Source organism: Streptomyces sp. NPDC043876 (genome assembly GCF_056435825.1).
Window position 1 is genome coordinate 230,687 of record NZ_JBWKDV010000006.1, and the last position, 51,022, is coordinate 281,708.

At 73.7% G+C, this 51,022-nt stretch carries 47 protein-coding genes (1 of these 47 only partly in view); 34 read left to right on the plus strand and 13 right to left on the minus strand.

Annotation, left to right across the window (positions count from 1 at the left end):
- From AC0693_RS20590 to AC0693_RS20600, 3 genes are all read left to right on the plus strand, one after another.
- Positions 1-643: the 3' portion of an ABC transporter ATP-binding protein gene (locus AC0693_RS20590; RefSeq protein WP_478738728.1), read on the plus strand. Its footprint begins 170 nt before the window's first position; 643 of the gene's 813 nt are visible here — the last part of the coding sequence; its start codon lies off the left edge, out of view; it ends in the stop codon at positions 641-643.
- Positions 640-1,572, plus strand: coding sequence for an ABC transporter permease (locus AC0693_RS20595; protein ID WP_478802486.1), 933 nt, complete (start codon positions 640-642; stop codon positions 1,570-1,572). The genes AC0693_RS20590 and AC0693_RS20595 overlap by 4 nt, the downstream gene beginning before the upstream one ends.
- Positions 1,573-1,649: 77 nt before the next feature.
- Entirely contained in the window at positions 1,650-2,993 is a 1,344-nt protein-coding gene (locus AC0693_RS20600; RefSeq protein ID WP_478802487.1) for an LLM class flavin-dependent oxidoreductase, read from the plus strand.
- 109 nt (positions 2,994-3,102) lie between these two features.
- Here the strand turns inward: AC0693_RS20600 and AC0693_RS20605 are convergent, their stop codons facing one another.
- The 3 genes from AC0693_RS20605 to AC0693_RS20615 form a co-directional block, all read right to left on the minus strand.
- Positions 3,103-4,032, minus strand: coding sequence for an NADP-dependent oxidoreductase (locus AC0693_RS20605; protein ID WP_478802488.1), 930 nt, complete (start codon positions 4,030-4,032; stop codon positions 3,103-3,105).
- A gap of 62 nt (positions 4,033-4,094) precedes the next feature.
- Entirely contained in the window at positions 4,095-4,856 is a 762-nt protein-coding gene (locus tag AC0693_RS20610; RefSeq protein ID WP_478802489.1) for a DUF2470 domain-containing protein, read from the minus strand.
- Positions 4,857-4,901: 45 nt separating this feature from the next.
- Positions 4,902-5,537 carry a TetR/AcrR family transcriptional regulator gene (locus AC0693_RS20615; RefSeq protein ID WP_468464918.1) on the minus strand — a complete coding sequence of 212 codons (636 nt, stop codon included), beginning with the start codon at positions 5,535-5,537 and terminating at the stop codon, positions 4,902-4,904.
- Between the two features lie 98 nt (positions 5,538-5,635).
- On the opposite strand from AC0693_RS20615, the gene AC0693_RS20620 reads away from it, so the two are divergent.
- From AC0693_RS20620 to AC0693_RS20635, 4 genes are all read left to right on the plus strand, one after another.
- Positions 5,636-6,031, plus strand: coding sequence for a cell division protein SepF (locus AC0693_RS20620; protein WP_468464916.1), 396 nt, complete (start codon positions 5,636-5,638; stop codon positions 6,029-6,031).
- Positions 6,032-6,097: 66 nt separating this feature from the next.
- Positions 6,098-7,480, plus strand: a complete 1,383-nt coding sequence (locus AC0693_RS20625; RefSeq protein WP_478802490.1) for an AAA family ATPase — start codon at positions 6,098-6,100, stop codon at positions 7,478-7,480.
- Positions 7,477-7,908, plus strand: a complete 432-nt coding sequence (locus AC0693_RS20630) for a nucleotide pyrophosphohydrolase (RefSeq protein WP_478802491.1) — start codon at positions 7,477-7,479, stop codon at positions 7,906-7,908. The genes AC0693_RS20625 and AC0693_RS20630 overlap by 4 nt, the downstream gene beginning before the upstream one ends.
- 126 nt (positions 7,909-8,034) lie before the next feature.
- Positions 8,035-8,520, plus strand: a complete 486-nt coding sequence (locus AC0693_RS20635) for a DUF6099 family protein (protein WP_468464910.1) — start codon at positions 8,035-8,037, stop codon at positions 8,518-8,520.
- 150 nt (positions 8,521-8,670) lie between these two features.
- Here AC0693_RS20635 and AC0693_RS20640 read toward each other — a convergent pair whose 3' ends face one another.
- Positions 8,671-8,919, minus strand: a complete 249-nt coding sequence (locus AC0693_RS20640) for a hypothetical protein (RefSeq protein WP_478802492.1) — start codon at positions 8,917-8,919, stop codon at positions 8,671-8,673.
- Between the two features lie 201 nt (positions 8,920-9,120).
- Between AC0693_RS20640 and AC0693_RS20645 the strand changes: the two genes are divergently transcribed.
- The 5 genes from AC0693_RS20645 (at position 9,121) to argF (ending at position 13,974) form a co-directional block, all read left to right on the plus strand.
- The gene (locus AC0693_RS20645) at positions 9,121-10,047 is read left to right on the plus strand and encodes an LLM class F420-dependent oxidoreductase (protein ID WP_468464907.1); all 927 of its coding nucleotides are present in this window, start codon (positions 9,121-9,123) and stop codon (positions 10,045-10,047) included.
- Positions 10,048-10,054: 7 nt separating this feature from the next.
- On the plus strand, positions 10,055-10,957 hold the full coding sequence (gene mmuM / locus AC0693_RS20650) for a homocysteine S-methyltransferase (protein ID WP_478802493.1): 903 nt from the start codon (positions 10,055-10,057) through the stop codon (positions 10,955-10,957).
- A 125-nt stretch (positions 10,958-11,082) separates the two neighbouring features.
- Positions 11,083-11,586: a hypothetical protein gene (locus AC0693_RS20655; RefSeq protein WP_478802494.1), complete on the plus strand. Its 504-nt coding sequence runs from the start codon at positions 11,083-11,085 to the stop codon at positions 11,584-11,586.
- Between the two features lie 46 nt (positions 11,587-11,632).
- Positions 11,633-12,859, plus strand: coding sequence for an arginine deiminase (locus AC0693_RS20660; RefSeq protein ID WP_469336815.1), 1,227 nt, complete (start codon positions 11,633-11,635; stop codon positions 12,857-12,859).
- A 107-nt stretch (positions 12,860-12,966) separates the two neighbouring features.
- Positions 12,967-13,974 carry an ornithine carbamoyltransferase gene (argF, locus tag AC0693_RS20665; protein WP_478802495.1) on the plus strand — a complete coding sequence of 336 codons (1,008 nt, stop codon included), beginning with the start codon at positions 12,967-12,969 and terminating at the stop codon, positions 13,972-13,974.
- Between the two features lie 24 nt (positions 13,975-13,998).
- Here the strand turns inward: argF and AC0693_RS20670 are convergent, their stop codons facing one another.
- On the minus strand, positions 13,999-14,412 hold the full coding sequence (locus AC0693_RS20670) for an ATP-binding protein (RefSeq protein ID WP_469336820.1): 414 nt from the start codon (positions 14,410-14,412) through the stop codon (positions 13,999-14,001).
- 297 nt (positions 14,413-14,709) lie between these two features.
- Between AC0693_RS20670 and AC0693_RS20675 the strand changes: the two genes are divergently transcribed.
- From AC0693_RS20675 to AC0693_RS20685, 3 genes are read left to right on the plus strand one after another with little or no spacing between them, the layout of a single operon-like run.
- Positions 14,710-15,537: an enoyl-CoA hydratase family protein gene (locus AC0693_RS20675; RefSeq protein WP_478802496.1), complete on the plus strand. Its 828-nt coding sequence runs from the start codon at positions 14,710-14,712 to the stop codon at positions 15,535-15,537.
- Positions 15,491-17,791, plus strand: coding sequence for a bifunctional salicylyl-CoA 5-hydroxylase/oxidoreductase (locus tag AC0693_RS20680; RefSeq protein WP_478802497.1), 2,301 nt, complete (start codon positions 15,491-15,493; stop codon positions 17,789-17,791). The genes AC0693_RS20675 and AC0693_RS20680 overlap by 47 nt, the downstream gene beginning before the upstream one ends.
- 17 nt (positions 17,792-17,808) lie before the next feature.
- Positions 17,809-18,384 carry a YdeI/OmpD-associated family protein gene (locus AC0693_RS20685; RefSeq protein WP_478802498.1) on the plus strand — a complete coding sequence of 192 codons (576 nt, stop codon included), beginning with the start codon at positions 17,809-17,811 and terminating at the stop codon, positions 18,382-18,384.
- A gap of 7 nt (positions 18,385-18,391) precedes the next feature.
- Here the strand turns inward: AC0693_RS20685 and AC0693_RS20690 are convergent, their stop codons facing one another.
- The 3 genes from AC0693_RS20690 to AC0693_RS20700 form a co-directional block, all read right to left on the minus strand.
- A complete protein-coding gene (locus AC0693_RS20690; protein ID WP_478802499.1) occupies positions 18,392-19,237 on the minus strand; it encodes a GNAT family N-acetyltransferase in 846 nt (281 codons plus the stop codon).
- An 84-nt stretch (positions 19,238-19,321) separates the two neighbouring features.
- Positions 19,322-20,152 carry a PaaX family transcriptional regulator gene (locus tag AC0693_RS20695; protein ID WP_356405377.1) on the minus strand — a complete coding sequence of 277 codons (831 nt, stop codon included), beginning with the start codon at positions 20,150-20,152 and terminating at the stop codon, positions 19,322-19,324.
- Positions 20,153-20,156: 4 nt separating this feature from the next.
- Complete coding sequence (locus tag AC0693_RS20700; RefSeq protein ID WP_478802500.1) at positions 20,157-21,755, minus strand: AMP-binding protein; 1,599 nt, start codon at positions 21,753-21,755, stop codon at positions 20,157-20,159.
- 176 nt (positions 21,756-21,931) lie between these two features.
- On the opposite strand from AC0693_RS20700, the gene AC0693_RS20705 reads away from it, so the two are divergent.
- Genes AC0693_RS20705 through AC0693_RS20715 form a run of 3 tightly spaced genes read left to right on the plus strand, consistent with a single transcriptional unit; the run spans position 21,932 to position 23,933 of the window.
- Positions 21,932-23,104: an acyl-CoA dehydrogenase family protein gene (locus AC0693_RS20705; protein ID WP_478802501.1), complete on the plus strand. Its 1,173-nt coding sequence runs from the start codon at positions 21,932-21,934 to the stop codon at positions 23,102-23,104.
- Complete coding sequence (locus AC0693_RS20710; protein WP_469316597.1) at positions 23,101-23,496, plus strand: RidA family protein; 396 nt, start codon at positions 23,101-23,103, stop codon at positions 23,494-23,496. The genes AC0693_RS20705 and AC0693_RS20710 overlap by 4 nt, the downstream gene beginning before the upstream one ends.
- 44 nt (positions 23,497-23,540) lie before the next feature.
- Complete coding sequence (locus tag AC0693_RS20715; protein WP_469336836.1) at positions 23,541-23,933, plus strand: hypothetical protein; 393 nt, start codon at positions 23,541-23,543, stop codon at positions 23,931-23,933.
- Between the two features lie 32 nt (positions 23,934-23,965).
- Here AC0693_RS20715 and AC0693_RS20720 read toward each other — a convergent pair whose 3' ends face one another.
- A complete protein-coding gene (locus AC0693_RS20720; protein WP_478802502.1) occupies positions 23,966-25,336 on the minus strand; it encodes an aminopeptidase P family protein in 1,371 nt (456 codons plus the stop codon).
- Between the two features lie 239 nt (positions 25,337-25,575).
- Between AC0693_RS20720 and AC0693_RS20725 the strand changes: the two genes are divergently transcribed.
- From AC0693_RS20725 to AC0693_RS20790, 14 genes are all read left to right on the plus strand, one after another.
- Positions 25,576-27,990, plus strand: coding sequence for a collagenase (locus AC0693_RS20725; protein WP_478802503.1), 2,415 nt, complete (start codon positions 25,576-25,578; stop codon positions 27,988-27,990).
- A 104-nt stretch (positions 27,991-28,094) separates the two neighbouring features.
- Positions 28,095-29,255, plus strand: a complete 1,161-nt coding sequence (locus AC0693_RS20730) for an NAD(P)/FAD-dependent oxidoreductase (protein WP_469316593.1) — start codon at positions 28,095-28,097, stop codon at positions 29,253-29,255.
- Positions 29,255-29,593, plus strand: coding sequence for a (2Fe-2S)-binding protein (locus tag AC0693_RS20735; protein ID WP_468465131.1), 339 nt, complete (start codon positions 29,255-29,257; stop codon positions 29,591-29,593). The genes AC0693_RS20730 and AC0693_RS20735 overlap by 1 nt, the downstream gene beginning before the upstream one ends.
- Positions 29,574-31,019, plus strand: coding sequence for an FAD/NAD(P)-dependent oxidoreductase (locus AC0693_RS20740; RefSeq protein ID WP_478802504.1), 1,446 nt, complete (start codon positions 29,574-29,576; stop codon positions 31,017-31,019). The genes AC0693_RS20735 and AC0693_RS20740 overlap by 20 nt, the downstream gene beginning before the upstream one ends.
- A 94-nt stretch (positions 31,020-31,113) precedes the next feature.
- Entirely contained in the window at positions 31,114-32,043 is a 930-nt protein-coding gene (locus AC0693_RS20745) for a dihydrodipicolinate synthase family protein (protein WP_468464875.1), read from the plus strand.
- A 57-nt stretch (positions 32,044-32,100) separates the two neighbouring features.
- A complete protein-coding gene (locus AC0693_RS20750) occupies positions 32,101-33,105 on the plus strand; it encodes a proline racemase family protein (RefSeq protein ID WP_356405395.1) in 1,005 nt (334 codons plus the stop codon).
- Positions 33,106-33,182: 77 nt separating this feature from the next.
- Positions 33,183-34,211 carry a proline racemase family protein gene (locus AC0693_RS20755; protein ID WP_478802606.1) on the plus strand — a complete coding sequence of 343 codons (1,029 nt, stop codon included), beginning with the start codon at positions 33,183-33,185 and terminating at the stop codon, positions 34,209-34,211.
- Between the two features lie 50 nt (positions 34,212-34,261).
- Positions 34,262-35,179: an ornithine cyclodeaminase family protein gene (locus tag AC0693_RS20760; protein WP_478802607.1), complete on the plus strand. Its 918-nt coding sequence runs from the start codon at positions 34,262-34,264 to the stop codon at positions 35,177-35,179.
- Between the two features lie 40 nt (positions 35,180-35,219).
- A complete protein-coding gene (locus AC0693_RS20765) occupies positions 35,220-35,942 on the plus strand; it encodes a GntR family transcriptional regulator (protein WP_469316590.1) in 723 nt (240 codons plus the stop codon).
- Positions 35,943-36,215: 273 nt separating this feature from the next.
- Positions 36,216-37,958: an ABC transporter substrate-binding protein gene (locus AC0693_RS20770; protein ID WP_478802505.1), complete on the plus strand. Its 1,743-nt coding sequence runs from the start codon at positions 36,216-36,218 to the stop codon at positions 37,956-37,958.
- A 2-nt stretch (positions 37,959-37,960) separates the two neighbouring features.
- Positions 37,961-38,914, plus strand: coding sequence for an ABC transporter permease (locus AC0693_RS20775; protein WP_356405402.1), 954 nt, complete (start codon positions 37,961-37,963; stop codon positions 38,912-38,914).
- Positions 38,911-39,897: an ABC transporter permease gene (locus AC0693_RS20780; protein WP_356405404.1), complete on the plus strand. Its 987-nt coding sequence runs from the start codon at positions 38,911-38,913 to the stop codon at positions 39,895-39,897. Before AC0693_RS20775 ends, AC0693_RS20780 begins: the two co-directional genes overlap by 4 nt.
- On the plus strand, positions 39,897-40,928 hold the full coding sequence (locus AC0693_RS20785; RefSeq protein ID WP_468464870.1) for an ABC transporter ATP-binding protein: 1,032 nt from the start codon (positions 39,897-39,899) through the stop codon (positions 40,926-40,928). Before AC0693_RS20780 ends, AC0693_RS20785 begins: the two co-directional genes overlap by 1 nt.
- 77 nt (positions 40,929-41,005) lie before the next feature.
- Positions 41,006-41,941 carry an ABC transporter ATP-binding protein gene (locus tag AC0693_RS20790; RefSeq protein ID WP_469316687.1) on the plus strand — a complete coding sequence of 312 codons (936 nt, stop codon included), beginning with the start codon at positions 41,006-41,008 and terminating at the stop codon, positions 41,939-41,941.
- Between the two features lie 94 nt (positions 41,942-42,035).
- Here the strand turns inward: AC0693_RS20790 and AC0693_RS20795 are convergent, their stop codons facing one another.
- On the minus strand, positions 42,036-44,114 hold the full coding sequence (locus AC0693_RS20795) for a S9 family peptidase (RefSeq protein WP_478802506.1): 2,079 nt from the start codon (positions 44,112-44,114) through the stop codon (positions 42,036-42,038).
- Positions 44,115-44,313: 199 nt separating this feature from the next.
- Between AC0693_RS20795 and AC0693_RS20800 the strand changes: the two genes are divergently transcribed.
- A complete protein-coding gene (locus AC0693_RS20800; protein ID WP_478802608.1) occupies positions 44,314-45,762 on the plus strand; it encodes an MFS transporter in 1,449 nt (482 codons plus the stop codon).
- Between the two features lie 181 nt (positions 45,763-45,943).
- On the opposite strand, the gene AC0693_RS20805 is transcribed toward AC0693_RS20800, so the two are convergent.
- Positions 45,944-47,392 (minus strand): cytochrome P450, encoded by a 1,449-nt coding sequence (locus tag AC0693_RS20805; protein ID WP_478802507.1) that lies wholly within the window; start codon positions 47,390-47,392, stop codon positions 45,944-45,946.
- Between the two features lie 126 nt (positions 47,393-47,518).
- Positions 47,519-48,199 carry an excalibur calcium-binding domain-containing protein gene (locus tag AC0693_RS20810; RefSeq protein WP_478802508.1) on the minus strand — a complete coding sequence of 227 codons (681 nt, stop codon included), beginning with the start codon at positions 48,197-48,199 and terminating at the stop codon, positions 47,519-47,521.
- Positions 48,200-48,312: 113 nt separating this feature from the next.
- Between AC0693_RS20810 and AC0693_RS20815 the strand changes: the two genes are divergently transcribed.
- Complete coding sequence (locus AC0693_RS20815; RefSeq protein ID WP_469316584.1) at positions 48,313-48,636, plus strand: putative quinol monooxygenase; 324 nt, start codon at positions 48,313-48,315, stop codon at positions 48,634-48,636.
- Between the two features lie 5 nt (positions 48,637-48,641).
- Here the strand turns inward: AC0693_RS20815 and AC0693_RS20820 are convergent, their stop codons facing one another.
- Positions 48,642-50,171, minus strand: a complete 1,530-nt coding sequence (locus AC0693_RS20820; RefSeq protein ID WP_356405416.1) for a helix-turn-helix domain-containing protein — start codon at positions 50,169-50,171, stop codon at positions 48,642-48,644.
- Positions 50,172-51,022 lie beyond the last annotated feature (851 nt).

The window sequence follows — 51,022 nt, forward strand, 5'->3', positions numbered from 1 at the left end:
GACCCGGCCGAGCGGCGGCCGGATCCTGCTCGACGGCGAGCCGGTCACCGGCCCGGGCCTGGACCGGGGCATCGTCTTCCAGCAGTACGCGCTGCTGCCGTGGCGCACGGCGCTGGGCAACATCGAGTTCGGCCTGGAGGCCACCGGCGTACCGCGCCGCCAACGCGCCGCGAAGGCGCGGGAGTTCCTCGAACTGGTCGGACTCACCGGCTTCGGTGACCGGCACCCGCACGAACTGTCCGGCGGGATGCGCCAGCGCGTCGCCATCGCCCGCGCGCTGGCCTACGACCCCGATGTGCTGCTGATGGACGAACCCTTCGCGGCGCTCGACGCCCAGACCCGTGAATCCCTCCAGGACGAACTGCGGCGGATCTGGCAGGCCACCGGCAAGACCGTCGTCTTCATCACGCACAGCATCGAGGAGGCGGTGTACCTCGGTCAGCGCGTCGCGGTCATCACCTCCCGCCCCGGCCGCATCAAGGAGATCGTCCCGGTCTCCCTCGGGGACCGCGCGAGCCGCCTCGTGGGCGAGGACCTCCGCTCCAGCCCCGAATTCGCCCGCCACCGCCACGAGATCTGGACCCTGCTCCACGACGAGGTGGCCCGTGCCCAGCAACTGGAGAAGGAGCAGGCCACCGTATGAGCACCGACACCCGTACCCCGGTCCAGCCCACACCGGCCCCGCCGGCGCTTGAGGCGCCGCCGGAGGCACCCGCCACCCAGCCGGCACCCGCACCCGGCACTCAGCCGGCCCCCGCACCCGCCGCCCGGCCGGCCCCGGCACGGGCAGCCGAGCGCGGCAGGTTCGGGCACCGGATCCGCGGCGCAGCCGTCCGCTCCGCCGCCCTCGTCGCGCTGCTCCTCGTATGGGAGACCGCACCCCGCCTCGGCCTGGTGGACCGGACCTTCCTGCCCCCCTTCAGCGAGGTCGCCGTCGCCTGGTGGGAGCTGCTCGCCGACGGGCAGCTTGGCGAGCACACCTGGGCCAGTCTGGTGCGCTCCTTCGGCGGCTTCGGGATCGCCGTGGTCGTCGCCGTACCGCTCGGCCTGCTCATCGGCTGGTACCGGCCGGTCGCGGAACTGCTCGGCCCGCTGCTGGAGGTGTTCCGCAACACCGCCGCCCTCGCGCTGCTCCCCGTCTTCGTCCTGCTGCTCGGCATCGGCGAGACCTCGAAGATCTCGATGGTCGTCTACGCCTGCGTCTGGCCCGTCCTGCTGAACACCATCAGCGCCGTCCGGGGGGCGGACCCCACCCTGGTCCGGCTCGCCCGCTCGATGGACCTCTCCACCGTGCGGCTGTTCCAGAAGGTGATCCTGCCGTCCTCCGTGCCGACCATCTTCACCGGCATCCGGCTGGCCGGAGCGGTCTCCATCCTGGTCCTCGTCGCCGCCGAGATGATCGGCGCCAAGGCGGGCCTCGGCTACCTGATCAACGCCTCGCAGTTCAACTTCGCGATCCCCCAGATGTACGCCGGGATCATCACCATCTCCGCGATCGGCGTGGCCTTCAACCAGCTCCTCGTCTCGATCGAACGCCGCCTGAGCCTGTGGCGCGTCCCGGCCGCCGGCTGACGCCCGCGCCCCTCACCGCGCCCCCTCACCGCGCTCGCTCCCCCCTGCTCCCCTTACTCCCCGCTGAGGACCCCGCCATGACCACCGACTCCCGCCGCACCCTCCACCTCAACGCCTTCCTGATGAACGCGGGCCACCACGACGCCGCCTGGCGCCACCCCGACAGCACCCCCGAGCGGGTCACCGACCTGCGCTACTTCCAGGAGCTGGCCAGGACCGCCGAACGGGGGCTGCTCGACTCGATCTTCTTCGCCGACGGCCTCGCCCTGTGGGGCAAGGCCCGCTACAACGCCCTCGGCGGCTTCGAGCCGCTGACCCTGCTCTCCGCCATCGCCGCCGTCACCGAGCACATCGGCCTGATCGCGACCGTCTCCACCACCTTCAACGAGCCCTTCCACACGGCCCGCAAGTTCGCCTCCCTCGACCACCTCAGCAACGGCCGCGCCGGATGGAACATCGTCACCTCGGGCACCGTCGACGAGGCCCGCAACTTCAACCAGGAAGAGCACTTGGAGCACGGCCTGCGCTACGACCGGGCCCGCGAGTTCCTCGACGTGGCCACCAAGCTGTGGGACAGCTGGGACGACGACGCGATCGTCCTGGACAAGGAGGGCGGGATCTACGCCGACACCGACAAGCTGCACCCGGCCGCCCACCGCGGCGAGTACTTCGGCGTGGCGGGCCCGCTGAACGTGCCGCGTTCGCCGCAGGGCCACCCGCTCCTGGTGCAGGCCGGTTCCTCCGAGGACGGCAAGGAGTTCGCCGCGCGCTACGCGGAGGCCGTCTTCACCGCGCAGCAGACCCTCGCCGACGGCCAGACCTTCTACAAGGACCTCAAGTCCCGGCTCGCCCGCTACGGACGGGCCGAGAGCGACCTGCTCGTCCTGCCCGGCATCGCCCCGGTCATCGGTTCGACCGAGGCCGAGGCCAAGGCCCTCGAACAGCGCCTGACCGACCTCCAGGTGCCGGAGTACGGACTGGCCCAGCTCTCCGGCATGCTCGGCACCGACCTCACCGGCCTCCCCCTGGACGGGCCGCTGCCGGACCTGCCCGAGGAGCGCGACATCAACGGCAACAAGAGCCGGTTCACGCTCGTCGCCGAACTCGCCCGCCGGGACGGCCTCACCCTGCGCGAACTGATCGCCCGGCTCGGCGCCGGCCGCGGCCACCGCGTCTTCGCGGGGACCCCGGAGCAGATCGCCGACCAGCTGGAGCAGTGGTTCACCCAGGGCGCGGCCGACGGCTTCAACATCATGGCGCCCGTCCTGCCCACCGGGCTCACCGACTTCGTCGACCACGTGGTGCCGATCCTGCAGAAGCGCGGTCTCTTCCGCACCGAGTACACCGGACGCACCCTGCGCGAGAACTACGGCCTCGCGCGCCCGGTGAGCCGTTACGCCGCCACGGCGGACGCGGTCTGACGCGGCGCGGGCACGGTCAGGCGCCCCCCCCGGGCGCACCGGACCGGCGGGAACGGCCGGGCGGGCGGACACCTCCGCCCGCCCGGCCGTTCCCCGTCCCCGCGCGGACTCAGACGCTCAGCACGATCTTGCCCCGGGTCCGGCCGGCTTGGCTGATCTCCCATGCCTTCGCCGCCTCGGCGAGCGGCAGCACGTGCTCCACGTGCACCACCAGCGCGCCGCTGTCCGCCAGTTCGGCGAGCGCGGTCAGGTCGGCGGTGTCGGGACGCACCCACAGCTGGTGCGCGCCCTTGGCCGCGGCCTCGTAATCGGCGATGGAGACCACCCGGTCCCGCTGCTTGACCAGGCCCTGGAGCAGTTCGACGGCCCCGTCCCCGAAGAAGTCGAGGCCCGCGTCGATGCCGTCGGGCGCCAGCGCGCTGATCCGGTCGGCCAGTCCTTCGCCGTAGAGCACGGGCTCGGCGCCCAGGGAGCGCAGGTAGTCGTGGTTGTGCGTCCCGGCCGTGCCGATCACCCGGGCGCCCAGGGCGACGGCGATCTGCACGCCCAGCGAACCGGTGCCGCCCGCCGCCGAGTGGATGACGACGGTCTCGCCCGCCGTGACGTTCACGCGCTTCAGGGACTGGTAGGCGGTGAGCCCGGCCAGCGGGATGCCCGCGGCCTGTTCGAAGGTCAGCCCGCGGGGCTTGCGGGCGAGGGTGCGCACGGGGGCCGACACCAGTTCGGCGTAGGTGCCGAGCTGCACCCATTCCTTGCGGAGGTAGCCGTACACCTCGTCGCCCACGGCGTAGTCGAAGGTGTCGGCGCCGACGGCTTCGACGACTCCGGCGACGTCCCAGCCGGGTATGACCGGGTAGCGCACCTCCAGGGTCGGATCGAGGTATCCGGCGGCGATCTTCCAGTCGACGGGGTTGACCCCCGCGGCCCTGACCCGGACGAGCACTTCGCCGGGCCCCACCTTGGGTTCGGGCGCGTCGACGAGTGCGAGGGTGGCGGGAGTGCCGTCGGTGCCGTACGCGGAGTAAGTGATTGCCTTCATGATCACTCCAACTGCCCCTGATCCAGGGCTATTCCGGAGCGGGTACGGCGGAATCAGGCCGATCAGGCGGGCAGGCTGTTGCGGTGGGAGAGCCGCCGGGCGGCGCTCAGCAGGGCCTGGATCCGGGCCCCCGAGCGCTCGACGTCGTCCAAGGGGGAGGGGAAGGGCAGGCGGACGTCGCGGTGCCCGGCGCGGTCTTCGAGGCGCAGGGTGATCCCGTAACGGTCCAGGGCGAGCGGCAGCGCGCGGAGCACCCCGGGGGCGGGCGGCGGCTGGACCAGCCGCAGGAACAGGGTGACCAGATCGTGGTGGTCGTCGAACAGGTGCGTGAGCATGCCCGCCTCGTAGCCGGCGAGCGGGTCGGGGCGGGCTTCGTCGAGCTCGGTGAGACCGATGTACGAGCGGCCCTCGTCCGTCTCCAGGACCGCCCGGCCGAATTCCACGCACGTGCCGGCGCCGCTGCCGTCCGAACCGTCGGCGTACGGGGTCAGGAGGTGGCCGAGGACCGTGACCCGCGCGCGGACCCGGTCGCGTACGGGCGTCGGCGCGATGTCGGTGAACTCCAGCCGGATCGCGGGCCGGTCGTCGTGCGGCGCGCAGCGGCCGGCGAGCGGGTTCCCGGCGGCGGGGCCGGCGGGGTGCCAGTGCAGGTGGCCGAGCACGTCGGCGCCGTCCAGCCGGCGGACCTCGGTGCGCACGCCGTCGACGGTCACGGTCATGGAGTGGGCGGCGGCCAGTACGGAGCGCGCGCGCTCGGCGTCGGTCGGCCGGGCGGGCGCCGGGTCGGACGCGGCGGGGTGGTCGGGGTCGCCGGACGTGCGCATGCGGATCTCTCCATCGTCCCGAGGGGCTGGTTAGGTATGCCTAACCTAACCCATCTCGGTATCGCTGAGTACCCGGCGCGCCAGCCGGTCCAGGGTCCGCGCGATCCGCTCCCGGCTCAGCCCCAGGGTGTGCCGCTGGTGGTGGTACACCTCGGGGGCCAGCGGGCTGAGCAGGATGTCCACACCGCTCTCCGGGTCCTCCATCCCCGCGTCCGCGAGCAGGGTCCGCACGTGGGCCCGCCAGTGGCTGTAGGCGGCGCCCGTGAAGCGGGCCGGGCCGTGCTCGGCGCCCAGCGCGAGCGGAAGGTGACGCTCCAGCAGGTCCAGGGCGGCGGAGTAGAAGGCGGCCATCCGCTCCGCGGCGGGCGCCCCCGGACCGAGCGGCGGCGGGCCGAAGGCCAGCTTCCCGCGCAGGATGCGCTCGTGCTCGTCCAGCAGCGCGACCGCGATCGAGCGCGGATCGGGGAAGCGGCGGTAGAGGGTGGCCCGGCCCACGCCCGCGGCCTTGGCGATGCGGTCCATCGTGACCGTGCGCGGATCGTGCTCGGCGAACAACTGCTCGGCCGCGGCGAGTATCTGCTCGTGATTGCGTAACGCGTCCACCCGCTTGACGAACCGGGGCGCGGGGGCCGTACGACCCGCCGGTTCACGGACCGCGGGGAGCTCGTCGCGAGGCGTCATGGCGGCGACCTTACGTGCTTCGTGTCGTTGTTGGGCTGAACGGGTGAAACGCGAGAGGATGGGGAGATGCACAAGAAGCGTCTGGCCAAGGCGGCCTGGTGAGCAGGTACGACGTCACCGATGAACAGTGGGAGGGGCTCGCGCAGGTGGTACCCCTGCGCAGTCGCAACGAGTGGCCGTCCAGAGTGGACCACCGCACCATCCCGACGGCTCCCGATGCGGCCGTCGCCGCGCAGCGCCGGTTCGTGGTGATCCGGGTCCAGATCTTCGCCGACGCGCGCGAGGTGGCCGAGTACCTCATCGCGCAGATCCCCGTCCTGCTCGACCTCACGGGCGCCGACAGCGAAGTGGCCAAGCGGATCCTGGACTTCAGCAGCGGCGTGGTCTTCGGGCTCGGCAGCGGCATGCACCGGGTCGACCGCAACGTCTTCCTGCTGGCCCCCGTCGGCACCGAGGTGGAGGGGATCGCGGCCGCGGCCGTCCCCCGATCGTAGGAAGGTCGCGGCGGCGGAACGGTTCGGCGGCGCCGGGGGTGCCCGGACGGCCCGTAGCGTCCGGGCATGGACGCCACCTTGGACACCGCCCGCAGCGGCTCCGCCGCCGCGTTACCCCCGCCTGCCCCCTTCCCGCCGGCCGCCCCGCCCCCGGCCGCCCCGCCCCCGCCGGCGGCCCACGTGCCCGCCCCGAGGCCGTACGCCGACCGGCGCCCCGGAGCCGCCGCCCACGCGGCGCCGTACGTCGCCCGGGACGCCGCGGCCGCCCCGCATTCCGAACCGGATGCCGCGGCGGCCCCGCGCCCCGGCCCGGGCGCCGCGGCGGTGCGGCACGCCCGGCCCGCCGTCACCGAGCTGCGGCTGTCCGCCTTCGCCGCCCACCGCGCGGCGGTGTTCCCGCTCGCCCCGGTCACCCTCTTCGCGGGGCCCAGCGGCAGCGGCAAGTCCCAGGTGCTGGCCGCGTACGAGGCCCTGGCGCGGCTCGGCTCCGGCGCCCTCCTGGACGAGGTGTTCCCCGACCCGGTGGCCCTCGTACCGGAACGGGCCCGCCCCGACGCCGAGCGGCGCCGCGGCTTCCGGATCGGCTGCACGGTCGACGGCCCGGTGGGTCCGGTCCGCCTCGACCTCGCCGTCCAGGCCGAACCCGCCCTGCGCGTCGTCGGCGAACGGCTCACCGCGGGCGGCCAGATCCTGCTGAACACCGCCCTGCGCGACCCCGGGCGGCGCTCGGTCCAGGCCGCCTGGCTGACCGGCGGCTCCACCGGCGTCACCCGCGCGCCCTTCCCCGACGACCGGCTCGGCACCGCGCTGCTCCCGCTGCGGGTGGCCGGCAGCACCGAAGGCCAGCGACGGGTGCTCGCCGCCGCCGAACAGGTGGTGGTCGCGCTGCGGTCGGTGTTCCCCTGCGACCCCCGGCCCGCCGCGATGCGCGCCCCCGTGCCGCCCGGCGAGGGACGGCTGCGCGGCGACTGCGGCAACCTGGCCGACGTACTGCGCCGGACCCGGCAGGAGTGCGGCACCCGGTACGCCCTGCTGGTCGGGGCGGCCCGGACCGGCTGCGCGGGCCCCGTCGAGGGGCTGGTGGAGCGGGCCGACGCCGAGGGGCGGGTGGTGGCCGCGCTGGAGCGCGGCGCCCTCCCGGCCACCGACCTCGGGCGGCTCGGCGCGGGCGAACTGCGCTTCCTCGCCCTGGCGCTGGTCCTGCTGACCGGCCCCGGGGTGCTGGCCGTCGACCAGGCCGCCGAACTGCTGCCCGCCCAGCAGGCGCTGACCGTCCTCGCCGACGGCTTCGACCGGGGCCTCGACCGGACCCAGCGCGCCGAACTCCTGCGCCTGGCCCTGCTGTCGTGCGGCCGCGGGCACGTCCGCCTGGTGGCGGCGGTGGGCGAGGAGGGCGCCGGAAACGCCCGCGAACTGCCCGGGGTGTCGGTGGTAGACCTGTCCCCATGAACGAGAACCCCTCCCCGGAACCGGACCCGGACCCGGACTCGAACCCGGAACAGGGCCGGGCGCCGAGCCGGGCGCCGGACGAGCGGCTGGCGCTGCTCCAGCGGCGGCTGGCCGCCTTCGCGGCGGCGCGCGACTGGCAGCCCTTCCACACGCCGAAGAACCTGGCGGTGGCGCTGAGCGTGGAGGCGTCCGAACTGGTCGAGATCTTCCAGTGGCTGACGCCCGAGCAGTCGCAGCGGGTCATGGAGGACCCCGGCACCGCGCACCGTGTGGCGGATGAGGTGGCGGACGTCCTCGCCTACCTGCTGCAGTTCTGCGAGGTTCTCGGGGTGGATGTGCTCGACGCGCTGGCGGCGAAGATCGAGCGTAATGAACGTCGTTTTCCTCTGAAGGTCACTTCGGACGGGGAATGTCACTCTTCGGAGTGATGGCACTGTCCACAACCATGTTTGTGTCCACAGATTTCCGAATACCCCTGGCTTTACTGGCCCGTTGCCCTCACTCTGGGTAGTGATAGGGGAACAGCTGGGTGTCGTGCGGACGGGGGACGGCATATGGACGCGGTACGGCTGATCGCGGCCGGCCGACACGCTCTGGCGCAGAGCGGGGCGGCGATGGACATCGTGGGCGAGGCCTGGCAGACCCAGGCGCTCGCGCAGGGAACAGGGGGCTGGCTGGCCATATCGGGGCCACCGGAGCTGAGAGCGGAGGCGCGCGGGCTGGGCGAGGCGGGGACCAGAGGCTGCGGGGTGATCGACCGCGCCGCGGTCAGCGGCGAGGGCCGGGTCCCGGACTATCCGCCCAGAGCGGCCCAGCTCACCGAGGTGTCGGATGTCCGTCAGTGCCTGCTCGGGCTCCAGGCGCTGCTGGGTGAAGTGGGGATAGCGCTGGTGGGCGTCGCCTGCGCCACGGACGACGAGGGCCTGTACTGGCAGTGCATAGAGTCGATCGACGCGGCGGACGAGACGAGCGACCGGGTACGGGCGATCCTGCGCAAGATGACGGTGCGCGAGCGCGGTTCCGCCTCGGGGGTGGTCTGAGCGGCCCCGGCAGCGGAGGGGCGGGGGCGGCCCGCCGAGGTTCCGCCGTGCGGGGCGGCGGGACGCGCGCGTCGCCGGACCCGTTCAGCGCACCGTGGACGGCTGCTCGCTCGCGGGGGCGCGGTCGGGGGCGCCCGGGGCGCTGGTGGCTCAGGTGGCCTCGGTGGCTCCGGTGGCTCCGGCGGAGCGGGCAGCGGCCGACTGGAGATCGGCGTCGAGATCGCAGAGGTCGGCGTTCAGCGCCGCCATCAGCTCCTCCATCTGCTGCAGCAGCCCCTTCGGCGCTCCGCCGCTCGGGGCGGCGCCGCTCGGGGCGGCGGCGCCGGCCTCCTGGGGGAGCGGGTGCTCCGCTGCCTGTCCGGTCTGTCCTGAGCGCTCGGGCACGGACTCGTGGGACATGGCGGCCTCCTCGGCCCCGGCCCTTCCGGGGAGGGAAGGGGGGTGGTGGACGCGCTGACGGAAGCCGCCGGCGCGCGGGCCGGGCGGTCCGGCTCCGTCGGGAAAACGATCCCCTTCGGCGCCGGTCACTGGCGCGGCCGGGCGCGGCCCTTGCGGGTGACCCGGATTCACCCGGGCGGGGCGCGGGGCAGGATGGGGAGCATGGATCTGCGGATTTTCACCGAGCCCCAGCAGGGTGCGGACTACGACACCCTCCTCACCGTCGCCCGGGCCGCCGAAGAACTCCACTTCGACGCCTTCTTTCGCTCCGACCACTACCTCAGCATGGGTTCCGCCGACGGGCTGCCCGGGCCGACCGACGCCTGGATCACCCTGGCCGGGCTGGCCAGGGAGACCAGCCGGATCCGGCTGGGCACCCTGGTGACGGCGGGCACCTTCCGCCTGCCCGGCGTCCTCGCCATCCAGGTGGCACAGGTGGACCGGATGTCCGGCGGCCGGGTCGAACTCGGCCTGGGCGCCGCCTGGTACGAGGCGGAGCACCGGGCCTACGGCATTCCCTTCCCGCCCGAGCGCGGGGCCCGCCTGGAGGAACAGCTGGCGATCGTCACCGGACTGTGGAACACCGCGCCGGGCGACACCTTCGACTTCGACGGCACCTACTACCGGCTGGAGAAGTCGCCCGCGCTGCCCAAGCCGTTGCAGGAGCGGGTGCCCGTCGTGGTCGGCGGGCGCGGCACGAAGCGGACCCCGCGCCTGGCGGCGACGTACGCGGACGAGTTCAACATGGCCTTCGCCCCGCTCGCCGACACCGAGGCGCAGTTCGGCCGGGTCCGGGCCGCGGCCGTGGCCGCGGGGCGGGCGCCCGACGACCTCGTCTACTCCAGCGCCCTCGTCGCCTGCGTCGGCCGCGACGACGCCGAGGTGGCCCGCCGGGCCGCCGCCATCGGCCGGGACGTGGCGGAACTCAAGGCCGACGGTCTGGCGGGCACCCCCGACGAGGTGGTGGAGCGGATCGCCGCCTTCCAGGCCATCGGCTGCTCGCGGATCTACCTCCAGGTGCTCGACCTCGACGACCTGGACCACCTGGAGCTGATCTCCTCCCGCGTGATGCCCCAGCTGGGCGGGTGAGCGGACGATGACCCGCGCCCGCACCCCCCTGGCCGAGGCCTTGGGCCACCGGACGCTGGTCCTGGACGGCGGCCTCGGCAACCAGCTCACCGACCAGGGCTGCGACCTGAGCGGCGGTCTGTGGTCGGCGCGCGTCCTGGCCGAGGACCCGGCGCAGGTCCGGGCCGCGCACACGGCGTACGCCCGCGCGGGCGCGGAGGTGCTGATCACCGCGAGCTACCAGGTGGGGCTGGAGGCCTTCGCCCGCCACGGCTACGACCGGCGCCGCACCACCGCCCTGCTGCGCGACGCCGTCACCCTGGCCGACGGGGCGGCGCGGGCGGTGGACCACGAGGTGTGGGTGGCCGCGTCCGTCGGGCCGTACGGAGCGACCCTCGCCGACCGTTCCGAGTACCGCGGCCGGTACGGGCCGAGCGTGCGCGAGCTGGCCGCCTTCCACCGGCCCCGGATCGAGACCCTGCTGGAGGCAGGGGCCGACGTACTGGCCCTGGAGACCGTCCCGGACACCGACGAGGCGCTGGCCCTGCTGTCCGTGCTCGCCGGGACGGGGGCGCGGGCCTGGCTGTCGTACACGGTGGCGGGGGACCGTACCCGGGCCGGCCAGCCGCTGGCGGACGCCTTCGCACTGGCCGCCGCCGCACCCGAGGTGATCGCGGTCGGCGTCAACTGCTGCGCGGCGGCCGATGTCCTGCCCGCCCTGGAGACGGCGGCCGCGGCGACGTCGAAGCCCCTGCTGGCGTACCCCAACGACACCTCGGGCACCGCCGACTGGCCCCTCGCCGCCTGGCAGCGGGCGGGCGCCCGGATGATCGGAGGCTGCTGCGGGGTGGGCCCGGCCCGGATCGCCGCCCTGGCGGACGCTCTGCCCGCGGCCGAGCCGCGGGGCGGCGGCGGCCGCCGGTCCGTGTGAACCGCACGCCCCCCGTTAGGTCGTATGGGGGAACTTTGCCCGGGAAGTCCCTGGAAACACCGGGCGGGATCGTTCTTCCAGGGCAGCGGAAATTTCCGCGACCCTGGAAGGACGGAACGTCAGATATGAAGATGACCGCGCGCGGAAGCCTTGCGGCGCTCATGACCTGTATGGCCGCGGCGGGTGCGGCGAGCCCGGCCCTCGCGAGCACGGTGCCGGTGGGGGTCCCGCTGGAAGCCGTGGAGACCACGCTCGGGGTGGACACCCCGCGGGTGGCCACCGGAGTGCCCGTGCCGGTCGTGGGCGCTCCCGACGTGCCCCGGCACCACACCGGGGACCTGCTCCCCACCCCGCTCGTCCCGACCATCCCGGTCGGCACCGAGCTGGGCCGCACCGGGATCACCTCCCCGGTGCCCAACCTGCTGGGCCGGCCGGAGACCGACGGTGAGGGTTCCCTGGACTCGCCGGAGACGACCCTGCTGGCACGCACCGCCGGGGTGGTCGTCGGAGCCCCCGTCTCGATGCCCGACGGGCACAACTACGGGCTGCCCAATCTGGTCGCCCCCAAGTTGGGAGTGATCGCCCCGGAACTGACGGGTGCCCCTTCGGCGCTGCTCGGCCTGCGCTGAGTCAACGGATCGTCAAAACGCCGCCCGGTCTGCGAACGTGTACGCCATGGGATTCCATGTCGACTCCGAGACCGGGCGGCTGCGCCGCGTCATCCTCCACCGGCCTGATCTGGAGCTGAAGCGGCTGACGCCGAGCAACAAGGACGCGTTGCTCTTCGATGACGTGCTGTGGGTGCGCCGGGCGCGGCAGGAGCACGACGGTTTCGCCGACGTGCTGCGCGACCGGGGGGTGGAGGTGCACCTCTTCGGCGATCTGCTGGGCGAGTCCATGGAGATCCCGGAGGCGCGCCACCTCGTGCTGGACCGGGTCTTCGACGAGAAGGAGTACGGCCCCCTCGCCACCGATCACCTGCGGGCCGCCTTCGAGGGACTGAACTCCGCGGAGCTGGCCGAGGCGCTGGTCGGCGGGATGACGAAGCGGGAGTTCCTGGAGCGGTACGCCGAGCCCGTCTCGGTCCGCTTCCACGCCATGGAGTTGGACGACTTCCTGCTGATGCCGCTGCCGAACCACCTGTTCACCCGGGACACTTCGGCCTGGATCTACGACGGCGTGTCCATCAACGCCATGCGCTGGCCCGCCCGGCAGCGCGAGACCGTGCACTTCGAGGCGATCTACAAGCACCACCCGCTGTTCACGGCGTCCGGCGCCTTCCACTACTGGACCCAGGGCCAGGCCGACTACCCCTCGACCATAGAGGGCGGGGACGTCCTGGTCATCGGCAACGGCGCGGTGCTGATCGGGATGAGCGAGCGGACGACTCCGCAGGCGGTGGAGATGCTGGCGCGCGGACTGTTCGCCGCCGGCTCGGCGACCTCCATCGTGGCCCTGGACATGCCCAAGCGGCGGGCCTTCATGCACTTGGACACCGTCATGACGATGGTCGACGGGGACACCTTCACCCAGTACGCCGGTCTCGGCATGCTCCCCTCCTACACGATCGAGCCGGGCAACGGGGACCAGGAACTCAAGGTCACCGACCACCCGCCGGAGCACATGCACCGGGCGATAGCGGCGGCGCTGGGCCTGGACTCGATCCGGGTGCTGACCGCCACGCAGGACGTCCACTCGGCGGAGCGGGAGCAGTGGGACGACGGCTGCAACGTGCTGGCCGTGGAGCCGGGGGTGGTCGTCGCCTACGAGCGGAACGTCACCACCAACACCCACCTGCGCAAGGAGGGCATCGAGGTGATCGAGATCCCGGGCAGCGAGCTGGGCCGCGGGCGGGGCGGACCGCGCTGCATGAGCTGTCCCGTCGAGCGCGACGCCGTCTGAGGCCGGGCGGCGGCGGGGCACGGGGCGGGGGACTGGGGGCTGTATATCAATGCAGGGGATCGTATAGACTTCCAATATCCCCTGTCCCGTGACTCAGGAGCGCCCCCATGGCCACCGACCTCGTCGGCCGCAGTTTCCTCAAGGAGCTCGACTTCACCGCCGCCGAGTTCCGCGGCCTGATCGAGCTGGCCGCGGAACTCAAGGCCGCCAAGCGGGCGGGCGCCGAGGAGCGGCGGCTCCAGGGCCGCAACATCGCGCTGATCTTCGAGAAGACCTCCACCCGCACCCGCTGCGCCTTCGAGGTGGCGGCCGCGGACCAGGGCGCGTGCACCACGTACCTCGACCCCTCCGGCTCGCAGATGGGCCACAAGGAGTCGGTCAAGGACACCGCGCGCGTCCTGGGCCGGATGTTCGACGGCATCGAGTACCGGGGCGACAGCCAGGACGTGGTGGAGGAACTGGCGGCGCACGCGGGCGTGCCCGTCTTCAACGGGCTCACCGACGACTGGCACCCCACCCAGATGCTCGCGGACGTCCTCACGATGACCGAGCACTGCCCGGGCAGGCCGCTGGAGCGGATCGCCTTCGCCTACCTCGGTGACGCCCGCTTCAACATGGGCAACTCCTACCTGGTCACCGGCGCCCTGCTCGGCATGGACGTGCGGATCGTGGCGCCGAGGGCGTACTGGCCGGCCGAGCCGGTGGTGGCCGCGGCCCGCGCGCTCGCGGAGGCCAGCGGCGCCCGGATCACCCTCACCGAGGAGATCGTCGAGGGCGTCGCCCAGGCCGATTTCGTCATCACCGACATCTGGGTGTCCATGGGGGAGCCCAAGGAGGTCTGGGACGAGCGGATCGCGGCCCTGTCGCCGTACGCCGTCACCATGGACGTCCTGCGCGCCAGCGGGAACCCGGACGTCAAGTTCATGCACTGCCTGCCCGCCTTCCACGACCTGGGCACGAAGGTGGCCCGCGAGATCCACGAGCGGCACGGCCTGGAATCGCTGGAAGTGACGGACGAGGTGTTCGAGTCCGCGCACTCCGTCGTCTTCGACGAGGCGGAGAACCGGCTGCACACCATCAAGGCGGTCCTGGTCGCGACGCTCGCGAGGCCGTAGGGCCCGCGGGTCCTCGGACGGCCCTCAGCACACCGCGGCGGCCGGCCGCGCGGGCAGGGTGAACCAGATGGCCTTGCCGCGCGCCGTCGGCCGGTGTCCGCACGCGGAGCTGAGGGCGCTGAGCAGCAGCAGGCCGCGTCCGTGCTCCTGCCAGGGGTCCGGCGGCGGCGGGTGGAGGTCGCCGGGCGGCCGGGGATCGCCGTCGTGGACCTCGACCTGACAGCCGTTCGCCAGCAGCTCCACCACGAGTTCTATGGGCCCGTCCGCGCGGGTGTGCTCCACGGCGTTGGCGACCAGCTCCGCCGTCAGCAGCTCGGCGGTGTCGCTGTCGGCGCCCGTCGCGGCCTCGGCGAGCGCGGTGCGCACCAGGGCGCGGGCGATCGGCACCGCGGCGGTCGTGTGCGGGAGGGCGATCCGCCAGGCGGAGTCGTCGGGCATGGGTGTCCGTCCGTTCCGTCGGGGCCGGGGGAGGGCTGGGGCCGTAGGAAGAGGTCCCGCCTTCAACCATACGGAGGGGCCGTCCCGGGGCGCCGGGCGCCCCTGCGTCTCCGCGGGGGACGTGCGTTCCTTCCGGCCGGGACCTTCGGGTGTGCGGCGCATCGGCATCGGATCTCCCCTCTCCGTGTCGCATCCTGTGGTGCGTTTCCGTGGTGCGGTTCCGTGGTGCGATGCGGTCGTGCGATTCCGTGTTGCGTTTCCCTGACGACAGTCACGATCCGGTGATACCGTCACCGTGTGAGCCCCTTCCCCGGTTCCGCAGCCCCCACCGAACGGTGGCGCCACCTCCGGCTGACCCGCCAGGACGGCGTGGCCACCGTGACCCTCGACCGCCCCGAGAAGCTGAACGCGCTCACCTTCGGCGCCTACGCCGATCTGCGCGACCTGCTGGCCGAACTCTCGCGCGAGAGATCCGTCCGCGCCCTCGTCCTCGGGGGCGAGGGCCGCGGCTTCTGCTCCGGCGGCGACGTCGACGAGATCATCGGCGCAACCCTCGCGATGGACACCGCACAGCTCCTCGACTTCAACCGGATGACCGGACAGGTCGTCCGCGCCATCCGTGAATGCCCCTTCCCCGTCATCGCCGCCGTACACGGGGTGGCCGCCGGGGCGGGCGCCGTTCTCGCCCTCGCCGCCGACTTCCGGATCGCCGATCCCACCGCCCGGTTCGCCTTCCTCTTCACCCGAGTGGGCCTCTCCGGCGGCGACATGGGCGCCGCCTACCTGCTGCCCCGGGTCGTCGGCCTCGGCCACGCCACCCGGCTGCTGATGCTCGGCGAACCCGTCCGGGCCGCCGAGGCCGAACGCATCGGCCTGCTCAGCGAACTGACGGAGGAGGGCGGGGCGGACGCCCGGGCCGCCGAACTCGCCGCACGCCTCGCCGCCGGTCCCGCCCTCGCCCATGCCCAGACCAAGGCCCTGCTCACCGCCGAACTCGACATGCCGCTGGCCGCCTCCGTGGAACTGGACGCGGCCACCCAGGCCCTGCTGATGAACGGCGCCGACTACGCCGAATTCCATGCCGCCTTCACCGAGAAGCGGCCACCCCGATGGAGCGGAAGGTGAAGGTGGCGCCATGAAGGTCGCTGTCGTCGGCGGGGGACCCGGGGGACTGTACGCCGCCGTCCTGCTGGCCCGGCAGGGCCACCGGGTCGAGGTGTGGGAGGCCAACGCCCCCGACGACACCTTCGGCTTCGGCGTGGTGCTCTCCGACGAGACGCTCGGCGGCATCGAGCGTGCCGACACCGAGGTCTATGCCGCGCTGTCCGCCGAGTTCGTCCGCTGGGACGACATCGACATCGTCCACCGCGGCCGGGTCCTGACCTCCGGCGGCCACGGCTTCGCCGCCCTCGGCCGCCGCAGGCTCCTGGAGATCCTGCACGCGCGCTGCGCCGCCCTGGGGGTCCGGCTCCGCTTCCGCACCCGGCTGCCGGCGGCCCAGGCGCTGGGGCCGACGTACGACCTGGTCATCGCGGCCGACGGGGTGCACAGCGCCACCCGGGAGGCGGGCGCCGAGACCTTCCGCCCGCGGCTGGAGAGCGGCCGCAGCCGGTACATCTGGCTGGCCGCCGACTTCGCCTTCGACGCCTTCCGCTTCGAGATCGCCGAGACCGAACACGGCGTCATGCAACTGCACGGCTACCCCTACTCCGCCGACTCCTCCACCGTCATCGTCGAAATGCGCGAAGAGGTCTGGCGGGCCGCCGGACTCGACCTGTGCGACGAGGCGGAATCGGCCTCCCGCTGCGCCAAGACCTTCGGCGAGGCACTGCGCGGGCGCTCCCTGCGCGGCAACCGCTCCACCTGGACCGCGTTCCGCACGGTCGTCAACGACCGGTGGTCGCAGGGCAACGTGACCCTCCTCGGGGACGCCGCGCACACCGCCCACTTCTCCATCGGCTCGGGCACCAAACTCGCCGTCGAGGACGCCCTCGCACTCGCCGAAGCCGTCCGCGAACGGCCCGGCCCCGCCGACGTGCCCGCCGCGCTCGCCGCCTACGAGGCCGCGCGCCGCCCGGCCGTGGCCAGCACTCAGCGCGCGGCGGCGGCCAGCATGCGCTGGTTCGAGGAACTCGCCGGATACGTCGACCAGCCGCCCCGGCAGTTCACCTTCAACCTGCTCACCCGCAGCCGCCGGGTCACCCACGGCAACCTGCGGCTGCGCGACGAGCGCTTCGCCCGCGCCGTCGAGCGGGACTTCGGCTGCCCGGACGCGGCCACCCCGCCCATGTTCACCCCGTACCGGCTGCGCGGCCTGACCCTGCGCAACCGCGTGGTCGTCTCCCCGATGGACATCTACAGCGCCGAGGACGGCGTACCGGGCGACACGCACCTCGTCCACCTCGGCGCGCGGGCCCTCGGCGGCGCGGGCCTGGTCATGACCGAGATGGTCTGTGTTAGCCCGGAAGGGCGGATCACCCCCGCCTGCACCGGCCTCTACACCGACGAACAGGCTGCCGCCTGGACCCGGATCGCCGACTTCGTGCACACCGGCGCACCCGGCACCGCGCTGGGCGTCCAGCTCGGCCACGCGGGGCGCAAGGGCTCCACCCGCCGCATGTGGGAGGGCATGGACGAGCCCCTGGACACCGGCAACTGGCCGCTCGTCGCCGCCTCCCCGCTCCCGTACCGGCCCGGCGTCTCGCAGGTTCCCCACGAGCTGGACGCCGCCGGGCTCGCCCGGATCCGCGACCGGTTCGCGGCCGCCGCGATCCGCGCCGCAGGCTGCGGCTTCGACCTGCTCGAACTGCACTGCGCCCACGGCTACCTGCTCTCCGGGTTCCTCTCACCGCTTACCAACCACCGCACCGACGCCTACGGCGGCTCGCCCGCCGCCCGGCTGCGCTTCCCGCTGGAGGTCTTCGACGCCGTCCGCGAGGTGTGGCCCGCCGACCGCCCGATGACCGTCCGGATCTCGGCGACCGACTGGGCGCCCGGCGGCACCACCGCCGACGAGGCCGTCGCCATCGCCGCCGCCTTCGCCGCCCACGGCGCGGACGCCATCGACGTCTCGACCGGCCAGGTCGTCGCCGACGAGGCGCCCGAGTACGGCCGCTCCTACCAGACCCCCTACGCCGACCGGATCCGCAACGCGCTGGGTGTCCCGGTCATCGCGGTGGGCGCCGTCTCCTCCTGGGACGACGTCAACTCCCTGCTCCTCGCCGGGCGCGCCGACCTCTGCGCCCTGGGCCGCCCGCACCTCTACGACCCGCACTGGACCCTGCACGCCGCCGCCGAGCAGGACTACGCGGGCCCGGCCGCCCCCTGGCCCGCCCCCTACCGAGCGGGCAGCCGCAGACCCCCCGTGGGGCGCGGCTGAACCGTACGCTTCGCCGTATGGACGAGCTGGACGGAGTGGAGATCGTCGCCTTCGCGGACGGCGACGCGTTCGACCGCTGGCTGGACGCGCACCACGCGCGCCGCGAGGGCGTGTGGATCAAGGTGGGGAAGAAGAGCTCGGGCATCGCGTCCGTCACCGAGGACGAGCTGGTCGACATCGGGCTGTGCCACGGCTGGATCTCCGGGCAGCGCAGGCCGCTGGACGAGCGCCACTACCTCCAGAAGTACGTGCCCCGGCGCCCCCGCAGCCTGTGGTCGCAGGTGAACGTCGACAAGGTCGAGGAGCTGACCGCGGCGGGCCGGATGCGCGAGGCGGGCCTCGCGGAGGTGCGCCGGGCCCGGCAGGACGGCCGCTGGGCCGCCGCCTACGCCCCGCAGAGCACCGCGACGGTCCCTCCGGAGCTCGCGGCCGCCCTCGCGGAGCGCCCCGGCGCGGCGGCGGCCTTCGCGGCCCTGACCGCGTCGCAGCGCTACCAGCTGATGCTCCCGCTCCTCCAGGCCCTCACCCCGCGCAGCCGCGAGACCCGCCTGGCGGCGGTCCTCACCCGCCTGACGGCGCGGCCGGACTCCTGAAATCTCCTCAGCCGTCCGCACGCGGGACGATGACCGAGCGGTCCCAGAGCGGGACGTAGCCGAGGCGCGGGTAGAGCCGGTTGCTGGTGGGGTTGGCGAGGTCGGTGAAGAGCAGCACCTCGGCCGCGCCCGCCGTGCGGGCGGCCAGGGTGGCGGCGTGGGTCGCGCCCGCCGCGTGGCCGCGGCCGCGGTCGGCGGGCGGGGTGTACACGGGGCCGATGCGGGCCGTGGCGGCCTGGGGGCGGGAGAAGCTCGCCAGCGACACGGGTCGCCCGGCCGGGTCCTGCCACAGCAGGATCCCGCCGTAGGAGATCCGGTCGCGGATCCACGTCTCGCCCGCGGTGGGGGTGTCCGCCTCCGCGGCGAAGGCGGCGAGCCACTCCAGCACCAGCGGGACGTCCTCCTCCGCGGCGGGGCGGGCGCGGCCCGCGGGCGCGGGCGAGGGGGCCAGGGGCGCCTCCAGCCGGAACAGCCGCTCCCGGTGGTCCTCCACCGGGCGGCCCCAGGCGCGCGCCAGCACCTCGGCGTCCTCGCTGCGCGCGTTGAACCCGCCGAGCCCGGCCAGGAACGGCTCGGTGTGCAGGACGGACCCCAGCGCGGCCACCGCCTCGGCGGGCGCCGCGCCCACCAGGACGGGATGCGGCGGGGTGCACGCCAGGACCCCCGCGACCGCGCCGTCCGCTCCGGTCCACCAGCCGAAGTAGGGACTGCCGTCGCCGAAGGCCCCCGGGCCGCGCCGGCGCAGGGCGTCGGTGGTGGTCAGCAACAGGGTGTTGGACACCGGATCGGCCCGCAGGGCGGGGCCCGCCGTGTCGAGGAACGCGGTCAGGTCATCAGTGAAAGTCCAGGTCATGGGCCATTGTGCGACGGAGCCGGGAGCCCGGCCACCTCGTTTTCCGGGCCGCACCCCCGGTCGCCCCCGGGGCCCTGCGCCGGATCAGGAAGCCGGTGTCCCGGACCGCGCGAAGAGCGCCCCCCGCTCCCACAGCAGCGCGTGCAGCTCCGCGAACACCGCCGCGGCGCGCTCGCCCGGCCAGTCGCGGGGCAGCAGGTCCGACGGCAGGCCGGGGTCGGCGTAGGGCAGCCGCCGCCAGGAATCCAGCACCATCAGGTAGTCGTGGTAGGCCTGCTCCGGGGTCGGCGCGGGGCCCGACCGCCAGCCCCGCAGCACCGGTTCGTGCAGCCCCAGGAACTCCTCGTGCTGCTTGGCCAGCGCGGCCAGGTCCCACCACCGGGACACCGCCTCCGCGGTGGCGGCGAAGCCGAGGTGCGCCCCGCGGAACAGGTCCACGTACGGGGTCAGCCCGAGGCGTTCCAGCGTGTGCCGGGTCTCCTCGTACAGCGCCGCCGGGGCGATCCACACGCCCGGCGCGGCCGTGCCGAAGCCGAGGCGGGCCAGACGGGAGCGCAGCAGGTGCCGCTTGTGCCGCTCCGCCTCGGGCACGGAGAACACCGCCAGCAGCCACTGCCCGGCGGAGCCGGCGCCGCCGGGCGCGCGGGCGGCGTAGATCCGGCGGTCGCCGTCCGCCAGCAGCTGGCGCGCCTCCTCGGAGAGGTCGTACGCCGCCGCGCCGTCCGCACCACGCGCGGGCAGGATGAAGCCGCGCCGCTTGAGCCGGGACACCGAGGAGCGGACCGCAGGGGCGTCCACCCCGGCCGCGCCCAGGAGGCGGATCAGGGCGGACACCGGGACGGGCCCGTCGAAGGTGCGCCCGTAGGCGCCGTAGAAGGTGACGATCAGGGATCGCGGAGTGTGCTGCTCGGCCACGGGATCACTCTAGATCGCGCAACCGGTAGCGCTGAAGCTTCCCCGTCGGGGTCCGCGGCAGCGCGGGCAGGAAGACGAAGGCGCGCGGGCACTTGTGGGGGGCCAGCTCCGCCCGCATGAACGCGCGCAGATCCTCCTGCGACGGCTCCGCTCCCGTCCGGGCCACCACGTAGGCCACCGCGACCTGCCCGCGTCGCTCGTCCGGGCGGCCGATCACCGCGGCCTCCACCACGTCCGGGTGGCGCAGCAGGGCCTCCTCCACCTCCGGGCCCGCGATGTTGTACCCCGCCGAGATGATCATGTCGTCGGCGCGGGCGACGTAGCGGAAGTAGCCGTCCCGGTCACGGACGTAGGTGTCGCCGGTGATGTTCCAGCCGTCCCGCACGTAGTCGCCCTGGCGCGGATCGGCCAGGTAGCGGCAGCCGACCGGGCCGCGCACCGCGAGCAGCCCCGGCTCCTCGTCGGCCACCTCGCGGCCCGTCCCGTCCACCACCCGCGCCTGCCAGCCCGGAACCACGCGGCCGGTGGTGCCCGGGCGGATGTCCGCGTCGGCCGCCGAGATGAAGATGTGCAGCAGTTCGGTGGCCCCGATGCCGTTGATGATGCGCAGGCCGGTGCGCTCGTACCACTCCTGCCAGGTGGCGGCCGGCAGGTTCTCGCCCGCCGACACGCAGCGCCGCAGCGCCGAGAGGTCGTGCGCCGCAGGCTCGTCCAGCATCGCCCGGTAGGCGGTGGGCGCCGTGAACAGCACGGTCACCCGGTGCTCGGCCAGCGCGGGCAGCAGCACGCGCGGCCCCGCCTGCTCCAGCAGCAGCGCCGAGGCCCCCGCCCGCAGCGGGAAGACCACGAGCCCGCCCAGGCCGAAGGTGAAGCCGAGCGGCGGGCTGCCGGTGAACACGTCGTCGGGGCGCGGGCGCAGGATCCGCCGGGAGAAGGTGTCGGCGACCGCCAGGACGTCCCGGTGGAAGTGCATGCAGCCCTTGGGCCGTCCGGTGGTGCCGGAGGTAAAGGCGATCAGCGCCACGTCGTCGGCGGAGGTGTCCACGGCGCGGTACGGGGCGGCGGGGCTCCGCTCGGCCAGGCGCAGCAGGTCATCCGGGTCCCCACCGCCGTACGGGGTGATCCGCAGCCCCGGGACCTCGGCCCGGACCAGGTCCTCCAGCACGTCCGCGTGGCACAGGGCGTGCCCGACCCGGGCCATCTCGCACACCGTGGCCAGCTCCTGGGACCGCTGCTGGGCCAGGACGGTGACGGCGACCCCGCCCGCCTTCATGACCGCCAGCCAGCAGGCGGCGAGCCAGGGCCCGGTGGGTCCGCGCAGCAGCACCCGGTTCCCGGGGACCACGCCGAGGTCCGCGGTGAGCACGTGGGCGAGCCGGTCCACCCGCTCGCGCAGCGCGCCGTACGACCAGACCTCGCCGGCCTGGGTGCGGAAGGCCGGGCGGTCCGCGCCGAACCGGCCGATGGTGGCGTCGAGCAGCTCGGTCCCGCAGTTCAGCCGGTCCGGATAGGCCAGTTCCGGGAGCTGGAAGAGGAGTTCGGGCCAGGCGTGGGACGGCGGCAGGTGGTCGCGGGCGAAGGTGTCGGCATGGGCGGAAGGCATGAGTTTCAAGGCGGGTTCGCCCCCTGGCGACGGTCCGGGATGGGGGTGGTGCCGGCCGTGCGGTCGCGTGACGAGCGTATCGTGACGGTGACGACAGTCAACTGCACGCGATAAGACTGGTACGACAGATTCAGGCACACGGACGCACGCGCTCCCGCGGAGAACTGAGGCTTCGGATGACCGGATTCGCGCTCGACCCCGAACAAGAGCAAGAGTGCGAGCGGCTGCGCGCCCTCGCCACGGAGCGGCTCCGGCCGCTCGCCGAAAAGGGTGAACCGGGACGCGTCAACCGGCCGCTGCTCGCCGCGCTCGGCGAACACGGCCTGCTGGAGCGGGTCTTCGCCGCGGGCGCCCTGGAGCTGTGCCTGCTGCGGGAGTCCCTCGCCTACGGCTGCACCGAGGCCGAGACGGCCCTCGCCCTCCAGGGGCTCGGCGCGCACCCCGTCCTGCGGGCCGGGAGCGCGGAACAGTGCGCGCGCTGGCTGCCCGGCGTACGGGCGGGCCGCACGGTCGCGGCCTTCGCGCTGAGCGAGCCGGGGGCGGGCTCGGACGCGGCCGCGCTGGCGCTGGCGGCGCGGCCGGTCGCGGGCGGCGCGGGTGGGGGCTGGCGGCTCACCGGGGAGAAGCGCTGGATCTCCAACGCCCCCGAAGCCGACTTCTACACCGTCTTCGCCCGGACCGGCGAGGGGCCCGGTGCCCGTGGCGTCAGCGCGTTCCTGGTCCCCGCCGACCGCCCCGGACTCGGCGGCGAGGCCCTCGACATGCTCTCCCCGCACGCGATCGGCGCCCTGACCTTCGACGGGGTACCGGTCGGTCCCGAGGACCTGCTCGGCGAGCCGGGCGGGGGCTTCCGCGTCGCCATGGACACCCTCAACCGCTTCCGGCCCAGCGTCGGCGCCTTCGCCGTCGGCATGGCCCGGGCGGCCCTCGACGCGACCTTGGCCCACACCGCGCACCGCGCCGCGTTCGGCGGCGTACTCGGCGACCTCCAGGCGGTGGCCCACCGGGTCGCCGAGATGGCCACCCGCACGGAGGCCGCCCGGCTGCTCGTCTACGCGGCTGCCGGGGCCTACGACGCGGACAGCGGCTCGCCGGACGTGCCCCGGCGGGCGGCCATGGCGAAACTGCTCGCCACGGAGAGCGCGCAGTACGTCGTCGACCACGCGGTCCAACTGCACGGCGCGGTCGCCCTCCAGCGCGGCCACCTGCTGGAACACCTGTACCGCGAGGTACGGGCGCCGCGGATCTACGAGGGGGCGAGCGAGGTGCAGCGCACGATCATCGCGCGGTCGCTGTACGCGCAGCACGCGTCGGCGGAGCAGCACGCACCGGCGGAGGTGGCCCGGTGATCGAACGCATCAACCCGCCCGGGCTCTCCCCGGCGACCGGTTTCTCGCACGCGGTCGCCGCCACCGGCTCCCGGCTGGTCCTGCTGGCCGGCCAGACCGCGCTCGACGCGGCGGGCGCGGTGGTGGGGGACACCCTGCCCGAGCAGTTCGAACGGGCACTGGCCAACCTGCTGGCCGCGCTCGCGGCGGCGGGCGGCGGCCCCGCGGACCTGGCCCGGGTGACCGTGTACGCCGTGGACGTGGCGGAGTACCGCGCCCGCGCCCCGGAACTGGGCCGGATCTGGCGCAGGCTGGCGGGCCGCGACTATCCGGCGATGGCCGTCATCGGCACCACGCGCCTGTGGGACGAGCAGGCCCTGGTCGAACTCGACGGCATCGCGGTCCTCGCCTAGGGTTGAAATGCACTATTTCAGATAGTTCCGATCATCGGAGGTGCATGAACATGCGCCGTGCGATCGCCTCGGCCCTGGTTGCCGGGGGTGCCGGAATCGTTCTCGCCCTCGCGCCACTGGGCAGCGCCGTCGCGGCAGGTCTCCCCGAGACCCACCCGCAGACCTGGTGGTGCTCCGACCAGTGGCACGGACAGGACTGGCGTACCTGCTGCGACCCCTCGCGCGGGGACGACCGGCCCAGCTGGTGCTGGGACTCGGACACCCACAACCGGCACCACGCCGGCAACTGGGACCACCACTGGAACGACGGCAACTGGAACCACGACAGCAGCTGGAACGACAGCTGGAACCACGACAGCAACTGGAACCACGACAGCAATTGGAACCACGACGGCAACTGGAGCCACGACAGCAGTTGGAACAACGACCACCGCTGAGCCGAACGAGAGGAAGGCGCGGCCCGGGCGGATCAGCCCTCCAGCAGCGTCCCTATCCACTCCTCGATTCCCGCCACCGTGCGGGGGAGCGCGCCCGACATCAGGCGCGCTCCTTGCGCGGTGACGACCAGGTCGTCCTCGATCCTGACTCCGATCCCCCGCAGCTCCGCCGGCAGCGTCTCGTCGTCCGGCTGGAGGTAGAGACCGGGCTCCACGGTGAGGACCTGCCCCTCCTCCAGTACCCCGTCCAGGTAGGTGTCCTCCCGTGCCTGGGCGCAGTCGTGGACGTCCAGGCCCAGCATGTGACCGCTGCTGCACAGGGTGTACCGGCGGTGCAGGTCGCCCTGCGCGTCCTTCAGGACGCCCCAGTCGGCGAGCCCCTCGGCGATGACGCGCATCCCGGCCCGGTGGAAGTCGCGGAAGCTGGCCCCGGGGCGCAGGGCGGCCATGCCCGCGTCCTGGGCGGCCAGCACCAGCTCGTACACCTGCCGCTGGACGGGTGAGAAGCGCCCCGAGAGCGGGAGGGTGCGGGTGATGTCGGCGGTGTAGAGCGTGTCGGTCTCCACGCCCGCGTCCAGGAGCAGCAGTTCGTCGCGGTTCAGGCGGCCGTCGTTGCGGATCCAGTGCAGCACGCAGGCGTGCGCGCCGGAGGCCGCGATCGTGTCGTAGCCGGTGCCGTTGCCCTCGGCGCGGGCGCGCAGTCCGAAGACCCCCTCGATCCAGCGCTCGCCGCGCGGGTGCTCCAGGGCGCGCGGCAGCGCCCGTACGACGTCCTCGAAACCGGCGGCCGTGTGGTCGACGGCGAGCTGCAACTGGCCCACTTCCCAGGCGTCCTTGACCAGCCGCAGCTCGGAGAGGACGGCGGCGAGCGCCGGGTCCTGCGCGGCGTTGCGGGCCTCTGGGGCGCCCAGGGTGTCCAGGTGGGCGCAGCGGATGCCGGTGAGCCGCTCGGCCTCGGCGAGGTCGGGGCGGCGGCCGACCCAGAATTCGCCGTAGCGGCGGTCCCGGTAGAACTCCTCGCTGCCGTCGGCGCGCGCGGAGCGGGGGCGCAGGTACAGGACGGCCTCGTGCCCGTGCGGCCCGGCCGGCTCCATCACCAGGACGTGCCCCACCTGATCCTCGCCGGTGAGCCCGGTGAGCCACGCGTAGGCGCTGTGCGGGCGGAAGCGGTGGTCGCAGTCGTTGGAGCGGACCCTGAGTTCGCCCGCCGGGACGAGGAGCCGCTCGCCCGGGAAGCGGGCCGAGAGCCGTGCGCGCCGGGCCGGGGTGAGGGCGTGGGCGGCGACCCGGGCGTCGGCCGGCAGCGGTGAGGCGGACCAGTTTCCGGACATGAAGGCGGACAACTCGGCCGATACCGGCAGATCGTGGCTGCCCGTATTGAGGCGGGAGGGGCGGTCGGTCACGAAAGCTCCCTGGGGTGACGTGAACTGGTGGGCGCACAGGGCTTGTCAGTGCAATTTCACATTACTATGTTACAGGTCACACGGTGAAACATTAATCCCCGTCAAACACCGTGTGACGCAGGGCAGTTGCGCGTTGCCGTTTCTCCGTGGTTCCCGCTGGTCCCGTACGTGTTTCCCCATGCCTCCCGCACGTGATCCGTACGGCCTTCCCACCCCCCTCACCGCATCAGGAGTCCCCGGTGTCCCAGCACAGAGCTGTGCGTACGTCCCTCCTCGCCGCCGCCATCACGGTGACCCTCCTCGCCTCGGCGGGCCAGGTCGTGGCCCAGACGGCCGGCGCGGGCTCCGCCCCGGCCCCCTCGACGTTCGCCTCGGGCACGCCCGCCGCCGCCCCGGCCGCCCAGGCCCCGGTGGGCAACCCCTTCGACGAGGTCGACCGCCTCGCCACCGCTCCCGCGCTCACCTCGGCGCCGGCCCCCGCCCCGGGCACCGGCCAGGAAGCGGGCCGGATCGCCGGGCCCGCCCCGTCGGCCGACCCGAGCGCCACCCGGCTCGCCGACCGCGGCGCGGAGAAGGCGGGCAAGGCCACCGCCCAGCGCACGGCGGGCAACGGCTCGCTCGCCGCGGGCGTCCCCTGCACCCTCGACGGCATCACGGGCCTGAGCCCCGAGCAGTTCGCCGACTTCCTCGGCGACACCGCGGTGACCGCGGACGGCTGTCTGCGAGGACTCATCTGGACCTGGGACGCCCGCCTCGCCCCGGTGATGTCCGACGCCCACGTCCAGGCCGTCTCCCGCCGGATATCCGGCCTGGCCGCCGCCCACGACGGCCGCAACTCCTCGCACCTGGAGGAGATGTTCACCTACCTGCACGCCGTCGCGTTCCACGACTACTCCCGCACCGAGATCGACGTGACGGACGCCCCGACGGTCGACGCGATGCGCCGCGCCATCGCCGACTTCGGCGGCGCCGCCCACACCTTCGACGTCACCGCCTCCAACGCCCGCACCCTGCGCGAGGCCCTCTACGCGGGCAGCGCCCCCGGGCTGCGCCAGCACCAGCTGGGCCTGATCAAGAAGGTCCTGCCCGTCCTGGACCCGGCCCACCCGCAGACCAACCAGGACGCCTCCTGGGCGGGCGCCGTGCTCGCCGGCCTGTCCGTGAACTACCTGGGCGTCTACCCGGGCAACCAGGACGCCGCCTTCCACGCGGCCGTCGCGGCCGACCCCGCCTACCGCGCGCTGTTCAAGGCCTACAGCACCTACGGCCACCTGAAGGACACCCCCAACGCCTGGGCGGCGCGCGACGCCATCAGCGAGTACGGCCGGTTCGGCCAGGTCGAGGGGCTCCAGCCGCAGATCACCGCCGACCTCGGCGCCCTCCTGGAAACCGTCAAGGCCACCTTCGGCAACGGCAGCCAGCCGTGGGCCAAGGTCGTCTCCTGGCTCAACACCTACAACGCCTGCAAGCAGTACGGGGTGTGCAAGGAGGACATCGAGAAGCAGCTCTTCCCCAACACCTACTCCTACGACAACGGCGGCATCAAGGTCCGCACCGCGCTCGACCGGGCCACCGTCGACCAGCTCTACTACGCGAGCAAGCAGGTCAAGACCCAGTTCCACCGGGTGCTCGGCACCGATCAGCCGCTCGCCGGAGACCCCAACACGAGCCTGAACATCGTGCTCTACGCCTCCCGCGCCGACTACGAGAACTACCACCCCATCCTCACCGGCATGGGCACCAACAACGGCGGCGTCTACATCGAGAACGGCGCCACCTTCTACACCTACCAGCGCCGGGTGCCGCAGGACTCCTCCCTCACCCTGGAGGAGCTGTTCCGCCACGAGTACACCCACTACCTCAACGGCCGCTACGCCGTACCGGGCTTCTTCGGCCAGGGCGCCTGGTACGAGAACGACCGCACGACCGCCATGGACGAGGGCACCGCGGAGTTCTTCGACGGCGCCACCCGCGACAACGGCATCGCGGTGCGCAAGTCCCTGGTCAAGGGCGTCATGAGCGACACCGCCGGCGGCGGCCCGCGGATGAGCATCCAGCAGCTCCTGCACGCGACCTATGACGGGGACGGCTTCCGCTTCTACAACTACGCGGGCACGTTCTTCGAGTTCCTGTGGAACGAGAAGCCCTCCGCGCTGCGCGAGATGTACACCCACCTGCGCGCGAACGACGTGGCCGGCTTCGACGCCTGGCGCGTGCGGATGAGCACGGACACCTACCTCCAGCGGGACTACAACAAGTTCCTGGACGCGCAGATCGCCAAGGTCAACGACCTGTACGTGCCGAACACCGTCTTCACGCCCAACGACCGGCTGCGCGACTCCGCGCTCGCGTCGGTGAAGTCGGCCTTCGCCGGCGCCACGTACAACACCCCGGACTGCGTGGAGAACGGCGACCCCGGCAAGCGCCGGTTCACCTGTACCGGCCGCATCACGGCCACCCTGAAGAACTGGCGCAACGACGACCAGAACTTCAAGGACATGTCCGAGACGGTCGACTACTTCATCCTCGACCGGGCGGGCACGGTCTCCAACAACCTCGCCGACATGAACTGCTCCTTCGGCGCGGTGGAGATCTGGTCCAACAAGGTCGCGGGCACCTCGCCCTACAGCTGCGAGGGCCCGCTGCGCAGCTGATCCGACTGCGGGCCGGTCCGGACCCGAACGGGGGGCCGGACCGGCCCGGCCGCGTCCCGGGACACACCCTGGATGCCCGATAAAGAATGTGACATATTACTGCCGTGCCCAAGATCCCAGCCACGGACGCACCCCTGGACGCCGTCATCATCGGCGCCGGCGTCGTCGGAGCCGCGTGCGCCTACTACGCCGCCCGCGCCGGACTCACCGTAGCCGTCGTCGACCGCGGCCCCGTCGCGGGCGGCACGACCGGCGCCGGCGAAGGCAACCTGCTCGTCTCCGACAAGGGGCCGGGCCCCGAACTCGACCTCGCGCTGCTCTCCACCGCCCTGTGGCGCGACCTGGCCGCCGCCCTCCCGGCGCAGACCGAGTACGAAGCCAAGGGCGGCCTCGTCGTCGCCCCCGACGAAGCCACCCTGAAGGCCCTGCGGGTCTTCGCCGACGGCCAGCGCGCCGTCGGCGTCACCGCCACCGAGGTGGCGCCGGACGCGCTCCACGACCTGGAGCCGCACCTCGCCCCCGGCCTCGCCGGCGGCTTCCAGTACCCCCAGGACGCGCAGGTCCAGCCCGCCCAGGCCGCCGCCCGGCTGCTCGCGGCCTCCGGCGCCCGGGTCCACACCGGCGAGGAGGTCACCGCGATCCTCCGCGGCGCGGACGGCGCCGTACGGGGCGTGCGCACCCCGCGCCGCGAACTGCGCGCCCCGGCCGTCGTCAACGCGGCCGGCACCTGGGGCGGCCGGATCGCCGCCCTGGCGGGCACCACCCTGCCCGTCATGCCGCGCCGCGGCTTCGTCCTGGTCACCGAGCCCCTGCCGCGCGTCGTGCGGCACAAGGTGTACGCCGCCGACTACATCGCCGACGTCGCCAGCGGCTCCGCCGCCCTCCAGTCCTCCGCCGTGGTCGAGGGCACCCCCGCCGGGCCGGTCCTCATCGGCGCCACCCGCGAACGCGTCGGCTTCGACCGCACGCTGTCCACCGAGGCGCTGCGCCGCCTCGCCGCCCAGGCCGCCGCCCTCTTCCCGGTCCTCGCCGACGTCCGGGTGCTGCGCGCCTACCACGGCTTCCGCCCCTACCTCCCCGACCACCTCCCGGCGATCGGCCCCGACCCGCGGGTCCCCGGGCTGCTGCACGCCTGCGGCCACGAGGGCGCGGGCATCGGCCTCGCGCCCGGCACCGGCGCCCTGATCACCGCCGCCCTCACCGGCGGCGCGGCCCCCCTGGATCCCGGGCCGTTCCACCCCGACCGCTTCACGGAGGACGCATGATGGCCGGCCCGCGCCGCACCCGCCGACCCCGGGAACCGCGCGACCTCGTCGGCGGCGCGGCCCCGGCCGCCCACACCGTCGAGTTCGACGGCCGGACCCTGCCCGCGCAGAGCGGCCAGAGCATCGCCGCCGTCCTGTGGGCCGCCGGCATCCTCGCCTGGCGCACCACCCGCGAGGGCGGCGCCCCGCGCGGCGCGTTCTGCGGGATCGGCAGCTGCTACGACTGCCTCGTCACCGTCAACGGCCGCCCCAACCAGCGCGCCTGCCTGGTCCCGGCCCGGCCCGGGGACACCGTCACCACCCAGGAGGGAACCGGCCGTGCCGACCTCGCCGTCTGACCCCACGGAAACCGGCGCCGAGCCGTACGGCCTCGCCGTCGTCGGGGCCGGGCCCGCCGGGCTCGCCGCCGCCGTGACCGCCGCCGACCTCGGCCTGCGCGTCGCCCTCGTGGACGCGGGGGAGCAGCCCGGGGGCCAGTACTACCGCCACCCCGCCCCGGCGCTCGGCGCCGAGCGGCCCGAGGCCCTGCACCACGACTGGGCCGCCTTCGCCACCCGCGCACGGCGCCTGCGCGCCCACGAGTCGGCGGGCCGGATCACCCACCTGCCCGCCCACCACGTCTGGACGGTCGTCCCCGACACCGCCGCGCCGGGCCGCTGGCTGCTGCACGCCGTCGCGGGGACCCGCGGCGAGGACGAGCGCGCCGTCACCCTCGCGGCCCGCGCCGTCCTGCTCGCCACCGGCGCCCACGAGCGCCACCTGCCCTTCCCGGGCTGGACCCTGTCGGGCGTCGTCGGCGCCGGGGGAGCGCAGGCCATGCTCAAGGGCGGCCTCGTGCTGCCCGGCCGCCGCATCGTGGTCGCGGGCAGCGGCCCCCTGCTGCTGGCGGTCGCCGGATCGCTGGCCGCCGCGGGGGCCCGGGTGCCCGCCGTGATCGAGGCCTCCGCCTACACGGCCTACGCGGGCCGCGTGCCCACGCTGCTGCGCAACCCCGGCAAGCTCGCCGAAGGCGCCGTCCACGGCGGGGCGCTGCTGCGCCACGGGGTGCGGCTGCTCACCCGGCACGCCGTCGTCGAAGCCGAGGGCAGGGACCGGGTGGAAGCCGTGGTCGTGGCCCGGCTCGACCGCGACTGGCGGCCCGTCCCCGGCACCGCGCGCCGGATCCCCTGCGACGCGCTCGCGGTGGGCCACGGGCTGGTGCCCCAGCTGGAACTCGCCACCGGCCTCGGCTGCGCCACCGTGCCCGCGGCGGACGGGACGGTGGCGCTCGACCTCGACGCGCAGGGGCGGACCTCCGTCCCCGGCATCTGGTCGGCCGGCGAGACCGGGGGGATCGGCGGTGCCGGACTCGCCCTGGCCGAGGGGGAGCTGGCGGCGCGCTCGGTCGCCGGACGGCCCGCCCCCGCCGCGCTGGTGCGCCGCCGCGCCCGGCTGCGGGCCTTCGCCGACGCGATGGGCGCGGCCCACCGCCCGGGGGCCGGGTGGACCGGGTGGCTGCGGGACGACACGGACGTCTGCCGCTGCGAGGAGGTTCCGGCCGGACGGATCCGGGAGGCCGTGGCCGACCTCGGCGCGCGGGACGCCCGTACCGTCAAACTGCTCACCCGCGCGGGCATGGGCTGGTGCCAGGGCCGGATGTGCGGCGCGGCCGTCGCCGCGCTCGCCGGCTCCGGAGCGGCCGCCGACCGGCGCCCGTTGTCCTGCCCGGTGCCGCTCGGCCAGCTCGCGGCCCTGCCGCTCCCCGAACCGGCGGCGGACCGATAGGTCCGCCGAGCGGCCTCCGATCGGGCGCTCCCGGCTCTTGTGGCCGGTCTGCGGGTACTAGTAAAATGTCACACATCACATAAGGAGTTCTGCCATGACCGACGCGCCCACCCCCGCGCCCAGCACCGCCCCGCCCCGCAACCGCCCCTGGCACGGCATCATGGTCGCCACCGCGCTGCCCCTGCGCGAGGACCTCTCCGTCGACTACGACGCCTACGCCGAGCACGTGGCCTGGCTGATCGCCAACGGCTGCGACGGCGTCGTCCCCAACGGCTCGCTGGGCGAGTACCAGACCCTCACCGACGAGGAGCGCGCCCGCGTCGTGCGCACCGCCGTCGAGGCCGCGGGAGACGGCGACCGCGTCATGCCCGGCGTCGCCGCCTACGGCAGCGCCGAGGCCCGCCGCTGGACCGAGCAGGCCGCCGAAGCGGGCGCGGGCTCCGTCCTGCTGCTCCCGCCGAACGCCTTCCGCGCCGACCACGACACCGTACGCGCCCACTACGCCGAGGTCGCCAAGGCCGGCGTGCCCGTCGTCGCGTACAACAACCCCATCGACACCAAGGTCGACCTGGTCCCGCAGCTGCTCGCCCGGCTGCACGCCGACGGCAGCATCGTCGCCGTCAAGGAGTTCACCGGCGACGTCCGGCGCGCCTACGAGATCGCCGAACTCGCCCCCGGCCTCGACCTGCTGATCGGCTCCGACGACGTCCTGCTCGAACTCGCGCTGGCCGGCGCCGTCGGCTGGATCGCCGGATACCCCAACGCCCTGCCGAACTCCTGCGCCGCCCTGTACCGCGCCGCCGTCGCCGGTGACCTGGAGACCGCGCTGCCGCTGTACAAGTCCCTGCACCCGCTGCTGCGCTGGGACTCCAAGACCGAGTTCGTCCAGGCCATCAAGCTGTCCATGGACCTCGCGGGTCGACCCGGCGGCGCCGTCCGCCCGCCCCGCTTCCCGCTCACGGGCGAGACCGAGGCGGCCGTCCGGGCCGCGACCGAGAAGGCCCTCGCCGAGGGCCTGAACTAACTCCGCCCGCGCGGTCCGTCCAGCCGGCACACCAGCCCGAGATCCCAGGGGGACTCCATGCGCACCCGCCACGTCTACCACGCCGTGGACTCACACACCGAGGGCATGCCCACCCGGGTGATCACCGGCGGAGTCGGGGTGATCCCCGGCGCCACCATGGCCGACAAGCGGCTCCACTTCATCGCGCACATGGACCACGTCCGCACCCTGCTGATGAACGAACCGCGCGGACACGCGGCGATGAGCGGGGCCATCCTCCAGCCGCCCACCCGCCCCGACGCCGATTTCGGGGTCCTCTACATCGAGGTGTCGGGCCTGCTCCCGATGTGCGGCCACGGCACCATCGGCGTCGCCACCGTCCTCGTCGAGACCGGCATGGTGGCGGTCGTGGAGCCCGTCACCACGGTCCGGCTCGACACCCCGGCGGGCCTGGTCAGCGTGGACGTCCAGGTCAAGGACGGGGTGGCGGAGCACGTCACCCTCACCAACGTCCCCTCCTTCTGCGTCGGCCTCGACCTGAAGACCGAGGTCCCCGGCTACGGCACGGTCACCTACGACCTCGCCTACGGCGGCAACTTCTACGCCTTCGTCGAACTGGACGCCCTCGGCCTGCCCTTCGACCGGGCCCGCGGCAACGACCTGCTCGCCGCCGGGCTCGCGATCATGGACGCGATCAACGCGGGCGAGAACCGGCCCGTCCACCCGGAGAACCCCTCCATCGGCGGGGTCAAGCACGTCTACCTCGCCGCCCCCGGCTCCGACGCCGAGCGCTCTCGGCACGCGATGGCCATCCACCCCGGCTGGTTCGACCGCTCGCCCTGCGGTACGGGAACCTCCGCGCGGATGGCCCAGCTGCACGCCCGCGGCCTCCTCCCGCTCGGCCGGGACTTCGTCAACGAGTCCTTCATCGGCACCGAGTTCACCGGCCGGCTGGTCTGCGAAACCACCGTCGGCGACCTGCCCGCCGTGGTCCCGACCGTCACCGGCCGGGCCTGGATCACCGGCACCGCCCAGTACTTCCTCGACCCGTCCGACCCCTTCCCCGGAGGGTTCCAGCTGTGACCGCCGAGCACCCCGAACCGGGCGGGCGCCCCGAGGCGGGCGGGCACTCCCGCGCGGCCGGGCAGGCGTACCCGCCGGTGCGCACCACCGACTACCACGCCGCCGGAGAACCCTTCCGGATCGTCACCGGCGGCCTGCCGCCCATCCCCGGCGACACGGTGGCCGAGCGCTGCGCCACCGCCATCGGCCCCGGCGGCAGCGGCACCGCGCCGCGCCGGGGCGCGCTGGACGACGTACGCCGCCTCCTCGTCCAGGAACCGCGCGGACACGCCGGGATGTACGGGGGGTTCGTGGTCCCGCCGGACGACGACGGGGCGCACTTCGGGGTGCTCTTCTGGCACAAGGACGGCTACTCCACCGCCTGCGGGCACGGCACGATGGCGCTCGGCGCCTGGGCCGTGGACAGCGGGCTGGTCCCCGCCCCGCGCGACGGGGACGTCCAGGTGCGCATCGACGTGCCCTCCGGGCGGGTCACCGCCACCGTCCACCGCTCCGAGGGCCGCACCACCGGGGTCACCTTCCGCAACGTCCCGGCCCGGGTCACCGCCCGCAAGGTGCCCGTCGCCACCTCCTTCGGGGTGGCCGAGGTGGACCTCGCGCACGCCGGGGCCTGTTACGCCTCCGTCGCCGCCCGCGACCTGGGGCTGGGCACCGGCCGGGACGCGCTGCCCGCGCTGGTCCGCGCCGGGCAGGAGATCCGGGCGGCGCTGGCCGCGCACCCCGGCACCTGGCACCCGGGCGGTCCGCTGCTGTCGGGGGTGTACGGGGTGATCCTGCACGAGGAGCTGCCCGACACCCCCTTCGGCCCGCACCAGCGCAACGTCACCGTCTTCGCCGACGGCCAGATCGACCGCTCGCCCTGCGGATCCGGCACCTCCGCGCGCCTCGCCCTGCTCGCCGAGGACGGGCGGCTCGGCGCGCACGAGGACCTGCTCCACGAGTCGGTCGCCGGCACCGTCTTCACCGGCCGGTTCCTACGGCCCGTCGGCGCGGCGGCCGAGCCCGCCGGGCTGGTCACCGAGGTCACCGGCACCGCCCACCGCACCGGCGAGCACGTCTTCGTACGCGACCCGCACGACGCCCTCGGCACCGGGTTCGCGCTGTGAGCGCCGGCGGCGCCGCCCCCGCCGGGCTGCCGCAGTTCGGCGCCGAGCGGATGGCGGCCCTGCTCACCCCGGCCGCCGCCGCCGACGCGCTGGCCGAGGCGCTGCGCACCGGGCCCGATCCGGAGAGCTGCCCGCAGCGGACCGCGCTCGCGGTGCCCGGCGGGGAGCTGCTGCTGATGCCGGCCGCGTCCGGTGCGTACGCCGGGGTGAAGATCGCCGGGGTGGCTCCCGGCAACCCGGCCCGCGGACTGCCCCGGATCACCGGCTCCTACCTGCTGCTGGACGGCCCCACGCTGCGCCCGCTGGCCCTGTTCGACGGGGCGGCGCTCACCGCGCTGCGCACCCCGGCGGTCTCCGCCCTGGCGCTGCGGTGCCTGGCTCCGGCCGGGCGGCCGCTGCGGCTGGTGCTGTTCGGGTCGGGCCCCCAGGCGTACGGGCACCTCGACGCGGTGCTCGCGGTGCGGGAGATCGCGGAGGCGGTGGTGGTGGCGCGGGACCCGGCGGGGGCCGGGAAGCTGGCCGCGTACGCCCGTACCGTCGGCGTGCCCGCCCGCACCGGCGGCCCCGGGGACGTGGCGGACGCGGACCTCGTCGTCTGCTGCACCACGGCCCGCGAACCGCTCTTCGACGGGCGGCTCGTGCGGCCCGGCGCCACGGTGGTCGCGGTGGGCTCGCACGAACCGGACGCCCGGGAGACGGACACGGCCCTGGTGCGGCGGGCCGCCGTGTACGTCGAGTCCCGGGCGGCCGCGCTGCGGGAGGCGGGGGACCTGCTGATCCCGGAGGCGGAGGGGGCCATCGGGCCCGGTCATATCAGCGGCACCCTGGCTGACCTGGTCGCGGGCCGGTCGGGGGGCGCGAGGGGGCAGAGTTGTCCACAGCTCTTCAAGAGCGTGGGCATGGCCTGGGAGGATCTTGCCGTGGCGGTGGCCTTGTACACCGCGGCCGGGGGCCACAGCGAAACGTGACATTGTACGCTGTGCCTCTGCGATTCTCGGAGGAAAAGCTATGGGTGACCTGAAGCAGCACAGTCTCATCAAGGCCCAGGAGCGGCTGCGCGACCAGGTCGGACATGCCCTTCGGGCCGCCCTGATAGCGGGTGAACTCCGGCCGGGGAACGTCTATTCGGCGCCCGGTCTGGCCGCCGAACTCGGGGTCTCGGCCACCCCGGTGCGCGAGGCCATGCTCGACCTGGCCCGCGAGGGCCTGGTGGAGCCCGTCCGCAACAAGGGGTTCCGGATCACCGAGGTCAGCGAGCGGGACCTCGACCAGTACACCGAACTGCGCACGATGATCGAGGTGCCGACCATCGGCCGGGTCACCGCGATCGCCACCGTCGCGCAGCTGGAGGCGCTGCGGCCGATCGCCGAGGAGATCGTCACCAGCGCCCGCGAGCACAACCTCATCGGCTACCTGGAGGCGGACCGCCGCTTCCACCTGTCGCTCCTGGCCCTCGCGGGCAACGACCGGCTCGTCGAGACGGTCGGCGACCTGCGCAAGCGCTCCCGGCTGTACGGGCTCACCGGCCTCGACGAGGCGGGCAAGCTGGTCTCCTCCGCCGAGGAGCACGTCGAGCTGCTCGACCTGATGATCGCGGGCGACGCGGCGGCGGCCGAGGCCTGCATGACCCGGCACCTGGGGCACGTCCGCTCGTTGTGGGCGCAGGGCCGCGACGAGCCCGTGGGCCGCGGCGCGTCCCGCCTCGGCGGTGGTACGGCCGTCAAGGCCTGAAAGGCAGGGTCAAGGCCCGACCCGGCGCGGTCACAGCCTGACCCGGTGGGGTCAAGGCCCGGCCCGGCCGGGCGCCGGCCGGGCCGGGCCTTGACCCCACCGCACAGCCGCGCCCCCGGGGCTCCGACCGTCCAGGTCGGGGCCCCGACGCGCGTTCCCGGCAGGTGATTTGGACACGGCTGGATAACGTCGGCGCAGACCCCTTGTCAGTACAATTTCACATTACTATGTTACCGGTCACATCGTAGAGCGCGGCCCTTCCCTGGAGTGACCATGACCAAGCGCCATCAACTCGCCCTCGCCACCGCCCTGGTGGCGGCCCTCGCGCTCGGCGCCTCGGGCTGTTCCGGCACCAAGAAGGGCTCGGAGGGCGCCGGCGCCTCCAACCCGGTCGCCGCCGGCGACGGCCGGACCATCGGCGGCACGCCGGTCAAGGGCGGCACCCTCACCATCCTGTCCAACCAGGACTTCGCCCACCTCGACCCGGCCCGCAACTGGGTCATGCCGACCATGGACTTCGGCACCCGGCTGCTCTACCGCACCCTGGTCACCTTCAAGGCCGAACCGGGCAAGGGCGGCAGCGACCTCGTCCCGGACCTCGCCACCGACCTGGGCACCCCCACCAACGGCGGCCGCACCTGGACCTTCACCCTCAAGGAGGGCCTGAAGTACGAGGACGGCACGCCGATCAAGGCCGCCGACATCAAGTACAACGTCGAGCGCTCCTTCGCCCCGGACCTCACCGGCGGCCCCGACTACGCCGCCCAGTACCTGGCCGGCACCGACGGCTACAAGGGCCCCCTCCAGGGCAAGCACCTGGACTCGGTGAAGACCCCGGACGACCGCACGATCGTCTTCGAACTGAAGCGGCCCGTCGCCGAGTTCTCCGCCACCACCACCCTGCCGACCTTCGCCCCCGTCCCCGTCGCCCAGGAGAAGGGGCCCCAGTACGACGCCCGCCCCTTCTCCTCCGGTCCGTACAAGATCGAGTCCTACGACCGGGACAAGAAGCTCGTCCTGGTCCGCAACGAGCACTGGGACCCCAAGACGGACACCGTCCGCAAGGCGTATCCCGACAAGTTCGTGGTGGTCATGGGCCTCAAGGGCGGCCAGATCGACGACCGCATCATCGCGGGCGAGGGCGCCGACGCCTCCGCCGTCGAGTGGTCCAACATGCGCCCCGAGAGCGCCCCCAAGGTGCTGCCCAAGCCCGAGATCAAGCAGCGCCTCCTCGCCGAGTCCCAGGGCTGCACCGAGATGCTCAGCCTCAACAACTCCCGCGCCCCCTTCAACGACCCCAAGGTCCGCGAGGCCGTGCAGTACGCGGTCGACAAGGAGGCCATCATGACCGCGAACGGCGGCCCGGCCCTCAACGAGGTCGCCACCGCCTACCTGCCGCCCGCCCTCTCCGGCGGCAAGCAGGCCGACACCCTCAAGATCGCCCCGACCGGCGACCCCGCCAAGGCCAAGGAACTCCTGCGGGCCGCGGGCAAGGAGAAGCTGAAGGTCTCCCTCGCCGTCTCCACCGGAGACAAGGGCGAGGCCGAGGCCATCCAGCAGAGCCTGTCCCGCGCGGGCATCGAGGTGGTCATCGACACCATCGACCCGGGCGCCTACTACGACGTCATCGGCGACCTGTCCACCACCCCCGACATGACCATGAGCGGCTGGTGCCCCGACTACCCCTCGGGCTCGACCTGGATCCCCATGGTCTTCGACGGCCGCACCATCAAGGCCAAGGGCAACCAGGGCAACAACAGCCAGTTCCGCGACGACGAGACCATGAAGCGGATCGACGAGATCAACGCCATGGCCGACGCCAAGCAGGCCAACCAGGCCTGGAAGGACCTCGACGCGGCCATCATGGCCAAGTCCCCGTCCGTGCCGCTCTTCCTGGAGCGCAAGCCGCTGCTCGTCGGACCCAACATCGCGGGCGCCTTCGGCCACCCCGTCTGGGTCGGCCAGATCGACTACGCCACCGTCGGTCTCAAGGACCCGGCGAAGAGCCAGGGCTGAGCATGACCGACACCGCACCCGCCACCGCCCCGGCGGCGGTGGCGGCGAAGGTCCCCCCGGGAAGCAGCCCCTGGCAGCTCGCCCGGCGGGAGCTCCGCCGCCGCCCCGCCGTCCGCGTCAGCCTCGCCATCGTCGTCCTCTTCGTCCTGATGGCCGTCGCCGCCCCCTGGCTCGGCGCCCTCGGAGGCTGGACCCCGGACACCTTCGACAAGGGCGCCATCGACCCCTACCTCGGCGGCCTCCCGCTCGGCTCCCTCGGCGGGATCGGCCCCGAGCACTGGCTCGGCGTCGAACCCGTCACCGGCCGCGACCTGTTCGCGCGCGTCGTGCACGGCGCCCAGGTCTCCCTCCTGATCGCCTTCGCCGCCACCGCGATCGTCGTCCTCGCGGGCACCGCCGCGGGCATCGCCGCCGGCTACTTCGGCGGCCGTACCGACGCCGTGCTGTCCCGGCTCATGGACCTGACCATGTCCTTCCCGTCCCTCATCTTCATGATCGCGGTCCTGTCGGTGGCCAAGGACGTCAACCGGATCGTCCTCATGACCGCCGTCATCGGCCTCTTCGGCTGGCCCGGCATCGCCCGCGTCGTGCGCGGCCAGACCCTCTCCCTCAAACACCGCGAGTACGTCGACGCGGCCCGGGTCGGCGGCGCGAGCTCCTGGCGGATCCTGACCCGCGACATCCTGCCCGGCGTCTCCGGCCCCGTCATCGCCTACACCACCCTCCTCATCCCCGGCATGATCAGCACCGAGGCCGCCCTGAGCTACCTGGGCGTCGGCGTCCGCCCGCCCACCCCGTCCTGGGGCCAGATGATCGCCGAGAGCGTCGCGTTCTACGAGACCGACCCCATGTACTTCGTCATCCCCAGCACCTTCCTCTTCCTCGCCGTCCTCGCCTTCACCCTGCTCGGCGACGCACTGCGCGACATCCTCGACCCGAGGGGCGGCCGCACGTGATCCTCTACCTGCTGCGCCGCCTGCTCGCCCTGGCCGGGGTGCTGCTCGCCATCGCCGCCGTCACCTTCCTCATCTTCTACGTGCTGCCCTCCGACCCGGCCGCGGCCGCCTGCGGCAAGACGTGCAGCGTGGAGCGGATCGCCGCGGTCCGCGAGTACCTCGGCCTCGACCAGCCGCTGTGGAAGCAGTTCTACGACTTCCTCAGCGGCATCTTCACCGGGCGCACCCTGGGCACCGGCCAGTACGCCGTGCAGTGCGACTTCCCGTGCCTGGGCTACTCCTACGAGAACTCCCTGCCCGTGTGGGACCTGCTGATGGACCGCCTCCCGGTCTCCGCCTCCCTCGCGCTCGGCGCCGCCGCCCTGTGGCTGCTCCTGGGCCTGGGCGCCGGGGTCACCGCCGCCCTGCGCAAGGACACCGCCACCGACAAGGTCCTGATGGTCGGCGCGGTCGCCGCCGCCTCCCTGCCCGTCTACTTCACCTCCGTGATGCTGATCTACGGCGTGATCCGCGTCGCCGACCTGCTGCCCTACCCCAGCTACCAGCCCTTCACCGGAGACCCCCTCGGCTGGGCGACCAACCTGCTGCTGCCGTGGACCGCGCTCGCGCTGCTGTACGCCGCCATGTACGCCCGCCAGAGCCGCGGTTCGATGATCGAGGCGATGGCCGAGCCGTACATCCGTACCGCCCGGGCCAAGGGCATGCCCGAACGCACCGTCGTCGTCAAACACGGCCTGCGCTCGGCGATGACCCCCATCCTCACCATCTTCGGCATGGACCTCGGCGGCCTGCTCGCCGGCGCCGTCATCACCGAGTCCATCTTCGGACTCCCCGGCATCGGACGGCTCTTCTACGGCGCCCTCGTCAACTCCGACCAGCCGGTGGTCCTCGGGGTCACCCTGCTCGCCGCCTTCTTCATCGTCGTCGCCAACCTCGTCGTCGACCTCCTGTACGCCGTCATCGACCCGAGGGTGAGGTACTGATGGCCGCTCTCCTTGAAGTGCGCGACCTGCACGTCACGTTCAGCACCCCGCGCGGCACCGTCCGCGCCGTGGACTCCCTCGGCTTCACCGTCGAGGCGGGCCGCACCCTCGGCATCGTCGGCGAGTCCGGCTCCGGCAAGTCGGTCACCTCGCTCGCCGTCATGGGACTGCACCGCGGCGCCGAGATCGGCGGCTCCATCGCCCTGGACGGCCGCGAACTCACCACGCTCGGCGAGAAGGAGCTGTCCCGGCTGCGCGGCCGCAAGATGGCCATGATCTTCCAGGACCCGCTCTCCAGCCTGCACCCCTACTACACGGTCGGCGAACAGATCGCCGAGCACTTCCGCGTCCACTTCAAGGCCGGCCGGGCGGCCGCCCGCAAGCGCGCCGTGGACATGCTGGGCGAGGTCGGCATCCCCGAACCGGCCCGCCGCGCGGGGGAGTACCCGCACCAGTTTTCCGGCGGCATGCGCCAGCGCGCGATGATCGCGATGGCGCTGGCCTGCGAACCCGACCTGCTCATCGCGGACGAGCCCACCACCGCCCTGGACGTGACCGTCCAGGCGCAGATCCTCGAACTCATCGCCACGCTCCAGCAGGACCGCGGCCTCGGCGTGGTCATGATCACGCACGACCTGGGCGTGGTCGCCCGCGTCGCCCACGAGGTCCTGGTCATGTACGGCGGCCGGGCCGCCGAACAGGCGCCGGTGGACGAGCTGTTCGTTGACCCCGCCCACCCCTACACCCGGGGCCTGCTCGACTCCCTGCCCCGGCTGGACGACGCCGACGACCAGCCGCTGCGGACCATCCCCGGCTCCCCGCCCTCCCTGCGCGAGCCGGCCCCCGGCTGCGCCTTCGCCCCGCGCTGCGCCCGCGCCGCCGCCGGGACGGACGCCGAGCGGGTGCTCTGCACGACCGTCCGGCCCGCCCTCGATCCGTACGCGGGCACCGAGCGCCGGGTGGCCTGCCACTTCGCGGGGCCCGGCGCGGCCCCGTCCGGCGCGGAGCCCGTACAGGAGGCATCCCGGTGACCACCACGACCACGACGAGCACCCCGGCCGGGGGCGCGGCCGCCGCTCGGCCCCTGCTCTCCGTCCGCGACCTGACCATGGCCTTCCCCGGCAAGCGCTCCGTCACCGGCCGCCGCGGCGCCCCGGTCCGGGCCGTGGACGGGGTCTCCTTCGAGCTGGCCGCCGGGGAGACCCTCGGCCTGGTGGGGGAGTCGGGCTGCGGGAAGTCCACCACCGGCCGGATGCTGGTCCGGCTGCTGGAGCCCACCTCGGGCAGCATCGCCTTCGAGGGCCGGGAGATCGCCCGGCTCTCCCAGGGCGCCATGCGGCCCCTGCGCCGCCACCTGCAGATGGTGTTCCAGGATCCGCACTCCTCGCTCAACCCCCGCCAGACCGTGGCCCGGATCATCTCCGACCCGCTCCTGGTACAGGGCTGGAGCGCCGCCGACGCCCGCCGCCGCGCGGCCGAGCTGATGGAGCTGACCGGGCTGATCCCCGAGCACATCGACCGCTACCCGCACGAGTTCTCCGGCGGCCAGGCCCAGCGCATCGGCATCGCCCGCTCACTGGCCACCAGCCCGCGCCTGATCATCGCCGACGAGCCGGTCTCCGCGCTCGACGTCTCCGTGCAGGCCCAGATCGTCAACCTGATGGAACGGCTGCGCCGCGAACTCGGCCTCGCCTACGTCTTCATCGCGCACGACCTCTCGGTGGTCAAGCGGGTCAGCGACCGGGTCGCCGTGATGTACCTCGGCCGGATCGTCGAGATCGGCGACAAGCACGCGCTGTACGCCGACCCGCAGCACCCCTACACGCGGGCGCTGCTGTCCGCCGTACCGCTGCCGGATCCGGCGGCCGAGCGGCGCCGGGAGCGGATCGTGCTGCTCGGCGACCCGCCGAGCCCGGCCGCGCCGCCGCCCGGGTGCTCCTTCCACCCGCGCTGCCCCAAGGCGCAGGCCGTCTGCCGCACCGACCGGCCCGTGCTCCAGCTCGTTGCGGGGCGCGAGGTCGCATGCCACTTCCCGGGGGACTGACGGGGGTCCCCGGGAAGAGGAGAAGGGCCCCGTCGCCGGATTCCGGCGGCGGGGCCCTTCCGCGTTCGCCCGCCCGGACCGGGCGGGTCCCGCCTCAGGCCAGGCCCAGCTCCGCGCGGAAGAAGGCCAGTTCCAGCGCCATCACCTTCTCCCGGACCCCGCCCGGCGTCATGTGCGTGACCCCCGGCAGTGCCAGCAGCTGGTGCGGACGGCCCGCGTCGGTCAGCGCCCGCGAGAGCCGCAGGGTGTGCGAGGGGTGCACGTTGTCGTCGGCGAGCCCGTGGACCAGCAGCAGGGGACGCGTCAGCGCCGGGGCGTCCCCGATCAGGCAGTCCCGCTCGTAGACCTCCGGCTCCTCCTGGGGCAGGCCCAGGTAGCGCTCGGTGTACGCCGTGTCGTAGTGCCGGAAATCGGTCGGCGCGGCCCCCGCCACCGCCGCGTGGAAGACGTCGGGGCGCCGCAGCACGCCCATCGCGGCCAGGTAGCCGCCGTAGGACCAGCCGCGCACCCCGACCCGGCCGAGGTCCAGGTCCGGGTGCCGCTCGCCGAGCGCGCGCAGCGCCGCCACCTGGTCCTCCATCGTCACCTGCGAGAACCCGCGGTACATGGCGTGGGTGAAGGCCGGCGAGACGTACGGGGTGCCCCGGTTGTCGACGGTGGCCACCGCGAAGCCCTGGTCGGCCCACCACTGGCGGGCCTGCCAGCGCCGCGGCTCCGCGGACACGTCCTGGTAGCCGGGGCCGCCGTAGGTGTCCAGCAGGACGGGCAGCCGCCGCCCCGGGACGTGCCCGCGCGGCAGCACCAGCGCGGTGGGGATCCCCCGCTCGGTGACCCGCTCGAACCGCGGCGCCACCCGGTACGGCAGCGGCTCGGCGAGGTCGGTGACGCCCAGCTCCCGCCCGTCCGCCGTGCGCACGGTCCGCCGGAACCCGCCGGCGTCGGCCGAGGTCAGCAGCAGCGCACCGGCGGAGGTCAGCGCCGTGTGCACGCCGGGGCCGTCGGCCAGCGGCGTCAGCTCCCCGGTGCCGGTGTCGAGCAGCACCACCTGCTGCTCGGCGGGGTCCCGCAGCCCGGCCTCGACGAGCAGCCGCCCCCGGTACTCGCCCAGCACGCCCCGCACCTGGACCCCGTCCCCGGTGAGGGGTACGCCGTCCACGGCCAGGGCGCGCGCGGCCCCGCCCGGGGTGTCGAGCGCGGTCAGCATCCGCCCGTCGGACAGCCGGGCCGGGGTGCCGGGCACCATCGGGTCCACCCACTGGGGATGCGTGGTGCGGGACAGCTCCGTGGTCCGCCCGGTGGCCGGGTCGGCGCCGAGCAGCAGCACCGTGCGCTGGAGCCGGTCCTGGACGGTCAGCAGGATCTCGGTGGGGGACTCCCACCCGGCATCGGAGACGTAGGGGAACGCCGCCGCGTCCCAGTCGAGCCGCACCCCGGGCCCGCCGTCCGCGCCGAGCACCCACAGGCTCACCTCGGCGTTGGGCCCGCCCGCCTCGGGGTACGCGAAGTCCTCGGCCGGGCGCTCGGGGTGCTCCGGATCGGCGAACCAGCGGCGCTGGAGGCCCTCTTCGGTGACCCGGGCGGCCAGCAGGGTGCGCCCGTCGGGGGACCACCAGTGGCCGCGGGCCCGGCCCAGTTCCTCGGCGGCCGCGAATTCGGCGACGCCCCAGCGGGCTCCGTCGGCGGGGCTCACCCGGCCGCCGGGGGCGACGTACAGCGCGTCGTCGGCGACGTAGGCGGTGCGCGAACCGTCGGTGTTCGGGCGCGGGTCGAAGGCGGCCGGGGCGGCCGGGATCTCCTCGGGCGCCGCGTACTGGCCGGCGGTGACCGCGTACAGCCGCCCGTACAGGGCGAAGACCGCCCTGCGGCCGTCACCGGAGAGCGCGTAGGAGCCGATCCCGGCGGCGGTCAGCCGGATCCGCTCGCGCAGGCGGCGTTCGGTCGCGGGCAGTTCGCCGGGACCGTCCGGCAGCAGCGCGCGCGGATCGGCGAGCCGGGTCTCGGCTCCGGTCGCGGTGTCGAGCACCCAGAGGCCGTCGAAGGGATCGGTGGGGCCGGTGGAGCGCAGGAACCAGAGCAGCCGGCCGTCGTCGCCGAAGGAGAACGCGCGGGGGGAGCCGTGGGTGAAGCGCGCGGTGGCCGCCGAGAGGCGGAGGAAGTCGTCCGTGGGATCCATGCGCAGAGTGTGACATGTGAAATAGCACATGCTCTGGTCCGTTCGAGTGGTGACCCCCGGGACCCGGGCTTAGCGTCGAACAGTGGACCCGAACACATCGCCGAGCACCAGCGGGACCGAAGGCAAGGTCCGAGGGGACGGCGACGAGCAACGGCACGGGAACGGACTCGCACTGCTCGTCATCGCCTCCTGCCAACTCATGGTCGTTCTCGACATCACCATCGTGAACATCGCGCTGCCCCACATCCAGACCGCCCTCAAGTTCTCCACCGAGAGCCTCTCGTGGGTCGTCAGCGCCTACACCCTCACCTTCGGCGGACTGCTGCTGCTGGGCGGCCGCACCGGTGACATCCTCGGCCGTCGCCGCGTCTTCGTCTTCGGCGTCCTGCTCTTCGGCCTGGCCTCGCTGCTCGGCGGATTCTCCCAGAACGCGGGCCAGTTGCTGGCCGCCCGCGCGCTCCAGGGCGTCGGCGGGGCCATCGCGTCCCCCACCGCGCTCGCCCTGATCACGACCACCTTCCGTGAGGGGCCCGAACGCAACCGCGCCTTCGGCGTGTTCGCGGGCGTCTCGGCGGGCGGCGGCGCCATCGGGCTGCTCGCCGGCGGCGCGCTCGTCGAATGGCTCAACTGGCGCTGGGTGCTCTTCGTGAACGTCCCCATCGCGATACTGATCGCCGTCGCGACCCCGAAGGTGATCCGCGAGTCCGAACGCCATCCCGGACACTTCGACTTCGTGGGCGCCCTGACCGCGACGGTGGGCATGGTGTGCCTGGTCTACGGGTTCATCCGGGCCTCGCAGGAAGGGTGGACCGACCCGTACACCCTCGCGTCCTTCGCCGTGGCCGTCGTCCTGCTCACCTGCTTCATCCTGGTGGAGCGGCGCTCGCCACAGCCGATCACCCCGCTGCACATGTTCGCCGACCGCAACCGGGCCGGGACCTACGGCATGATGCTCTTCCTCGCCTGCGCCATGTTCGGCATGTTCTTCTTCCTCACCCTCTTCGTGCAGAACGTGCTCGGGTTCACCCCCATCCGCGCCGGCCTCGCCTTCCTCCCGGTCAGCGCCGTGATCGCGGTGGGCGCGGGCATCACCTCCCAGCTGCTGCCGAAGTTCGGGCCCAAACCCTTCATGGTCGGCGGCGCCCTCTTCGCGGCCGCCGGGCTCGGCTGGCTCACCTTCACCGACGTGCACTCCACCTACCTCGGCAGCATCCTCGGCCCGATGCTGCTCTTCAGCCTCGGCATGGGCATGCAGTTCGTCTCGCTGACGCTGATGGCCCTCTCCAACGTCCCCCACCGCGAATCGGGCGCCGCGTCCGGACTGCTCAACACCATGCAGCAGGTGGGCGGTTCGCTGGGCCTGTCCATCCTGGTGACCCTCTACGGCACGGCCAGCCGCAACGAGGCCGCGAAGCAGGTCCCGGCCTTCCTGGCCAACGCCACCCCCGAACAGAAGGCCGCCTTCCGGCAGACCGGCCGGCTGCCCGGCGCGTACGGCGCCCAGGTGCTGACCTCCGGCGTCTCCGCGGCGTTCGTCGTCGCGGCCCTCTTCGCCCTGGTCGCGGCCGTCATCGCGCTGGTCGTCATCCAGGTCCGGCCCTCCGACCTCGAACGGCTGAAGGGCACGCACACCCCGGCGGCCGTCTGAAGCGGCCGATCCGGGCGCGGTCCTCCCCGCGCACCACGGCGGGGCCGGGCGGAAGGATCCGCCCGGCCCCGCCGTCCCCCGTCGGTCACCCCCACCCTCGCAGGGCGCGGAGCCGGGGTATTGGACAAAAACGCCATGGCGCGCAGCGGCGGCCGCCCACGGGTGGTCCAGCAGCCCGCGGCTACCGCGTCGGCCGCAGCGGGCGGATCCGGCAGCGCGCCGGGCCGGTGGCCCGCAGGGTGATCCCGGTGCTGACCGGAACCTCGGTGTCCACGGCCTCGAAGGCGTACGCCCGCAGGGTCATGGCCAGGGCGATCACCGACTCCAGCATCGAGAAGTGCTGGCCGATGCACGCGCGCGGACCCCCGCCGAAGGGGAACCAGGCGTAGCGCGGCCGGGCCGCCTCCGCCTCCGGCGTGAAGCGGTCCGGATCGAAGCGCTCCGGCTCGGGCCAGTACTGCGGGTGCCGGTGGGTCACCCACGGCGCCAGGATCACCGTCGCGCCCGCCGGGACGGCGTGCCCGTCGATCTCCGCCGCGGCGACCGCCTGGCGCCCGATGACCGGAGCCGCCGGGTAGAGCCGCATGGCCTCCTTGAGCACCCGGGTGAGGTACGGCAGCCGCTCCAGGTCCGCGGCTTCGGGCGTACGGTCGCCCAGCACCCGGGAGACCTCCTCGCGCGCGCGGCTCTGGAGCTCGGGGTGGCGGGCCAGCAGGTGCAGGGCGAAGGCGAGCGAGGTGGCCGTGGTCTCGTGCCCGGCGAGCAGGAAGATCAGCACCTGGTCGCGCAGCTCGCCGGCGTCGAAGGAGGCGTCGTCCGCGCTCTCGGCGGCCGCGAGCAGGGTGAGCAGGTCTTCGCCGTCGCGCGCCGCGGCGGCGGAGCCCGCTTCCGGGGCGCGGCCGGCGGCCCCCGGCCCCCGGTCCGCCGTGCCGCGCCGTTCGGCGATGATCCGGTCGCACACCCCGTACAGCTCCTCCATCGCGGCGGCCGCCCGCCGGTTGCCCGGAGTCGGCCAGGAGCGGGGGATGTTGGCGGGGGAGTACCCGCGCCGGAGCACGTACTCCGTGATGACCGGAAAACACCGGTCGACGACGTCGACGGTGGCGTCGACATCGGTACCGAACAGGATCCGGGCGACCGCGCGCAGCGCCAGGTGCGTCATCTCGACCGAGACGTCGACCACCGCGTCCTCGGCCTCCCGCCAGCTCTCCAGGGTCTGCGCGGTCTCGGCGGCCACCGCGGCGGCGTACCCGTCGACCCGGCGGCGCGTGAACAGCGGCTGGACCAGCCGTCGCTGGCGCTGGTAGTCCTCGTCCTGACTGGTCAGCAGGCCGTTGCCGAAGGAGTCCCGGACCTCCTGGTAAAAGGGGTTGTCCTTGCGGAAGTTGGCCGACTCCGAGGCCAGGACCCGCTGCGCGCCCTCCGCGGAGAAGACGCCGTACAGCTCGGCCCGCAGCCCGGGCGGCCCGGCGCTGATCCGCACGACGTCCCCGTGCCGCTGCTGCGCCCGCAGGTAGGTGCCGAGCGAATCCGACGTGAGGTCGAACAGCGACCCGAGCAGCGGCACCCCCTCCAACCGCGGAGTCCGCACCCGGCCCGCCCCGCCCGACGCTGCTGTTTCCACTGACATGGCCGCCCCCTCGACACGTACCGACGGGCCGATTCTGCCGGGCCGCCGCGGCGAGCGGCGGGCCCTTACGGCCGAAACCGGCCGTTCCGCGGGCGCCCCCTCACCGCTCGCCCCTCGCCCCTCGTCCTACTTGTCGCAGGCGATGCCGTCGTTGTCCCGGTCCAGGGCCTTGCGGTAGCCGGGTTCGCCGCGCCGGATGGGCGCCGCCCCGGCGGCGCGGGCCGCGGCGCAGTTGCTGTAGTAGGCGTCCGCTCCGCCGCCCCCGCTGCTCGCGGCGGTGTCACCGTTGCCGCCGTCGCCCCCGGTGCTGCCGGTGTCGGTGGGGACGGTGGCCTTCGGCTTGGGCGCGGGGACGGGCGTCGCGCTGGCGGCGGGAGCGGGGGCCTTCGAGGGGTGCAGCGCCGCCCCGGCCTTTCCGGGACACGGCGTCCCGGGCGCCACCAGGGACAGTTCCACCGCCGTGTCGGGCGCCACCGGGGCGCCCCCGGCGGGGGTCTGGAAGCAGACCGTCCACGCGCCGTGCGCCGCGGCGAGGGTGACGTCGGAGTAGGCGCTGCGGGCCTCGACGGGCCGGGTGACCAGCGCCTTGACCGCCGTCTCGGCCTCGCTGAACCCCTTCCCGACGACCGAGGGCATCACAGCGGCGGTGGACGGGGACGCCGGCGCGGACACCGACGCGGAAGGGGACGCGGACGCGCTCGGCCGGGTCGCCCCCGCCGCCTTCGGCGCGGGATCCTCACACCCCGCTCCCAGCAGCAGGACCGCACTCACGACGACGGCGGCGGCCGCCCCACGGCGAACGAACACGATGGACCCCCCAAGTTCAGCATTGAACAAAGCCCGCAGCCTATGCGCGCCGCGGGACCCGGGGGGAGGCATTGACGAAACTGCTCGCCGGTCCCACTGCCTACAATGAGCGAATGATCTTCATTGTGGTGAAATTCGCCGTCAAGCCGGAGTACGTCGACCAGTGGCCCGAAAAGGTCGCCGACTTCACCCGCGGCACCCGCGCGGAGCCGGGCAACCTCTGGTTCGAGTGGTCCCGCAGCCTGGAGGAGCCGGACACCTACGTCCTGGTCGAGGCGTTCCAGGACGGCGCGGGCGAAGCCCACGTCAACTCCGACCACTTCCGCGCCGGCCTGGAGGCCATGCGCCCCCTGCTCACCCGGACGCCCGAGATCGTCAGCACGACGATCGAGGGCGCCACGGGCTGGAGCCGGATGGGCGAACTCCAGGTCGACTGAGCCGGTCAGATGTCGCGGAAGATCTCGATCTGGGCGCCGACCGAGTTGAGGCGCTCGGCGAGTTCCTCGTAGCCGCGGTTGATGACGTAGACGTTGCGGAGCACCGAGGTGCCTTCCGCCGCCATCATCGCGAGCAGGACGACCACCGCGGGGCGCAGGGCCGGGGGGCACATCATCTCGGCCGCGCGCCAGCGGGTGGGGCCCTCGACCAGGACGCGGTGCGGGTCCAGGAGCTGGAGGCGGCCGCCGAGCCGGTTGAGGTCGGTGAGGTAGATGGCCCGGTTGTCGTACACCCAGTCGTGGATCAGGGTCTGGCCCTGGGCCACGGCGGCGATGGCCGCGAAGAACGGGACGTTGTCGATGTTCAGCCCGGGGAACGGCATCGGGTGGATCTTGTCGATCGGCGCCTCCAGCTTGGAGGGACGGACCGTCAGGTCGACCAGGCGGGTCCGGCCGTTGTCGGCGGTGTACTCCGCGGAACGGTCGTGGTCGAGGCCCATCTCCTCCAGTACCGCGAGTTCGATCTCCATGAACTCGATCGGGACCCGGCGGATCGTCAGTTCCGACTCCGTGACGACGGCGGCGGCGAGCAGGCTCATCGCCTCGACCGGGTCCTCGGAGGGGGAGTAGTCGACGTCGACGTCGATGGTCGGGACGCCGTGCACGGTCAGCGTGGTGGTGCCGACGCCCTCGACCTTGACGCCCAGCGCCTCCAGGAAGAAGCACAGGTCCTGGACCATGTAGTTGGACGAGGCGTTGCGGATGACGGTGACGCCGTCGTGCCGGGCGGCGGCGAGCAGCGCGTTCTCGGTGACGGTGTCCCCGCGCTCGGTCAGCACGATCGGGCGGTCGGGGGAGACGCCGGCCTCGACCTGGGCGTGGTAGATGCCCTCGGTCGCGGTGATGTCCAGGCCGAAGCGGCGCAGGGCGATCATGTGCGGCTCGATGGTGCGGGTGCCGAGGTCGCAGCCGCCCGCGTAGGGCAGCTTGAAGTGGTCCATCCGGTGCAGCAGGGGACCCAGGAACATGATGATGCTCCGGGTCCGGCGGGCCGCGTCGGCGTCCATCGCGTCCATGTCGAGCCTGGCCGGCGGGATCAGTTCGAGGTCCACGCCGCCGTTGATCCAACGGGTGCGCACGCCGATGGAGTTCAGTACCTCCAGAAGGCGGTACACCTCTTCGATGCGGGCGACCCGGCGGAGCACGGTGCGGCCCTTGTTGAGCAGCGAGGCGCAGAGCAGTGCGACGCAGGCGTTCTTGCTGGTCTTGACGTCGATGGCGCCGGAGAGACGACGGCCGCCGACCACCCGCAGGTGCATCGGGCCGGAGTAACCCAGGGACACGATCTCGCTGTCGAGCGCTTCACCGATTCGGGCGATCATCTCAAGGCTGATGTTCTGGTTGCCGCGCTCGATGCGGTTCACCGCGCTCTGGCTGGTGCCGAGGGCGTCGGCGAGCTGACTCTGTGTCCAGCCCCGGTGCTGACGGGCGTCACGGATGAGCTTGCCGATGCGTACGAGGTAGTCGTCTGCCATGGCTGCACGGTATCTCACATATGAGATGTAGATCGCGCCGGGTGTGGCAGACGGGTGTCACCGACCGTCAGCCACCGTGTGTCGCTCCCGACTCGGACCCCCGGGCCCCGGGTGACGGGCCGTCGGGCACCCGGCCCCCTCCCGTGTCCCCCGTATCCGGATATACCGGACGCCAGTCCCCTGTCGGGGTACGTCCCCGGTGACCCAATCCCGCCCGCGGCCCGGCGGGCACGCCTCAATCGCCGGCGGGGCTGAGGCATGCCCCCTGGCCCAGGGGTGGGCGGGCCGGCCCGCGTCCGTTCGCCTCAATCGCCGGCGGGGCTGGGCATGGCCCCTGGTCCGGGGTCGACGGGTTCGCCTCAATCGCCGGCGGGGCTGGGTAGGGCCACTGGGCCGGGGTGTCAGGGTGGTGGCGCCGCGGCCCTGCGGAGCGTCTCCTCGGCTCGCGGAACGGGGGGGGGTCCGCATCAGTGGTCCGGTGCTGTCCGCTCGTCCTGCGGGGACACTCCTCCGGGCCACGTCACCACCACCCTGACGCCGCGCCGCCCGGCGGGTCGTGGTCGTGACGGGGACGCGCAGGAGTGTCCCCGCAGGACGAGCGGCCACCGCTGGGGGCTTTCTCCGACCGGGTGAGGCCGCGAGCCGAGGAGACGCTCGTGCGGGGCACCGGCACGGCCGCGGCCCGCCCCCCGCCCCCGGACGAGCCCTACCCGACCCCCCGGGTGCCGGGCCCACGCCGCGGGTCGTGGTCGGGGCGGGGACGCGCAGGAGTGTCCCCGCAGGACGAGCGGCCACCGCTGGGGGCTTTCTCCGACCGGGTGAGGCCGCGAGCCGAGGAGACGCTCGTGCGG

Coding starts and splice junctions, on each gene's coding strand:
- AC0693_RS20595 (WP_478802486.1), top strand. CDS start 640: ATGAGCACCGACACCCGTACCCCGGTCCAGCCCACACCGGCCCCGCCG.
- AC0693_RS20600 (WP_478802487.1), top strand. CDS start 1,650: ATGACCACCGACTCCCGCCGCACCCTCCACCTCAACGCCTTCCTGATG.
- AC0693_RS20605 (WP_478802488.1), bottom strand. CDS start 4,032: ATGAAGGCAATCACTTACTCCGCGTACGGCACCGACGGCACTCCCGCC.
- AC0693_RS20610 (WP_478802489.1), bottom strand. CDS start 4,856: ATGCGCACGTCCGGCGACCCCGACCACCCCGCCGCGTCCGACCCGGCG.
- AC0693_RS20615 (WP_468464918.1), bottom strand. CDS start 5,537: ATGACGCCTCGCGACGAGCTCCCCGCGGTCCGTGAACCGGCGGGTCGT.
- AC0693_RS20625 (WP_478802490.1), top strand. CDS start 6,098: ATGGACGCCACCTTGGACACCGCCCGCAGCGGCTCCGCCGCCGCGTTA.
- AC0693_RS20630 (WP_478802491.1), top strand. CDS start 7,477: ATGAACGAGAACCCCTCCCCGGAACCGGACCCGGACCCGGACTCGAAC.
- AC0693_RS20635 (WP_468464910.1), top strand. CDS start 8,035: ATGGACGCGGTACGGCTGATCGCGGCCGGCCGACACGCTCTGGCGCAG.
- AC0693_RS20640 (WP_478802492.1), bottom strand. CDS start 8,919: ATGTCCCACGAGTCCGTGCCCGAGCGCTCAGGACAGACCGGACAGGCA.
- AC0693_RS20645 (WP_468464907.1), top strand. CDS start 9,121: ATGGATCTGCGGATTTTCACCGAGCCCCAGCAGGGTGCGGACTACGAC.
- mmuM (WP_478802493.1), top strand. CDS start 10,055: ATGACCCGCGCCCGCACCCCCCTGGCCGAGGCCTTGGGCCACCGGACG.
- AC0693_RS20655 (WP_478802494.1), top strand. CDS start 11,083: ATGAAGATGACCGCGCGCGGAAGCCTTGCGGCGCTCATGACCTGTATG.
- AC0693_RS20660 (WP_469336815.1), top strand. CDS start 11,633: ATGGGATTCCATGTCGACTCCGAGACCGGGCGGCTGCGCCGCGTCATC.
- argF (WP_478802495.1), top strand. CDS start 12,967: ATGGCCACCGACCTCGTCGGCCGCAGTTTCCTCAAGGAGCTCGACTTC.
- AC0693_RS20670 (WP_469336820.1), bottom strand. CDS start 14,412: ATGCCCGACGACTCCGCCTGGCGGATCGCCCTCCCGCACACGACCGCC.
- AC0693_RS20680 (WP_478802497.1), top strand. CDS start 15,491: ATGCCGCCTTCACCGAGAAGCGGCCACCCCGATGGAGCGGAAGGTGAA.
- AC0693_RS20685 (WP_478802498.1), top strand. CDS start 17,809: ATGGACGAGCTGGACGGAGTGGAGATCGTCGCCTTCGCGGACGGCGAC.
- AC0693_RS20690 (WP_478802499.1), bottom strand. CDS start 19,237: ATGACCTGGACTTTCACTGATGACCTGACCGCGTTCCTCGACACGGCG.
- AC0693_RS20700 (WP_478802500.1), bottom strand. CDS start 21,755: ATGCCTTCCGCCCATGCCGACACCTTCGCCCGCGACCACCTGCCGCCG.
- AC0693_RS20705 (WP_478802501.1), top strand. CDS start 21,932: ATGACCGGATTCGCGCTCGACCCCGAACAAGAGCAAGAGTGCGAGCGG.
- AC0693_RS20715 (WP_469336836.1), top strand. CDS start 23,541: ATGAACATGCGCCGTGCGATCGCCTCGGCCCTGGTTGCCGGGGGTGCC.
- AC0693_RS20735 (WP_468465131.1), top strand. CDS start 29,255: ATGGCCGGCCCGCGCCGCACCCGCCGACCCCGGGAACCGCGCGACCTC.
- AC0693_RS20745 (WP_468464875.1), top strand. CDS start 31,114: ATGACCGACGCGCCCACCCCCGCGCCCAGCACCGCCCCGCCCCGCAAC.
- AC0693_RS20750 (WP_356405395.1), top strand. CDS start 32,101: ATGCGCACCCGCCACGTCTACCACGCCGTGGACTCACACACCGAGGGC.
- AC0693_RS20760 (WP_478802607.1), top strand. CDS start 34,262: ATGGCGGCCCTGCTCACCCCGGCCGCCGCCGCCGACGCGCTGGCCGAG.
- AC0693_RS20765 (WP_469316590.1), top strand. CDS start 35,220: ATGGGTGACCTGAAGCAGCACAGTCTCATCAAGGCCCAGGAGCGGCTG.
- AC0693_RS20770 (WP_478802505.1), top strand. CDS start 36,216: ATGACCAAGCGCCATCAACTCGCCCTCGCCACCGCCCTGGTGGCGGCC.
- AC0693_RS20775 (WP_356405402.1), top strand. CDS start 37,961: ATGACCGACACCGCACCCGCCACCGCCCCGGCGGCGGTGGCGGCGAAG.
- AC0693_RS20785 (WP_468464870.1), top strand. CDS start 39,897: ATGGCCGCTCTCCTTGAAGTGCGCGACCTGCACGTCACGTTCAGCACC.
- AC0693_RS20790 (WP_469316687.1), top strand. CDS start 41,006: ATGGCCTTCCCCGGCAAGCGCTCCGTCACCGGCCGCCGCGGCGCCCCG.
- AC0693_RS20795 (WP_478802506.1), bottom strand. CDS start 44,114: ATGGATCCCACGGACGACTTCCTCCGCCTCTCGGCGGCCACCGCGCGC.
- AC0693_RS20800 (WP_478802608.1), top strand. CDS start 44,314: ATGGTCGTTCTCGACATCACCATCGTGAACATCGCGCTGCCCCACATC.
- AC0693_RS20805 (WP_478802507.1), bottom strand. CDS start 47,392: ATGTCAGTGGAAACAGCAGCGTCGGGCGGGGCGGGCCGGGTGCGGACT.
- AC0693_RS20815 (WP_469316584.1), top strand. CDS start 48,313: ATGATCTTCATTGTGGTGAAATTCGCCGTCAAGCCGGAGTACGTCGAC.
- AC0693_RS20820 (WP_356405416.1), bottom strand. CDS start 50,171: ATGGCAGACGACTACCTCGTACGCATCGGCAAGCTCATCCGTGACGCC.